The 56,186-nt window shown below is 69.1% G+C and carries 48 protein-coding genes and 7 pseudogenes (1 of these 55 running past the window's edge); 30 read left to right on the plus strand and 25 right to left on the minus strand.

Annotated features, from left to right (window positions below):
- Positions 1–127: 127 nt before the first annotated feature.
- On the minus strand, positions 128–550 hold the full coding sequence (locus ACWGJM_RS42310) for a VOC family protein (protein ID WP_453417088.1): 423 nt from the start codon (positions 548–550) through the stop codon (positions 128–130).
- 159 nt (positions 551–709) lie between these two features.
- On the opposite strand from ACWGJM_RS42310, the gene ACWGJM_RS42315 reads away from it, so the two are divergent.
- From ACWGJM_RS42315 to ACWGJM_RS42325, 3 genes are all read left to right on the plus strand, one after another.
- The gene (locus ACWGJM_RS42315; protein WP_453417089.1) at positions 710–1,708 is read left to right on the plus strand and encodes a helix-turn-helix transcriptional regulator; all 999 of its coding nucleotides are present in this window, start codon (positions 710–712) and stop codon (positions 1,706–1,708) included.
- 460 nt (positions 1,709–2,168) lie between these two features.
- Entirely contained in the window at positions 2,169–3,404 is a 1,236-nt protein-coding gene (locus ACWGJM_RS42320; RefSeq protein ID WP_453417090.1) for an alpha/beta hydrolase, read from the plus strand.
- Between the two features lie 364 nt (positions 3,405–3,768).
- On the plus strand, positions 3,769–3,996 hold the full coding sequence (locus tag ACWGJM_RS42325) for a hypothetical protein (RefSeq protein WP_453417091.1): 228 nt from the start codon (positions 3,769–3,771) through the stop codon (positions 3,994–3,996).
- 278 nt (positions 3,997–4,274) lie between these two features.
- Here the strand turns inward: ACWGJM_RS42325 and ACWGJM_RS42330 are convergent, their stop codons facing one another.
- Positions 4,275–5,237 (minus strand): hypothetical protein, encoded by a 963-nt coding sequence (locus ACWGJM_RS42330; RefSeq protein WP_453417092.1) that lies wholly within the window; start codon positions 5,235–5,237, stop codon positions 4,275–4,277.
- Positions 5,238–5,741: 504 nt separating this feature from the next.
- Between ACWGJM_RS42330 and ACWGJM_RS42335 the strand changes: the two genes are divergently transcribed.
- The 4 genes from ACWGJM_RS42335 to ACWGJM_RS42350 all read left to right on the plus strand — a co-directional run bounded on the left by ACWGJM_RS42335 (position 5,742) and on the right by ACWGJM_RS42350 (position 11,970).
- Entirely contained in the window at positions 5,742–6,341 is a 600-nt protein-coding gene (locus tag ACWGJM_RS42335) for a hypothetical protein (protein ID WP_453417093.1), read from the plus strand.
- 456 nt (positions 6,342–6,797) lie between these two features.
- Positions 6,798–8,138, plus strand: coding sequence for an L-lysine 6-transaminase (lat, locus tag ACWGJM_RS42340; protein WP_453417094.1), 1,341 nt, complete (start codon positions 6,798–6,800; stop codon positions 8,136–8,138).
- 29 nt (positions 8,139–8,167) lie between these two features.
- Positions 8,168–9,721 carry an aldehyde dehydrogenase family protein gene (locus ACWGJM_RS42345; protein ID WP_453417095.1) on the plus strand — a complete coding sequence of 518 codons (1,554 nt, stop codon included), beginning with the start codon at positions 8,168–8,170 and terminating at the stop codon, positions 9,719–9,721.
- Positions 9,718–11,970: a transketolase C-terminal domain-containing protein gene (locus ACWGJM_RS42350; RefSeq protein WP_453417096.1), complete on the plus strand. Its 2,253-nt coding sequence runs from the start codon at positions 9,718–9,720 to the stop codon at positions 11,968–11,970. The genes ACWGJM_RS42345 and ACWGJM_RS42350 overlap by 4 nt, the downstream gene beginning before the upstream one ends.
- 121 nt (positions 11,971–12,091) lie before the next feature.
- Here ACWGJM_RS42350 and ACWGJM_RS42355 read toward each other — a convergent pair whose 3' ends face one another.
- The 3 genes and pseudogenes from ACWGJM_RS42355 to ACWGJM_RS42365 all read right to left on the minus strand — a co-directional run bounded on the left by ACWGJM_RS42355 (position 12,092) and on the right by ACWGJM_RS42365 (position 15,637).
- Positions 12,092–13,606 (minus strand): alpha/beta hydrolase, encoded by a 1,515-nt coding sequence (locus ACWGJM_RS42355; protein WP_453417097.1) that lies wholly within the window; start codon positions 13,604–13,606, stop codon positions 12,092–12,094.
- A gap of 697 nt (positions 13,607–14,303) precedes the next feature.
- Positions 14,304–14,669, minus strand: a complete 366-nt coding sequence (locus ACWGJM_RS42360) for a darcynin family protein (protein WP_453417098.1) — start codon at positions 14,667–14,669, stop codon at positions 14,304–14,306.
- Between the two features lie 73 nt (positions 14,670–14,742).
- Positions 14,743–15,637 (minus strand): annotated as a pseudogene (locus tag ACWGJM_RS42365) (NAD(P)H-binding protein).
- Positions 15,638–15,743: 106 nt separating this feature from the next.
- Here ACWGJM_RS42365 and ACWGJM_RS42370 point away from each other — a divergent pair.
- Positions 15,744–16,724: a LysR family transcriptional regulator gene (locus ACWGJM_RS42370; RefSeq protein WP_453417099.1), complete on the plus strand. Its 981-nt coding sequence runs from the start codon at positions 15,744–15,746 to the stop codon at positions 16,722–16,724.
- 38 nt (positions 16,725–16,762) lie between these two features.
- Here the strand turns inward: ACWGJM_RS42370 and ACWGJM_RS42375 are convergent, their stop codons facing one another.
- The 6 genes and pseudogenes from ACWGJM_RS42375 to ACWGJM_RS42400 form a co-directional block, all read right to left on the minus strand.
- Entirely contained in the window at positions 16,763–16,951 is a 189-nt protein-coding gene (locus ACWGJM_RS42375) for a hypothetical protein (protein ID WP_453417100.1), read from the minus strand.
- Between the two features lie 410 nt (positions 16,952–17,361).
- Positions 17,362–17,907: a hypothetical protein gene (locus ACWGJM_RS42380; protein ID WP_453417101.1), complete on the minus strand. Its 546-nt coding sequence runs from the start codon at positions 17,905–17,907 to the stop codon at positions 17,362–17,364.
- A gap of 625 nt (positions 17,908–18,532) precedes the next feature.
- Positions 18,533–18,739: pseudogene (locus ACWGJM_RS42385) on the minus strand (IS110 family transposase); the annotation flags it as partial.
- Positions 18,740–19,171: 432 nt separating this feature from the next.
- Entirely contained in the window at positions 19,172–19,543 is a 372-nt protein-coding gene (locus ACWGJM_RS42390; RefSeq protein ID WP_453417102.1) for a peptidoglycan-binding domain-containing protein, read from the minus strand.
- A gap of 19 nt (positions 19,544–19,562) precedes the next feature.
- A complete protein-coding gene (locus ACWGJM_RS42395; protein WP_453417103.1) occupies positions 19,563–19,961 on the minus strand; it encodes a peptidoglycan-binding domain-containing protein in 399 nt (132 codons plus the stop codon).
- Positions 19,962–20,328: 367 nt separating this feature from the next.
- Positions 20,329–20,457, minus strand: a pseudogene (locus ACWGJM_RS42400) (TetR family transcriptional regulator); the annotation flags it as partial.
- Positions 20,458–20,510: 53 nt separating this feature from the next.
- Here ACWGJM_RS42400 and ACWGJM_RS42405 point away from each other — a divergent pair.
- The 5 genes from ACWGJM_RS42405 (at position 20,511) to ACWGJM_RS42425 (ending at position 25,898) form a co-directional block, all read left to right on the plus strand.
- The gene (locus ACWGJM_RS42405; RefSeq protein WP_453417104.1) at positions 20,511–21,350 is read left to right on the plus strand and encodes a COG4705 family protein; all 840 of its coding nucleotides are present in this window, start codon (positions 20,511–20,513) and stop codon (positions 21,348–21,350) included.
- Positions 21,351–21,570: 220 nt separating this feature from the next.
- Positions 21,571–22,407: a COG4705 family protein gene (locus tag ACWGJM_RS42410; protein ID WP_453417133.1), complete on the plus strand. Its 837-nt coding sequence runs from the start codon at positions 21,571–21,573 to the stop codon at positions 22,405–22,407.
- Positions 22,408–22,705: 298 nt separating this feature from the next.
- A complete protein-coding gene (locus ACWGJM_RS42415) occupies positions 22,706–23,941 on the plus strand; it encodes a hypothetical protein (RefSeq protein ID WP_453417105.1) in 1,236 nt (411 codons plus the stop codon).
- A gap of 213 nt (positions 23,942–24,154) precedes the next feature.
- A complete protein-coding gene (locus ACWGJM_RS42420) occupies positions 24,155–25,087 on the plus strand; it encodes a DUF3995 domain-containing protein (RefSeq protein ID WP_453417106.1) in 933 nt (310 codons plus the stop codon).
- Positions 25,088–25,454: 367 nt separating this feature from the next.
- Positions 25,455–25,898 (plus strand): GNAT family N-acetyltransferase, encoded by a 444-nt coding sequence (locus tag ACWGJM_RS42425; RefSeq protein ID WP_453417107.1) that lies wholly within the window; start codon positions 25,455–25,457, stop codon positions 25,896–25,898.
- A gap of 11 nt (positions 25,899–25,909) precedes the next feature.
- Here the strand turns inward: ACWGJM_RS42425 and ACWGJM_RS42430 are convergent, their stop codons facing one another.
- Positions 25,910–26,707 (minus strand): SDR family oxidoreductase, encoded by a 798-nt coding sequence (locus tag ACWGJM_RS42430; RefSeq protein ID WP_453417108.1) that lies wholly within the window; start codon positions 26,705–26,707, stop codon positions 25,910–25,912.
- Between the two features lie 219 nt (positions 26,708–26,926).
- Here ACWGJM_RS42430 and ACWGJM_RS42435 point away from each other — a divergent pair, with 219 nt between their 5' ends.
- From ACWGJM_RS42435 to ACWGJM_RS42445, 3 genes are all read left to right on the plus strand, one after another.
- Positions 26,927–27,229, plus strand: a complete 303-nt coding sequence (locus ACWGJM_RS42435) for a hypothetical protein (protein ID WP_453417109.1) — start codon at positions 26,927–26,929, stop codon at positions 27,227–27,229.
- A gap of 496 nt (positions 27,230–27,725) precedes the next feature.
- A complete protein-coding gene (locus ACWGJM_RS42440) occupies positions 27,726–28,139 on the plus strand; it encodes a HEAT repeat domain-containing protein (protein WP_453417110.1) in 414 nt (137 codons plus the stop codon).
- Positions 28,130–28,399 (plus strand): hypothetical protein, encoded by a 270-nt coding sequence (locus ACWGJM_RS42445; protein WP_453417111.1) that lies wholly within the window; start codon positions 28,130–28,132, stop codon positions 28,397–28,399. Before ACWGJM_RS42440 ends, ACWGJM_RS42445 begins: the two co-directional genes overlap by 10 nt.
- Here ACWGJM_RS42445 and ACWGJM_RS42450 read toward each other — a convergent pair.
- A pseudogene (locus ACWGJM_RS42450) lies at positions 28,390–28,737 on the minus strand (hypothetical protein); the annotation flags it as partial. The gene ACWGJM_RS42445 and the pseudogene ACWGJM_RS42450 sit on opposite strands and share 10 nt — an antisense overlap.
- Positions 28,738–28,952: 215 nt before the next feature.
- Here ACWGJM_RS42450 and ACWGJM_RS42455 point away from each other — a divergent pair.
- Both ACWGJM_RS42455 and ACWGJM_RS42460 read left to right on the plus strand, forming a co-directional pair.
- Complete coding sequence (locus ACWGJM_RS42455) at positions 28,953–29,870, plus strand: GNAT family N-acetyltransferase (protein WP_453417112.1); 918 nt, start codon at positions 28,953–28,955, stop codon at positions 29,868–29,870.
- 639 nt (positions 29,871–30,509) lie between these two features.
- The gene (locus ACWGJM_RS42460) at positions 30,510–30,677 is read left to right on the plus strand and encodes a hypothetical protein (protein WP_453417113.1); all 168 of its coding nucleotides are present in this window, start codon (positions 30,510–30,512) and stop codon (positions 30,675–30,677) included.
- A 261-nt stretch (positions 30,678–30,938) separates the two neighbouring features.
- Here ACWGJM_RS42460 and ACWGJM_RS42465 read toward each other — a convergent pair whose 3' ends face one another.
- From ACWGJM_RS42465 to ACWGJM_RS42475, 3 genes are all read right to left on the minus strand, one after another.
- Entirely contained in the window at positions 30,939–31,649 is a 711-nt protein-coding gene (locus ACWGJM_RS42465) for an NADPH-dependent F420 reductase (protein ID WP_453417114.1), read from the minus strand.
- A 32-nt stretch (positions 31,650–31,681) separates the two neighbouring features.
- Positions 31,682–32,617 (minus strand): SDR family oxidoreductase, encoded by a 936-nt coding sequence (locus ACWGJM_RS42470; protein WP_453417115.1) that lies wholly within the window; start codon positions 32,615–32,617, stop codon positions 31,682–31,684.
- Between the two features lie 96 nt (positions 32,618–32,713).
- Positions 32,714–32,917: an NAD(P)-binding domain-containing protein gene (locus ACWGJM_RS42475; protein ID WP_405730488.1), complete on the minus strand. Its 204-nt coding sequence runs from the start codon at positions 32,915–32,917 to the stop codon at positions 32,714–32,716.
- Between the two features lie 194 nt (positions 32,918–33,111).
- Here ACWGJM_RS42475 and ACWGJM_RS42480 point away from each other — a divergent pair, with 194 nt between their 5' ends.
- Both ACWGJM_RS42480 and ACWGJM_RS42485 read left to right on the plus strand, forming a co-directional pair.
- Positions 33,112–33,234 carry a hypothetical protein gene (locus ACWGJM_RS42480; RefSeq protein WP_453417116.1) on the plus strand — a complete coding sequence of 41 codons (123 nt, stop codon included), beginning with the start codon at positions 33,112–33,114 and terminating at the stop codon, positions 33,232–33,234.
- 199 nt (positions 33,235–33,433) lie between these two features.
- Positions 33,434–34,333: an aldo/keto reductase gene (locus tag ACWGJM_RS42485; RefSeq protein ID WP_453417117.1), complete on the plus strand. Its 900-nt coding sequence runs from the start codon at positions 33,434–33,436 to the stop codon at positions 34,331–34,333.
- A 57-nt stretch (positions 34,334–34,390) separates the two neighbouring features.
- Here the strand turns inward: ACWGJM_RS42485 and ACWGJM_RS42490 are convergent.
- From ACWGJM_RS42490 to ACWGJM_RS42500, 3 genes and pseudogenes are all read right to left on the minus strand, one after another.
- A pseudogene (locus tag ACWGJM_RS42490) lies at positions 34,391–35,836 on the minus strand (NF041680 family putative transposase).
- A gap of 231 nt (positions 35,837–36,067) precedes the next feature.
- Entirely contained in the window at positions 36,068–37,549 is a 1,482-nt protein-coding gene (locus ACWGJM_RS42495; protein WP_453417118.1) for an MFS transporter, read from the minus strand.
- 495 nt (positions 37,550–38,044) lie between these two features.
- Positions 38,045–38,311 (minus strand): hypothetical protein, encoded by a 267-nt coding sequence (locus ACWGJM_RS42500; RefSeq protein ID WP_453417134.1) that lies wholly within the window; start codon positions 38,309–38,311, stop codon positions 38,045–38,047.
- A gap of 16 nt (positions 38,312–38,327) precedes the next feature.
- Here ACWGJM_RS42500 and ACWGJM_RS42505 point away from each other — a divergent pair.
- Positions 38,328–38,550 (plus strand): annotated as a pseudogene (locus tag ACWGJM_RS42505) (ATP-binding protein); the annotation flags it as partial.
- A gap of 182 nt (positions 38,551–38,732) precedes the next feature.
- Entirely contained in the window at positions 38,733–39,113 is a 381-nt protein-coding gene (locus tag ACWGJM_RS42510; RefSeq protein WP_453417119.1) for an antibiotic biosynthesis monooxygenase family protein, read from the plus strand.
- 108 nt (positions 39,114–39,221) lie between these two features.
- On the opposite strand, the gene ACWGJM_RS42515 is transcribed toward ACWGJM_RS42510, so the two are convergent.
- Positions 39,222–39,443, minus strand: coding sequence for a hypothetical protein (locus ACWGJM_RS42515; protein ID WP_453417120.1), 222 nt, complete (start codon positions 39,441–39,443; stop codon positions 39,222–39,224).
- 261 nt (positions 39,444–39,704) lie between these two features.
- Here ACWGJM_RS42515 and ACWGJM_RS42520 point away from each other — a divergent pair, with 261 nt between their 5' ends.
- Complete coding sequence (locus tag ACWGJM_RS42520) at positions 39,705–39,917, plus strand: helix-turn-helix domain-containing protein (protein WP_453417121.1); 213 nt, start codon at positions 39,705–39,707, stop codon at positions 39,915–39,917.
- Positions 39,918–40,162: 245 nt separating this feature from the next.
- Positions 40,163–40,402, plus strand: coding sequence for a DUF5133 domain-containing protein (locus ACWGJM_RS42525; protein WP_453417122.1), 240 nt, complete (start codon positions 40,163–40,165; stop codon positions 40,400–40,402).
- Positions 40,403–40,493: 91 nt separating this feature from the next.
- On the opposite strand, the gene ACWGJM_RS42530 is transcribed toward ACWGJM_RS42525, so the two are convergent.
- On the minus strand, positions 40,494–43,670 hold the full coding sequence (locus tag ACWGJM_RS42530; protein WP_453417123.1) for an amidohydrolase family protein: 3,177 nt from the start codon (positions 43,668–43,670) through the stop codon (positions 40,494–40,496).
- Positions 43,671–44,366: 696 nt separating this feature from the next.
- On the opposite strand from ACWGJM_RS42530, the pseudogene ACWGJM_RS42535 reads away from it, so the two are divergent.
- Together ACWGJM_RS42535 and ACWGJM_RS42540 are read left to right on the plus strand one after the other, a co-directional pair.
- Positions 44,367–44,522 (plus strand): annotated as a pseudogene (locus tag ACWGJM_RS42535) (substrate-binding domain-containing protein); the annotation flags it as partial.
- A 307-nt stretch (positions 44,523–44,829) separates the two neighbouring features.
- Positions 44,830–46,185, plus strand: a complete 1,356-nt coding sequence (locus ACWGJM_RS42540) for a beta-1,3-glucanase family protein (RefSeq protein WP_453417124.1) — start codon at positions 44,830–44,832, stop codon at positions 46,183–46,185.
- 893 nt (positions 46,186–47,078) lie between these two features.
- On the opposite strand, the gene ACWGJM_RS42545 is transcribed toward ACWGJM_RS42540, so the two are convergent.
- Positions 47,079–47,963 (minus strand): winged helix-turn-helix transcriptional regulator, encoded by an 885-nt coding sequence (locus tag ACWGJM_RS42545; protein WP_453417125.1) that lies wholly within the window; start codon positions 47,961–47,963, stop codon positions 47,079–47,081.
- A gap of 59 nt (positions 47,964–48,022) precedes the next feature.
- On the opposite strand from ACWGJM_RS42545, the gene ACWGJM_RS42550 reads away from it, so the two are divergent.
- Positions 48,023–49,282: an MFS transporter gene (locus ACWGJM_RS42550; protein WP_453417126.1), complete on the plus strand. Its 1,260-nt coding sequence runs from the start codon at positions 48,023–48,025 to the stop codon at positions 49,280–49,282.
- A gap of 1,108 nt (positions 49,283–50,390) precedes the next feature.
- Here ACWGJM_RS42550 and ACWGJM_RS42555 read toward each other — a convergent pair.
- Complete coding sequence (locus ACWGJM_RS42555) at positions 50,391–50,705, minus strand: effector-associated constant component EACC1 (RefSeq protein WP_453417127.1); 315 nt, start codon at positions 50,703–50,705, stop codon at positions 50,391–50,393.
- Positions 50,706–51,212: 507 nt separating this feature from the next.
- Here ACWGJM_RS42555 and ACWGJM_RS42560 point away from each other — a divergent pair.
- The 3 genes from ACWGJM_RS42560 to ACWGJM_RS42570 all read left to right on the plus strand — a co-directional run bounded on the left by ACWGJM_RS42560 (position 51,213) and on the right by ACWGJM_RS42570 (position 54,088).
- Positions 51,213–51,824: a TetR/AcrR family transcriptional regulator gene (locus tag ACWGJM_RS42560; RefSeq protein WP_453417128.1), complete on the plus strand. Its 612-nt coding sequence runs from the start codon at positions 51,213–51,215 to the stop codon at positions 51,822–51,824.
- Positions 51,825–51,868: 44 nt separating this feature from the next.
- The gene (locus tag ACWGJM_RS42565) at positions 51,869–52,540 is read left to right on the plus strand and encodes an enoyl-CoA hydratase-related protein (protein ID WP_453417129.1); all 672 of its coding nucleotides are present in this window, start codon (positions 51,869–51,871) and stop codon (positions 52,538–52,540) included.
- Between the two features lie 660 nt (positions 52,541–53,200).
- Positions 53,201–54,088, plus strand: a complete 888-nt coding sequence (locus ACWGJM_RS42570; protein ID WP_453417130.1) for a universal stress protein — start codon at positions 53,201–53,203, stop codon at positions 54,086–54,088.
- A 64-nt stretch (positions 54,089–54,152) separates the two neighbouring features.
- Here the strand turns inward: ACWGJM_RS42570 and ACWGJM_RS42575 are convergent, their stop codons facing one another.
- Together ACWGJM_RS42575 and ACWGJM_RS42580 are read right to left on the minus strand one after the other, a co-directional pair.
- Positions 54,153–55,178, minus strand: coding sequence for a 6-phosphofructokinase (locus tag ACWGJM_RS42575; RefSeq protein WP_453417131.1), 1,026 nt, complete (start codon positions 55,176–55,178; stop codon positions 54,153–54,155).
- A gap of 299 nt (positions 55,179–55,477) precedes the next feature.
- A protein-coding gene (locus tag ACWGJM_RS42580) for a PucR family transcriptional regulator (RefSeq protein ID WP_453417132.1) crosses the window boundary here: on the minus strand, positions 55,478–56,186 show its final stretch. The gene runs 1,073 nt beyond the window's last position; only the last 709 of its 1,782 coding nucleotides appear in the window; its start codon lies off the right edge, out of view; it ends in the stop codon at positions 55,478–55,480.

Here is a 56,186-nt window from a genome sequence, read left to right on the forward strand (position 1 = left end):
GCCCGGCCCAGCTCCCCCCGGGTCCCCCGGTTCCATCGGGTGGTGTCCGTGTGCGGGGCCTGCGCCGGCCGGGCCGCCCGTGTGGCTGCGGCGGCCCGGACGGCGCAGGCACGTCAGGTCGGCTGGTTCAGCCGTTGTACGGGGCGGTGACGTCCAGGACCCAGGTGACGCCGAAGCGGTCGGTGAGCATGCCGTACAGCAGCGCCCACTGCGCAGGCTCCAGCGGACGCACGATGGTCGAGCCCTCGGCGAGCTTGCCCCACAGGGCGCTGATCTCCTCGGCGTTGTCACCGCGCACAGAGACGAAGAACGGGTTCTCACCCTGGTTCCAGGGCAGCTGCGAGGGCACGTCGTAGGCCATGACGTGGAAGCCGTTGTCGCCGGCCACCTCGCCCCACATCACCCAGTCCGCTTCGCTCTCGTTCTGCACGGCGCCCGCGTCCTTGTAGGTGACCACGACAGTACGTCCGCCGAAGACGGACTGGTAAAAGTCCAGCGCCTCACGTGCGGTGCCCCGGAAGTTCAGGTGAGTGGTGGTCGTGACGGACATGACCTGCTCCTTGCTTCGATGTGACGATTACGCCGCCGACCGTCCAGGCCCAAGTGGCGGCTGCCGTGACCAGGAGCGACGCCTCCCGAACGGCTCGTATGCCACGATGGCGGAGGTAGAGGACAGGTTGTGTCCTGTACCCCGGCAAAAATGGATCTCATGCATAAGACATCCTCCCGGCTGCTCGCGCTGCTCTCGCTGCTTCAGACGCACCGTGACTGGTCCGGCGAGGATCTGGCCGGGCGTCTCGGCATCACCTCGCGCACCGTGCGCCGTGACATCGACCGTCTGCGCGAACTCGGCTACCTGATCACGACCGTCAAAGGACCGGCCGGCGGTTACCGCCTGGAGGCCGGCACTCACATGCCACCCATGCTGTTCGACGACGACCAGGCCGTCGCCATGGCCGTCGCGCTCCAGACCGCGGCCACCGGCAACACCCTCGCCGAAGACGCCATCCGCGCCCTGGCCACCCTCCGCCAGGTCATGCCGGCCCGCCTACGCCACCGCATCGACATGCTGCGCGTCACCGCCGTCCATCCGCCCGCGGCCCGCGACACCCCTCAGGTCGACACTCAGGTCCTGGTGGACCTGAGCCGCGCCATCCACGCCCGCGAGGAACTGCGCTTCGACTACCCCCCAGGCCCAAGCGCCTCAACCGACAGGCCCCGCCGCGTACAACCCCACCACCTGGTCACCTGGAGTGATCGCTGGTACCTCGTGGCCTGGGACCTCGACCGCGAGGACTGGCGCACCTTCCGCGTCGACCGCATCCGGCCCCGCACACCCACCGGCCCCCGCTTCGCCCCACGCGAACTCCCCGGCGGCAACGTCTCCACCTTCATCACCAGCCGATTCCGCGGTAACGACGGCCCCACCACCGACTGGCCCTGCCAAGGCGAAGTCATCCTCCACCTCCCGGCCGCCGACGTCGCGCCCTTCGCCCAGGACGGAATCGTCGAGGAACTCAGCCCCCACCACTGCCGACTCACCCTCGGCTCCTGGTCATGGACCGGACTCGCCGCCGCGATCGGCCGCTTCGACACCGATATCGAGGTCCTCGGCCCACCCCAACTGGCCACGGCATTCGCAGACCTCGCCGCCCGCTACGCCCGCGCCGCACGCTCCACAGCACCGGAGATCGGTCCGACGCCGTGAGAACAGAACGGAAAATGCGAAAGTGGCCGGCACGAACGGCCCTTGTCCGAGTCTGACCATTTGAATGCCAGGCAGTCCCTCCGGGGCCTCGATCGGCGACAAGATCGCCGGAGCGGTGCACGTCGAGGGCACCGCCCCCGTCCAGACCGTCGACCCCGCCATCCCCACCTGCCTACGGGGCGCAGATCGAGCACTTCCGCCAGCTCACCGGCGTGCCCGTCGTCCTGAACTCTCCCTTCAACGACCGCGAGCACAAGATTTCGGTTCCAGGTGAAACGGCGACTGTGGTTCGCCGCTGCCGTGTTGACGCACGTAACCACTCCTGGAGGCCATTGACCGGCAATCAGGGCTTCCCGTGGAACCACAGGGCTTTGCTCTCGTTGAGGAACGTGGACGTGTCTGTAGCCCTCCTTCTCTATGAAGGAAACAGCACAGGCAAGAAAACCGGGGATCGAGTGGCATGGGTTTGACCAGCGAAGCGACCGTGTACGTCATGGCGGGCTTGTCCGTCGCCTGTGTGGCTCTGCTGGTCTGGCTGTGGCCACGGCTTGCCAGGCAGGGGTTGCGGCAGGTGCTCGGACGGCTGGCGGCCATCGGAGTGACTCAGGTGGCGATCATCGCGGCCTTCGCGTGCTGGCTGAACTCGTCGTACCAGTTCTTCGGATCGTGGGGCGAGCTCTTCGGCGACACCGAAACCACCCCCGTCGGTGTGACGCAGGCGTCCATCGGCAACGGCGCGGGGCACGGTGTCTCGGTGACGGGGGTGTTGATACAGCCCGGCACCGACGAGCAGTTGAACCGGGTCAGCGGACTGCCCACCGGTCCTGCCGCGGTGAACGGCCGGGTGGAGTCCGTGAAGGTCATCGGCCGCCGCACGGGCGTGGTCGACCCCGCGTTCGTCTACCTGCCGCCGCAGTACTTCCAGAAGGCGTACGCCAGGCAGCGCTTCCCGGTGATCGTGGCGCTCAGCGGATATCCCGGCAGCATCTTCAATCTCGCCGAGCACCTGCGGGTGTCACAGACCGCCGGACAGCTGCAGAAGAGCGGTCAGATGCAGCCGACGATCATGGTGATGATCCGGCCGACGATCGCACCGCCGCGCGACACCGAGTGCGTGGACGTGCCGGGCGGACCGCAGACCGAGACTTTCCTGACCAAGGACCTCCCGGAAGCCCTGAAGTCCGCATACCGGGTGGGTCACGACGCCAGTGCCTGGGGCGTCATGGGCTACTCGTCCGGCGGCAGTTGCGCCCTGCAGCTGACAATGCGCAACCCCCGGGTGTACACGACCGCCGGCGCCCTGTCCCCCGACTACAAGGTCAAGGACGACCCCACGACCGGCAACCTCTTCGGTAACGGGCCGAGTCGCATCGACCGGGTCAACGAGCACGATCTGATGTGGAGGCTGAAGCACCTGCCCGCACCGCAGGTCTCGGTCTTGGTCGCCGAGAGCAAACACGGCGAGCGGGGCTACCCGCAGACACTGGCCTTCATCAATGCTGTCAAGGCACCCATGCGCGTCACGTCGATCCAACCCGACCAGGGGAGTCACAACTTCCCGACCTGGGTACGGGAGATGCCCGCCACCCTGCAGTGGATGGGCCAGCAGCTGACCTTTCCCCAGGATGTGGTGCCCCGGCACCATCCCAAGAAGGGGACATCGCCCGGACCCGTGCTCGCCAGCCGACGTCCTTGACATCCAAGACCGGGCTGGTGGCGGCCTGCTTGCCCGATCACGAATCACTGCCGCCCCCGCCGCGCTCGTGATCATGCTTGGCAAGGGAATCGTGCGCGGGACGGTGGCCGTCGGGGCCTCGCCGTCGGTGGGACCGGTAGACCTGCCGGGAGCGCAGGGCGCGAGGCCAAACGGTCGGTCACCTCTCTCACTTCAGCCAAGCGGACGGCCGCGCCCGTCAGCGTCCGGAAACGGTGAACGTTTCAGTCCCGATCGATCGCAGAACCAGGAGAGCGGCCTTGAAGGCAGTCGCGATCCAGACGTTCGGAAGCCCCGAAGGTCCGGCAGTCATCGACCTCCCCGCCCCGACTCCCGCCGACGCCAAGTGCTGATCGCCACCGAGGCCACCGGCGTCGGCGGTGTCGGCGCCGTGGTCCGCAGCGGGGTGCTCGCCGCGCGGGAAGAGCCGGGCGTCGAGGCCGTCCGTGGCGGCGCTCATCGGACCGCTCGCGCAGACTGCTCGGCGATGTGTACCGAGCCGGACAGGTGGGTGACGTCGTGGGCCGCGCGTACGGCGGTGGCGCCCATGCCGCTGTCGCGGTCGGGCCCGTAGAGCCGTTCCGGACCTCTTTCCCGCCACTCGTCGACCCGGACGACGCCGGCCCGGCAGGTGCGGGGCGACTGCGATGTGCTGCGGGTCGGCGGAGTGGACGGTGGCGGCCACGCCGTAGCGGGAGCCGGCCGAGACGGTGCCGACCAGAGCGCGACGACATTGCCTGTCCCGGGCTGAGCGTGAGCAAGTCCAGTGTCTGGCGGCCGGCGCCAGGTCCTAGCCGTCCCAGTCCCAGCGTGCGCCACCGGTAGCCAGCGCCTTGGCCGCCGAGCCGGCCTTCAGGACCGGTCCCGGAGGATGTCGTGGGCTTTACGGACGGCACTGAGGTTCCAGCGGCGCTGTTGGTCCAGCGTCGTGTGGTTCTTCGCGATGAGTTGGTTCTGGATGCGTACGTCGACAGCGTGCACGGTGCGGACGTAACCGGTCTGCTGCTTGCAGCGGGCGTCGGTGGTCGCGGTCTTCTTCTCAGCTGAGGACGGCTCGTTGGGGTCGTGCTGCGGACCGGTCAGCCGGTCCTTCAACTCCTGGCGCTCGCGGTCGCGGCCGATCTCGGCGTCCTTATGGGTGGAGTAGTGGTAGCCCGCTTTCCGCATGCAGGCCGACCATGCCTTGTCCGCCTTGTTCCAAGCGGGATCCCGCATGCCCTGATTCAGGCTCTTCATCTCCAGTTCCAGGACCGGATCCTTCCGGTCCTGGGGGTTCGCCCCGTAGATCGTGCGGTCCGCGGCACCGAGACAGCCACGCTCCGGAATCCGCCGGCCGTGGACGGTCTTCGGATCGTCACCGAGAAACTGACCGGTGAGCGCGAGGTATTCGGGGAGGGTCCACCTCTTCACCGGGAAGCGGCGCTCGTAGTCGGCCTGCGCCGCGTGATAGCCGTACCGCGCTGCCTGCTCGGGGTCTTGGATGCCGTAGCGGAAGTCGTCCGACGCATACATGGTGAGTGTCACCACGCTCGCGCTGGAGGGGCGTTGCGGCCAGGCGGGTACGGGGTCGGTCACGAGTTCGGTCAGGCTACGGAACCCTAGGTGGGCCATGCACTGCTTGGCGAGCGTCCACCGAGCTCTGCCGACCGCACGGTTGTCGTCGTCGGACATGTCGTACGCGGCCAGCGGCAGGAACCTCGGGTCGTCCGACGAGGTGGGCCGCGCCTCGTGCGCGGGCACATCGGTCTGCTGCCCGCACGCCGCGAGGGCGAGGCCTGAGGCGAGGACCAGTAACAGGAGGGCGGCTCTGCGCATCGGACCAGCTCATCAGGGCCGTGAACACCCGACTGTGGTGGAGGCCATACTTCCGGGTCACGGTCGCGTCACAGATTCGACACCTCTCACCGCTGTGCGCGCCGATGGAGGGTGGGCCTTGATGAGGTCTGTGCTTGTCCTGGCGTATGGGCATGCCTGGGGGAGAGGCGCCGGGGACGCTGCGGGTGGCGTGGATGTGCCCTGCGCACGGGGGAGGGCGGTGCGTCTCGGGTGTGCCGATGCTCCTGTTGCTCGTCAAACGGCTTGGAGCCGGTCGCGGTCGGCATGAGCGAGGGCGTCGTCGTGGCGGATTCCTCGTTCGAGGGCAGAGATGGTGGCCGGTCAGAGCAGGCGTCGGCCGCCAGGTCGCCGACCCGGGAGAGGCGGTGCCGGCTGGTCCGGCCGCTGGAGGTGGGGACCGGGGGACTGGTCCCGCCCGGTGGATGAGGCTTGAGCCAGCACCGCCACAACGGCCACCAGGGCCGCACACCAGGGGAGTTCGGCATGGCAGGCAGCAGCACGACCAGGGGCCGGAAGACCATCACGGCGGTCGCCGCCGCGGCCGCGCTGGCCACCCTGAGCGCGTTCATCTCGGCAGCCTCCGCCTCGGACGCGGTGGACGCGAAGAAGCCGGCCGAGCTCGCGAGCGTAAGCGGTTCGGCGCGCGTCTTCTGCGCCTACTCACCTGACGACGACATCCGCTTCACCGTCGACGTGCAGGCGGCACCGTTCTCCCGGCCCTCCTCCGGAATGCCCCAGGGCATGCCCACCGACGCGCGGGGCACCGTCAAGATCTCCCACTGGGTGGCCGCCGAGAACACCACCGTCACCTCGGAGGCCGACGTGGACTGCCTGGTGACGGGAGACAAGGCCGCGACGTTCACCGCCATCGTCACCAAGGCCGACCCGGAGGTCGCGGAGTGGATCGGGCAGCGGCTGGGCTTCAGCGTCTACGACGGCGGCAAGACGGGCCACGGCGGCCACGGCCGCGACCGGCTCGGATTCTCCTGGGGCGTGGCGAACGCCGACACCAACGAGAAGGGCGAGGCCATTGGGGGGGAGTGGGCACCTGCATGGCGCCGGCACCGTTCGCCCCGGTCGTGAAGGGCGGATTCACGGTCAACCACGCGGACCTGCCACCGCTGCCCCAGGCGGCGCCTCGCCGGGGTGCCCGTCATGGCCAGCGGGTCCACCATCAGCGGCACACCCAACGCGAGCGCCGGCACCGCGGCCGCTGTCGTCGGTCCTCCAGGAGGCCGAGCGCGGAGTAGCTCGTAGCTCGTATCCAGGCCGGACCGGAGCTTTACGTTCATGATCGGATGCGTGCACAGGGAGCCAGCCGGGTGCCTCTTCTCGCATGCGGAGGTGCCGACGACGACCTTGCTCGTCCTTGTCGCGGCCGTTGTCGGTGTCGTCACGGCCGGATCAGAACATTTTTTCGAAACCCAACCAATTGGGTGAAACCTTGTGACCATTGTTGCGCGATAGCTAAAGTATTTCTTCTACTCCTTACGTTTGGTGCAAGTTCTTCCATGAACGGCTATCGAGAGTAGGTGCTCCATGACGGTTGCCGCTACGTCGACGGCCCACCCGGACGAGGTGCACGAGAGGCTCGGCCGCCATGTACTGATCGACGGTTTCAAACTGGTGCTCGACCCGCTCGCCAGTCGGGGCTCGTGGATCGTCGACGCACGCACCGGTGAGAAGTTCCTCGACCTCTACTCGTTCTTCGCGTCCGCTCCGCTGGGGCTCAACGCGCGGGGCATCGTGGACGATCCGGAGTTCATGACCCTGCTCGCGCAGGTGGCGGCGAACAAGCCCGCCAACCCCGACATCTACACCACGCACTACGTCGAGTTCGTCGAGACGTTCGCCCGGGTGCTGGGTGATCCGGACCTGCCGAGACTGTTCTTCGTGGAGGGTGGGGCGCTCGCAGTCGAAAACGCGCTCAAGACGGCGTTCGACTGGAAGAGCCGCCGCAACGAGGCCGCAGGCCGCTCACCCGAGCTCGGCACCAAGGTGCTCCACCTCCAGCAGGCGTTCCACGGCCGCAGCGGCTACACCCTCTCGCTGACCAACACCGAGCCCAACAAGACGGCCCGCTTCCCGAAATTCGACTGGCCACGCATCGACGTACCCGCCGTACGGTTCCCTCTTGAGCACCACCTCGCCGAGGTCGAGGAGGCCGAGCGACGGGCCCTCGAGCAGGCGCGGCGAGCGTTCGGGGACAACCCGCACGACATCGCCTGCTTCATCGCCGAGCCGATCCAGGGCGAGGGGGGCGACAACCACATGCGCCCGGATTTCCTACAGGCGATGCAGGCGCTGTGTCACGAGTACGACGCGCTGTTCGTGCTCGACGAGGTGCAGACCGGGGTGGGAATCACCGGCACCACCTGGGCCTACCAGCAACTCGGCCTCGAGCCGGATATCGTCGCCTTCGCCAAGAAGGTCCAACTCGGCGGCATCATGGCCGGCCGCCGGGTCGACCAGGTACCTGACAACGTCTTCCGGGTTTCCGGCCGGATCAACTCCACCTGGGGCGGCGGGCTGGTCGACATGGTCCGGGCACGCCGCATCCTCGAGATCATCGAAAGGGACGATCTGGTAGTCCATGCCGCTGCCGTGGGATCGTGGTTCCTGGCCGGACTACGTGATCTGGAAGTCCGACACGCATCGGTGGCGTCCAACTCGCGGGGGCGCGGACTGATGAGCGCCATCGATCTGTCCGACAGCGGCGTCCGCGACAAGGTGGTTCACCGGCTGCGAACCGAGGAGCAGGTGATCGCATTGCCTTGCGGTGAGCGTTCGGTGCGCTTCCGCCCTGCCCTGTCCATCACCCAGGACGAGCTCGGGATCGCCCTGCGGGCCCTCGACCGGATCCTCGCCGGTCTGCACTGACCCCGTACCAGCGGACAAGGAGCTAAGTCATGGCCCGTTCCGTCGCCTCGATCGTTGCCGGCCACGTGGTCGCCGGCGCTCCCGGCGGGACTCTCCAGCGCCCCAATCCCGGTCGTACCGCTGAGCTGGTCACCGAGGTCTCGCTCGGGGACGCCTCGACGTTCGTCGAGGCGTCCAAGGCCGCGAAGGCGGCTCAGCGGTCCTGGGCGGACGTCCCGGCGCCGGTGCGCGGATCCGCGATCGGAAAGATCGGCCGGCTCGTCGAAGCCAACAAGGACCGGCTCGCCCGCATCGTGACCGAAGAGATCGGCAAACCGTTCGCGGAGGCACTCGGCGAGGTCCAGGAGATCATCGACACCTGCGACTTCTTCCTGGGCGAGGGCCGGCGGCTGTACGGGCAGACGGTGCCCTCGGAGATGCCCGACAAGCAGCTGTTCACCTTCCGCAATCCCGTCGGTACGGTCGCGGTCATCACCGCGGGCAACTTCCCGGTGGCCGTGCCGGCCTGGTACCTCGTGCCGGCGCTCGTGACCGGCAACACCGTGGTGTGGAAGCCCGCGGAGTACGCCGCCGCGAGTGCCAAGGCGCTCTTCGAGCTCTTCGTGCACGGAGGCGGCCTGCCCGACGGCGTCCTCAACCTCGTACTCGCCGACGGGGAGCAGACGTACGCCGGTCTGGAGGCCTCCCTCGATGCCGGGCTGGTCGACAAGGTCGGTTTCACGGGGTCCACCCTCGTCGGCCAGAAGATCGGCGCCCTGTGCGGAAGCCACCTTCAGACCCCGTGTCTGGAGCTGGGCGGCAAGAACCCCCAGGTGGTCACCCCGAGCGCGCACCTCGACCTGGCGGTCGAGGGGGCGTTGTTCTCCGGATTCGGCACCGCGGGGCAGCGCTGCACCTCGCTCGGGACGGTCATCGTCCATGAGTCGGTGCACGAGGACTTCCTCGCCCGCTTCGACGCCGCGAGCCGCGCGGCACGCATCGGCGACGCGTTCGAGGACGTCCTCTACGGCCCGATGCTCGACGAGCGGTTCGCGCAACGCTACGAGACCTTCCTCGGGTGGATCAAGGACCACCACCGCACCTACGGCTCCGACGGCATCGGGCGGATCACGGCCGACAACCCGCGCAAGGGCTTCGTCGGGGCCCCTGAGGCAGGCATGTTCTACCACCCGGTGATCGTCGACGGAGTGCGTCGCGACGACGACCTGTTCCTCACCGAGACCTTCGGCCCCATCGTCGGAGTGACCACGTACCGGGACTTCGACGAGGCCCTCGACCTGGCCAACGCCCACGGTTACGGGCTGTCCGCCGCGATCTACACCACCGATCCGCACGAGGTGTGGACGTTCCGGCGCGGCATCTCCGCGGGCATGGTCAGCGTCAACAACACCACCTCCGGAGCCGAGGCGCACCTTCCGTTCGGCGGCAACGGCAAGTCGGGCAACGGCAGTCGCCAGTCGGGGCAGTGGGTACTCGACCAGTTCACCCGCTGGCAGTCGATGAACTGGGACCACTCCGGCCGTCTGCAGAAAGCACAGATGGACGTGGCCACGCTCGAGCCCGACATGGCATTCCGTTTGTGAACGGCGTCGACGACCTGGACCGGCACTTCCGCGAGGGAGTGGCCGGTCTCCGGTCTGCCGGCCGCGCTGTCGGCCCGGGGCCGACAGGCGGTGCTGCGGGTTCCGGGTCGCTCGCCGGGAGCACGGACGCCGCGAAGTCGCACCCCGGCGCACTGGACACCCGTACCGCACTGGACTTGTTCGACGCCCAACTGGAGAGCCGGCACGCCGACGCCGCTGCGCGGTGGATGCAGCAGCAGGGCCGTGGGTACTACACCATCGGATCGAGCGGGCACGAAGGCAACGCCGCACTCGCCCTCGCGTTGCGCCCCACCGACCCGGCGTTGCTGCACTACCGGTCCGGCGCCTTCTACTGTGCCCGCGCCCGGCAGGCCGGCGGCGTCGATGCGGTCAGGGACATGCTGCTGGGGGCGGCAGCCGGGGCCGAGGAGCCGATCGCCGGTGGACGGCACAAGGTGTACGGGTGTCGCGAACTGGCCGTCATTCCGCAGACGTCGACCATCTCCTCCCACCTGCCGCGGGCCGTCGGGGTGGCGTGGAGCATTGCCCGCGCCAAGCGGCTCGGGTCCGAGTGCGCCTGGCCCGACGATGCCGTGGTCTGCTGTTCCTTCGGCGACGCCTCGGTCAACCATTCGACGGCGGCAGGCGCCATCAACAGCGCCTGCCACGCGGCCTACCAGGGCCTTCCGATGCCCGTGCTGTTCGTCTGCGAGGACAACGGCCTGGGGATCAGCGTGCCGACACCGCATGGCTGGGTGCGGCGCGCCTACGGCAACCGGCCTTCTCTCGCCTACTTCGCCGCGGACGGGTGTGATCCGTCAGCCGCCTTCGACACCGCGTGCGAGGCAGTGGCCCATGTCCGCAAGCGACGGCAACCCGCGTTCCTGCACCTGTCGATGGTGCGATTCCTCGGCCATGCGGGCTCGGACGCCGAAGCCGCCTACCGGGTGCCTTCCGAAGTCGCCGCGGATCTGCGACGTGACCCGCTGCTGGCCACTGCCCGGCTGCTCACAGCGACGGGCATCCTCACCCAGCAGCAGGTTCTCGACCGCTACGACGAGGTGGGCGGACGGGTGTTCGCCATTGCCAAGGAGGCCCTCGACAGCGAGCCCCTGACCACCGCCGCGGAGATCGCCGCCCCCATCGCACCCCGCCGTCCCGCCCTCGTGGCCGCTGCGGCACGCCGTACGAGCGAACCACCCGCGGGGCCCGTCGGCGAGCCTGTCACCGTCGCCCAGGCCATCACCCACACACTCGCCGACCTGCTCGGCAGCTATCCGGAGATGGTCGTCTTCGGCGAGGACGTCGGCCACAAGGGCGGCGTCTACGGAGTCACCCGGGGACTGCAGCGGCGTTTCGGTACCGCTCGGGTCTTCGACACCCTGCTCGACGAGCAGGCCATCCTCGGCCTCGCGCTGGGGGCGGGACTGTCCGGGCTGCTGCCGGTGGCGGAGATCCAATACCTTGCGTACCTGCACAACGCCGAGGACCAACTGCGCGGCGAGGCCGCCACGCTTCAGTTCTTCTCCCAGGGCCAGTACCGGAACCCCCTCGTGGTCCGCATCGCGGGCTACGGCTACCAGCGCGGGTTCGGCGGCCATTTCCACAACGACAACGCGCTGGGCGTCCTCCGTGACATTCCCGGTCTGGTCATCGCTTCCCCGTCCCGCCCCGACGACGCCGCCGCGATGCTTCGCACCTGTGTGGCGGCCGGCAAGGTGGACGGAACAGTCAGCGCCTTCCTCGAACCGATCGCGCTCTACCACACGCGAGATCTCCACACGGAGAAGGACAACGCCTGGCTCGCCGCATACCCGCCACCCGCACAGCACGTACCGATCGGCCGGGCACGCACCTACGGCACAGGCCCGGACCTGACCCTCGTGACTTTCGGCAACGGCCTGCACATCTCGCTTCGAGCCGCACGCCGACTGGAGCAGCAGGGCATCGCCTGCCGGGTGGTCGACCTGCGCTGGCTGGCACCCCTGCCGGTCGACGACCTGCTGCGCGAAGCGCGTGCGACGGGGCGCGTCCTCGTGGTCGACGAGACCCGCCGCACGGGAGGAGTGTCCGAGGGAGTCGTCACCGCCCTGGTCGATGCCGGTTTCAGCGGCGCCATCCGACGGGTCGCCGGCGCGGACAGCTTCATCCCGCTGGGGAACGCAGCGCAGTTGGTGCTCGTGTCCGAAGCCGACGTCGAGCGCGCCGCCGGCGAGCTGCTCTCAGCAGGTCCGCAGCCTCACCGGTGAGGCTGCGGACCCCAGAGCGGGCTCGGCGTGGCAGACCTGGTTGCCGGCGGCTCGGTATGGATCCGAGAGCGTTCTGGAGCTGGATCGAGTCGGTCCGTGGCCGGTGGTGGCTGTGGCCGGCTCAGGAGACGGTGCCGGCCATCCCCCCGCCGCCGGCGTCGATGCCGCCGCTCGGCTTGGGCGCGGCGAAGGGAGTGTTGTCCGGTCGGCACGTCGTTCCGACCGGCGGGAGGGTGCCGTCGATGAGGTAGCGGCTTTCGTGGGCCTTGACGCAGCTGCTGGGGTTGCTCAGTGCCGTGTGACCGTACCCGTCGTTGGTGAGCAGGCGGGCGTCGGCCAGTTCCTCGACCACGGCCTGCGAGCCCGAGTAGGGAGTGGCAGGGTCGTAGATGGTGCCGACCACCAGGACGGGGTGCGCCGTGGGCTTGTTCCACGGGCCGCGGTAACGGTTGGCGGCAACCGCCGGCCAGGTGGCACATCCCTCGGTGGCCCACGTCCAATAGCGGCCGACGTCCCCCGCACGGCTGGCGCTGGCCTCCTCCAGAGCGTGGTAGACACCGGGGTCACGTGGATTGGGGCTGTCGCCGCAGAACACCGCAGCGGCCTGTTCCTCGCCCAAGTACGGATTCGGGTTCGGGACCGGTGGTGCGGGCGGGAGCGCGGAGGGTCCCGGGACGCGGCCGCGCCACAGCTCCTGCAGCCTGTCGGCGAGATCGGTCCACCCGGGGTGAACGATGTAGAGGCTGCTCACTACGTCAGCGACCGTGCCGGCATAGGTCGACGTGCCCACGGGATGCTTCCGAAGCCGCTGCATCAGCTGGTCGAACTTGTCCCGGGTAGCTTTCGGGCTACCGGCGGAGAAGGCGCAGCGGGCGGTGGTGGTGGACCCGCACAGGGCGAGGAACCTGTCCACGACCGCTGCCGCACCGCGGTCCGAGCCCGAGCGCAGGAATGCCGTCAGCCGGGCGTCGTCGGAGGCGTGGTTCGTCCAGGCCTGCGGGTCCCAGTTGCTGTCGAGGACCATGGCGCGCACCTTGCCCGGGAAGAGGTTGGCGTAGGTGGCGCCCAGGAACGTGCCGTACGAGGTTCCCAGGTAGGTGAGCTGTGACTCTCCCGTCGCCCGGCGGAGCTGGTCGAGGTCGCGAGCGGTGTCGGCGGTCGAGACATGACGCAGGAGCTCGGGGTCCCGCCGCTCACAGCGCCGGGCCAGCTCCTTGTACGCGGCGATCCAGGCCGTTCGCTCCTTTTCGCCCACCGGGAAGCCCGCCGCTTTGCTCGCGGTCCAGTCGGCGGCTGCTTTGCGGCTCGCGAAGCAGTTCACCGCAGTGCTGCTGCCGACCCCGCGGGGGTCCCAGCTGACGATGTCGAACCGCTCCCGCACCTCGCGTGGGAAGGACTCGTAGTTCTGCGGCATTTGGACCGTCCCTGGCCCGCCGGGTCCGCCGGGGTTGAAGAACAGGGTGCCGATGCGTCGACCCGGGTCGGTCGCCTTCCGTTTGACGACTGCCAGTTCGATGGCGCGACCACCCGCGTGGTTGTAGTCCAGCGGCACCTTCGCGGTCGCACAGTCGAACGGGCTGCCTTGAACGCAGGGTCTCCAGACCAGCGCCGGGGCGGGCACCGACGGTGTCGGCATACCTGCGGGTCCTCCGGCCGCGGCGAAGTCCTGCCCGGCCAGAGCGGTCGAGCAGATCACCGACGCGGCGATGACCGCGGCGCAACCCCGACGACCCGCTGTCGGTCCAGATATGTGCATGGCTTGTCCTTCCGCGGCTGAGTGCCGGACACCCTTCTGCGTTGGATGTCTGCACCCATCCGTGTCAACGGCACCGCGGCTCGGCAAGGCGCGCGAGCCGGCTGCGGCCAAATGGCCGAACCACCGCCACCGTGTCGCCGGCGACGAGGCCCGTAGCCCCCGGCCAGCTCCTGGCCTTCCTCCGCACGGGCGAACCGACCGGCCGACTACGGGCGTACAGCAGGTCACCACCGCGCTCGCCGCGCCGCACGCCCGTGACACCACCGCCCTGCGCCGCCACCTGCTGCCCCCGCCCACGCCGGCGCGGCCATCACATCCATGTCCGCCGCAGAATTCGACGCTCTGCCTCTCTGGACGTCGATGCCCGTACAGACGCGGTGCGGCCTGGCCGAGCGCCGCCACCGTCCGGCCGCATCGTGGGCGATGTCGTGTGCCCTCGCTGGTGGGACCAGACGGTCGGCCAAGGCATCGCCGACCGGATGTGTCACTTGAGGGAGTCGTTTTGAGCTGACTCCTGCCGCCGCTGGTACTGCTCGTTCCAGAGGGCATCGGCCCAGTTGCGCGGGTGGGCGGTGTGTCAGGTGGTGATGGTGGCGACGGGTTCGAGGCCGTAGGTTCGGGCGTAGCCGTTCTCGGTGCCGACGAGGAGGTCGATGACCTCGAAGTAGCGTTCCCAGAACGGGGTTTCGCGCAGTGCGTCGATGAGGAGCTGGTAGGCGTGGTGGTCTTCGGCTTCCCACACCCAGACGTCGGTGACGCGCGCGGAGTAGAACTCCGTGTCGTAGAAGCGTGACCGGACGCCGGCGGTCTTGGCCTCGATGGCCGGCAGGACCTGGGTGGTGAAGGCGTCCACGCGTTCCTGGACGGTCAGGGCGAGCCACTCGGGTGTGGTCTTGACCAGTATGAAGGCCGTGACCGGCGGTTCGGTCTTTTCAGCGGGCATCAGGGTGCCTTCCAAAGTGGCAGGTGGTCTTGGTTCGCCGGGCTCTACGTGTTCCGGCGCCGGGTGCTGGACTTCAGGAGAGGACGGCGGGCTTGAGGGTCTGGGCGCACCACCGCTCGAAGCTGGTGGGGAAGGTGGTGTCCGGGGTGCGGGCGATGCCGGCGTCGAGGCCCTCGTCCTTGGCCCGCTTCATGTCGACGATGCCCTGGACGAATGCCTCGTTGAGGCCGTAGCCGACGAGGGTGGTGTACAGCTCGTCGAGCGGCTGGCGTTCGTAGCGGACGGGGCGGCCGAGCTGTTCGGTCATGATGCGGGCCAGGTCGTTGGGGGACAGGTCCTGCGGCCCGAGGACCGGGATGCTGTCGGTGCCGGTCCACGAGCGGTCCAGCAGCAGGCCGGCGGCGGCGGCCGCGATGTCGGCGACAGCGACGAAGGGGGCCTTGCGGTCGGCGTCGACGGAGTCGGTGAAGACGCCCTTCTCGCGGATCGAGTCGGACTCCTCCAGGAGGTTCTCGAAGAAGGATGGGTTGGCCAGGGCCCGGTAGGCGACGCCGGTGCCGGCGATGAGGTCGTCCATGGCGAGGGAGGCGGTGACGAGGCCGGCCCGGTCGGCGAGCGGGGTGCCGCGGCCGAGCGCGGAGACGCCGACGACATGGCCGACGCCGTGGGCGGCGAGTGCCTTGACGGCGGGGCGGGTGAAACCGCTGTAGGCGTCCTGCGGGGTCAGGGAGGCGTCCGGGGGGGACGAGCCAGAAGACGACGTCCGCACCCTCGAAGGCACGGTCGAGGACCTCGGCTTCTGCGTGTGAGCCGGTGACCACCTCGACGCGTCCGCGCGCCGCGTCCGGAAGCCGGGCGGGATCGCGCACGATCACGCGCAGTTCCTCGCCCGCGGCGGGGGCGGACTCCAGGAGCAGGGCGAGCAGGTGACGGCCGATGTTCCCGGTGGGAGCAGTAATGACGATCACGAAAACCTCGTAGTCGGGCTGGTTCGGTACGCCCCTCATCCTGCTGAGGATCTCCGTGCTGCCACAATGGGAACTTCAGCACGGAATCATTGACTGAAATGGAATAATGCTGGTGAGCAGCCCGGATCCGGTCATCGACGCCAATCTCGCCATCGCGCTGGACGCTCTGCTGGCCGAGCACAGCGTGACCCGCGCCGCCGCACGTCTGCACACCTCGCCCGCCGCCATGAGCCGCACCCTCGCCCGTCTGCGCCGCATCCTCCAGGACCCCCTCCTGGTCCGGGCCGGACAGACCATGGTGCCCACCCCACGCGCCCAGGCCCTGCGCGAAGAAGCCGCCACAGTGGTACGCAGCCTCGGAGCGCTGCTCAGTCCTGGCGCGAGCGTCGATCCCGCCGGCCTCCGCAGCACCTTCACCCTCCAAGCCGCCGACCTGGTCGGCGCGGCACTGGCCCCCGGACTTCTGCAACTGGCCCAGCGGGAGGCGCCGGGAGTCTCGTTCCGGATCCGGGGCGAAGAACTGGAGGCCGGACCCGCCCTGCGCGACGGCCGGATCGACCTGGAGATCGGATCCATCGACCACGTGGACCCCGAAACCCAGGTCGAAGAACTGGTCAGCCTCCGCATGGTGGCGGCCGTCCGGCCCGGCCATCCGCTCACCGAAGGGCCGCTGACCCCAGTCCGGCTTGCTGCCGCCCAACACGTCGTGGTCAGCCGCCGCGGCCGGTTCACCGGCCCGCTCGACGCCGCCCTGGCCGAGCAGAACCTCCACCGGCGGGTCAGCGTCGTCCTTCCCAGCCACCTGGCCGCGATGGCCCTCGCCGCCCGCAGCGACGTCGTCTGCCTCGTACCCGCCGCACTCCCTGGTGCTGCCCCGTCGCCCCTCACCCACGACGCCAACGCCCTCGGACTGCACCTCCTCGACATCCCCCTGGCACTGCCACCACTGACCATCGGCATGGCCTGGCACCCCCGACACACAGCCGACGGAGCCCACCACTGGCTCCGCAACACCGTCCGCCGGACTCTCTGCACACCGACAGCAGCTTCTGAGATCACCGTGGCGGACGCGATCGACTCCGAGTAGTACGACACCGCCCCGGCCTATGCGGACGCCTGCTCCAATCAGCCAGCTAAGTTTCTAGCCTGGAGATCGCCGACGACTACCTCCGCGCCGAGCGCACGCGAATTGGCTGCGCGTCCGTCGTCGCGGCGGACCATCGCGCGCACCGGCATGCCCTGCGTGCGGAGCTCGAGGACCGTACGGCCGACGCCACCGGCGCTGGCGATGAGGACGAGGTTGCTGGCATTCATTGGCCGATCTCCTCGCTGAGTAGCGCGGTGGGGAAGCAACTGCGGGATTCGATGCGAGCCAGGCGGCGGCAGCAGTCGTCTCCGCATCAGGCGGGCGCGCGGACCGAGCAGCAGCGCAGCGATGACGGCCCACAGGGCGAGTGCGACGACGGGGCTGCGACGTGCACGCAGTCGAAGCAGCTCAGGTCGGTGATCACGCGGACGGCCGCGCCGGGCGCGGTAGCAGTGCGGAGCTGAACGAGGCGCTGGTTAACGGCAACAAACGCAGCTTCACCGCGAGCGCGGGCCGTGCCGCTATTGCCTGACCTACCCTAGGCCGTTGGTACCCGCATAGCCTCCGCCTCGGCGATCCGCTTGGGTCCGTGCGGGCCCCGTCGTCAGACGCTCTTGCGGGTCGGGTGCCGGGCGCGTCAGCTGTCGGCTTTGTCCTCCTGCCCGGCCGCGTCGCCGATGGCGACGCGCAGGTCATGCATGCCTTGCAGGATGTCGATGAGGGCTTCTTCCGCCCCGCTCAGAGCGCGTCGGGTTCCCTCCGTATCGCCGCGCTCCGCGTGCAGCTGGGCGCTGAGCGCGTACACCGCTGTCATGACGGCGGCGAAGGCGGCCTCCCGGCCGGGTGGCAGTTCTTCCGCCTCCGGTTCGGAGACCTGCAGCGCGGTGCGCTGTAGCCTGTTCGTCAGGACGTTGACCGCGATGCCGGGATCCGCTCCTAACTGTTCCCCCCAGCCGAGCAACGTCTCAAGGACATCTTCGATCTCCCCTTCCTCGGTCAGACGGGTTGCGGCGGTGATCTCGAGCTCCGTTTTCGCCAGCAGACTGCCCAGCAGGTGCAGGCGGTCTTCTTCCTGCGGCCCCTCGGGTCGCTTCTCCGGGTCAGCCACCGGCTCAGCCGCCAGAGCGGCGAGCGCTGTGTAGATCTGCTCAGCGCTTAGCGGGTGCTCGCTACTGATGCTCACGCCTTCAGCTTCCCCCAGCGACGGCATATCCGCCCGCCCAGACACCTTCGAGTCCCAGGCTGCACTTCCCGCTGTCCACTGCCCGGGCGGAGAGCGACCCGCATCCAGCGACTACGTGGCCGATTACGGGCCGACCGTGGCACTCAGCCTGCTGTCATGCGACGGCACCCAGCCGCCGTGTCACCAGTCCCGGTCTCCCGAAGCCTGTATGGCTTGGATCTCGAATGTGGGCGCCTGGACCGCCACCGACCACCCCGGACCGCCAGCCGTCGACGTCGGCCGACCGCGCTCCCGATCGCACCTGGCGCACCGACATGCACGGCGTCCACGTTGGCCCGGTTGCGGCCGTACCGGATCAGCCAGCCCGCCGCCCGGGCTTTGCGCGCGCCCCGGCTCCCCGCCGTTCCGCCTTCTGCTGTCTCTTGTCCGCGATCCACCGGTCGGTGAGGGCCAGCTGCCGGGTGGCCTGCTGCTCGACGACGCAGCGAGCGAGACGCAGCATCTCGAGCCAGGACAGCGGGTGTATTTCGTTCACATTTTCGATACCGGGAGGAGGCCGGAGGGCTGCCGGAGTCTGGTAGCCGGCCAGCAGGACGAGCGCTTGTGGTGGGCGAGCAGGGCGGCAGGCCGGTAACAGCACGGGCTTGCCGCTGGCCATGTCCACGACCCAGATCCCCTGGGCGTCGAGAGAGAGTACGGCGGCAAGGAGCTTGAGGAGCTCCGGCTCGTCGTTGGCGACGCGGCGGGACAGCAGCGTGTCGCCGCTCTCGTCGGGGACTAGGCGGTGGCGGTGGCCGATCGTTCCCGCGGAGTCAATGCCGCCAACGACCACGCCGGCATGGCCGTACGCAGCGATCTATGTCGCACTTCCCGATGTGGCGACCGGGTCATCGTGGGACGCCGGGCGGCCAAGCCACTACAGCCACGGACAGCAGCCAGCCAAAAGCCGCACCTGGCACCCCTGGGCGGCCCAACAACACGAAGCGCTCGGCCATCCCGTTCCAGGAACGTAAGGCCGGACTGAGGCGCTCAGTCACACTGGTCGGACGGGCGACGGCGTGTCCGGAACGCCGTGTTCTTCGCACTGCACGATGAATGGATCGCCTTCCCCCGCCGCTACTCCCCGGAGGTGGCATGGACCAGCTCTACCTGATCGAGCTTCCCAAATGCGCCCCCGCGCTACCCGACGCCGCCAACACGACGGCCGATTGATCGGCTACACCGCGGCAAGGGGCCTTCTCACGGATGTTCTATGGGCGGCGGTTCACCACCACACCCCTGTCCGTAGCGCGTTCCATGTGTCCGGGCCGACGATGCCGTCGGCTGTGAGCCCCGCGTGACGTTGCACGGTGACGAGCGCTCTGGCGGTGGCTTGGTCGATGATGCCGTTCATGGGCAGTGGCGGGTTGTAGCTGGTCCAGCTGGTGTTCTCGTTGATCAGGCACTGGACCTCGGTCACTCGTTTGTCCGGGTAGGTGACGCCCGCCCGCACCGGCCCGTACCCGTGGTAGTACCCGCATGAGTAAGCCGGGTGGACCGTGGCCGGGCTGGTGGTGGCGCCTGCCGGGCCGACGGCGAGGCAACCGGTGAGTGCTACGGCCGAGCTGAGGAGCAAGACGCGCTTCCGTGTGTCCATCGTCGTCCCTCAGAGGCTGTCAGCACTTGTCGTGTGTCAGCGCGTGCCAGGTGTCCGGGCCGACGATGCCGTCGACCGCGTAGCCGCAGTTGTACGCACTGTTCGTGTTCTTCTGGAAGGCCACCACCGCGTTGTACGTGTGGGTGCCGAAGTCGCCGTCGACCGGGGGGTTGCCGAGCAGATCTGCGTAGCCCCAGTGCACCAGCAGGCACTGGGCCTCCCTCACAGCCGCACCGGTGGAGCCCCGCGAGATCGTGGGATGGGAGGTGACCGGGGTGCAGCCGTAGGCGGCCGGCGACGCGCTGGTGGCCGCCGCAGTCATGGCTGGGGCGGCGGTGGCGGCCGGGGCGGCGGCGATCAGGCCGCCACTGAGCAGGGTCGCGCCGGTGAGTACTGCGGCGCGGGAGATCAACGACATGCTTACCTCCGGTGGAAGACGGCCGGGCGCCCGAGTGAGACAGGCGACGGGCCGGATGCATGGTCCGATGGCCGGTGCCGTCCCCCGTGAAGCTGTCCGGCACCGACCAGGTTCCAGGTTTCCGGGCCGGCGCGTTGTTGCGCACCCTCGTTCCACGGCGTGCAACAATTTCTCCAAGGCACCCTGGTACTTGGGGAATTGTGCGAAACCTCAGGTCGGCAAGTTGTAGCGGCTTGACGATCACGCGTTGGTCGAGGCCCCCCACGTTGCGCCGACGGGAAGCGGGGATCTGACCTACCGGGCCTTGGCGCAGCGCACACCGTATTCGGCGGCCACGCTGTCACGGGACGCGTCAGTCATGTGCGCACGCGACGCAGCCGCGCAGCCACGAAACAAGAGCATCTTCGGGCGAGCTCAACGTTCCGAGTTCGCCTGCCCTTGCCGTCAGCTCGTCGAAGCTGGTGCGGAGCAAGGCGTCGAGCAGCACCTCGCGTGTCGCCGCGCGGCACTCAGGATGCTTTCAGGTGTCCGGTGGCACGGTCGTTGTCCATGACCCATGCAACTTCTGAGACTTCCGAGATTCCCGCGGGCGGCGGGCCTGCCGCTCCGACGCGACACCGGCTGCGCTGGAACAAGGTGCCCGAGGTCACCGTCTACTTCTGGATCATCAAGGTGCTGTGCACGACGGTCGGCGAGACTGCGGCCGATCTGCTGAACGAGAAGGCGGGCCTTGGCCTGACCGGTGTTTCGGTGTTGATGAGCGCCCTGCTGGCCTTGGTGCTGGTGGTGCAGTTCCGTACGAGTGCGTACCGGGCGGGTGTGTACTGGCTCGCCGTGGCCTTGATCAGCGTCGTAGGCACCCTGATCAGCGACAATCTCACCGACAACATGGGCGTGCCGTTGGAGACGAGTACGACGGTGTTCGGGATCGTCCTCGCGGTCGTGTTCGTGGTCTGGTATCGCCGGGAGCGGACGCTGTCCATCCACAGCATCGACACCACCGGCCGCGAGTCCTTCTACTGGCTCGCGGTGCTGTTCACCTTCGCCCTGGGAACTGCCGCCGGTGACCTGGTCTCGGAGCGCATGGACCTCGGCTATTGGCTGTCCGCGGTCCTGTTCGCGGCGGCCATCGCCGCGGTGGCCGTCGCGCACTTCGCGCTCGGTCTCGACGCGGTGTGGAGCTTCTGGATCGCCTACATCCTCACCCGCCCCCTCGGCGCATCGATCGGCGACTACCTCTCCCAGCCGACCGGAGACGGCGGCCTGGGCCTGGGCACTGTGATCACCAGTGCGCTGTTCCTGGCGGTCATCCTCGGTCTGGTCGTGTACCTGGGTGTGACGCGCAAGGACGTCGCCGAGCCGACGGGGTCCCCCCGGCACACGGCCTGACCTGCCGAGCGGCCCGCGTTCAGGATACGTTCAGGCTCTTCGTGCCACGGTCAACGATCTCGGCCGCCGTCGGCGGTCGGCTCATCTCACAGGGCGCTCGTCCCGCTCCCCGGGGACGAGCGCCCTGTCGTTCGACCGGACAGGAGAAGTTGAGTTGGAGAAACCGGAGGTCCTCACCGACCTCGGCGTGGCGAGCACGTCGAGTACGACCAAGTCGGTGATGAAGAAGCTGCCTGAGGTCACGCTGGCTTTCTGGATCATGAAGATCGCGGCGACGACCCTGGGCGAGACGGCGGGCGACCTCTTCGCGCAGACACTGAAGCTGGGCTACTTCCTCACCACGATCGCGCTGTTCCTGGTCTTCGTGGTGACGCTCGTGATCCAGCTGCAATCCAGCCGCTACAACCCGTTTTTCTACTGGACCGTGATCCTGTCGACCAGCATGGCCGGCACCACGATGTCCGACTTCATGAACCGCGACGCCAGCGCCAAATACCTCTCGAACGGCGCGAAGAAGCTGGGCTGGGGCCCGCAGGGCCTCGGCCTCGGCTACCCCGCCGGAGCGGCGATCCTCATCTCGATCCTTTTGGCGATCTTCCTCGCCTGGAAGCTGAGCGGGATGACGTTCCAGATCCGTGACATCGTCACCTTCAAGGGGGAGGCCCTGTTCTGGTCGGCGATCCTTGTGTCGAACACCCTCGGCACGTCTATGGGCGACTTCCTTTCCGACAGCTCCGGCCTCGGCTACGCCGGCGGTGCCCTGCTGGTGACCGGGGTGCTCGCCGTGCTCGCGGCGCTGATGAAGGTGCCTGCGGTTTCGAACGTGCTGCTGTTCTGGATCGCCTTCGTCCTGACCCGCCCGCTGGGCGCCACCGCGGGTGACTTTCTCACCAAGCCGGTCGCCAAGGGCGGCCTGGACCTCGGTACCGCGGGCTCATCGGCCGTCTTGCTCGCTGTGCTGTTCGGCTTGATGGCCTACGCCCAGGTGCAGGAGCGCCGGACTGCCGCCCGGCCGACAGAGGAAGAGGAGGCCCCGACCACCCGGCGGGCAGGCTGATCGTGAACCCGGCTCCGGGCGCGTGCCCGGGGCCGTAGGAAACCCCGCCGCCGACGGCGCGGGCCAGGGCGCGGGACGACGCCGCGAAGAACTCGTGTGGTGGCACGGACAGGTCCGTGGCCGGTGAGCACCCTGCCGGCCAGCGGTGCATAGGTATTTGTGGCCGACCGCCCGCTGTCTGGCCGATCGGAACTGATGTACAAGTGAAGGCTGCAACCTCCGGTCGGCCCATGCCTGGGGAGGGCACAGCGGTCTGCCGAACCGTGCTCGTTTCGATCGATCGTTTCAGGGGGGCATCATGCGCATACGTTTACGTGCCTGGATTCTGATGGGCGCGGGCCTGCTCGCCGTGGGCGCCGGTCCGGCGTACGGGGCTGACACGTCGTCGGCCGAGTCGGCGGCGGCGTCAGTGCAGTACACCGTGCAGGACCTCGGCACCCTGGGCGGTACCCGCAGCGAGGCGACCGCCATCGACGGCAACACGGTCGTCGGGAGCTCACTGACGAGCGGCGACGCCGCCGAACACGCCTTCGCATACGACCTGCGCAGACACACCATGACCGATCTCGGCACGCTGGGGGACTCCAGCAAGGCGACCGGCGTGGAGGGGGATTACGTCGTCGGGGAGTCGGACCTCTCCACCGACGGACCGGCTCATGGATTCACCTACAACCTCCGGACCCGACGGCTCGTCGACATCGGCACTCTCGGCGGCAGCAGCACCAACATCACCGGCCTCGACGGTGACACCGTGGTGGGGACGTCGTCGCTGTCCGGCGACGTGGTCACCCACGCGTTCGCGTACAGCCTGCGCACCCGGACCATGACCGATCTCGGCAGCCTCGCCGGCCCGTCGGGCCACAGCACCGCGGCGGCCGTCAGCGGTGCGATCGTCGTGGGCAGCTCCTCCCTGCCGAACACGCCTGCCACCACCATGCACGGGTTCGCGTACAACGTGCGCACCCGGACGGTGGCCGATCTCGGCACCCTCGGCGGAAGCTCCAGCACAGCCAACGACATCAGTGGTTCAACCGTGGTCGGTCAGTCTCGAACGGCCGGCAACGGCCTTGCCGGATACGCCTACGACCTCCGCACCGGCATCCGCACGGACCTGGGGTCCCACTTCCTGACCGCGCAGCTGATCAGCGGGAGCACTGTGATCGGCGGCGACGGCTTGCTCTCCAGCTCGTTCGACCTCAAGACGCACACAAGTGCCGTGATCGGCTCCGGGCGTGGTGTCACCGAGGTCAAGCAGATCACCGGGAACGTCATGGTCGGTGACAACTTCGCCCCCAACTCCTTCGCCTTCGTCGCCCGCGTCGACAACGGCGACTTCACCTACCTGGCCTCCCTCGGCGGCCTCAACTCCTCCGCGAAGCAGGTCAACTGCCACGGCGTCGTCGCAGGCAGCGCAGCACTTCCGCCCGCTGACCCGGTCTCTGCCAACGGCCCTTTCCACGCCGCCGTCTGGGTACCGGGACACGGTGGCGTAGGGGAGCGAAGCCGTGCGGGTCAAGGCGAGCGGCTTCGGTAGGCCTTCTGCGCGGACCTGGCGGTCTGCCGAAAAGCTGGGGCCAGGGCCGAAGGGGTCCAGCACCTAGACGATCAAGTCCGATGTGTTCGATCGCCTGCGACGGCCAACTGAATGGCGGGCGCGCTGGGGGCTCGAACTCAAGCGCGGGAACTTCCGGCACAGGCGCCGCGTTTCTCCCGCATGCTGGCTATGTGGGGCGCCGCGCTTCCGGCGATGGCCTTTCTCCTGTTCGTCTGCGGCGCGGCCGAGTTGATGATGCGGCGATTCAAGCGGCGCAGCGTCCTCCACCGCGGCCGCGGTTCTGAGCACCGCCCCCTGACAGGATCCGCGTTCAACGAATTCGACCTGGTATTCAACGGCAACAAATCGATCGAGATCGAGCAGCAGCAACATGAGGCGAACCGCCGCGACGACCAGGACGACGGCGCCCCGCCGCGCACGCGTGTCGACCTGGCCGGCGGCACGGCCCGCATCGTCCTCGCGCCCGACCGCGAGGCCGTTCACCGGCCGCGCGGGGGTGCGCAGCAACCCACTGAGGAGCCCCATGGCAAGCTCCTCTGCCCGGCAACTGCAAGACCGAGGCGGCGTTCCCTTCAAAGGATCCGCACCCTTCTCGCGGTGGCGTGCCACGGCAGTGGCACGCTCCTCGCTATGCATGAAGATCGGCAGGGCAGGACAACGGCGAGTGTGTGGGGGCGTATCGCGTGCGCCTGGGCGGTCGCTTTCGCCATGCTTCATTTCTACTGGGCGCTGGGCGGCAACTGGGGTCTGAGTGTCTCGGCGGGGCCCCTGGCCGAGGAACGCCCGGCGTGGTTCGTGGCGGTGGGCCTGTGGGGTGTGGGGGTGCTGTGCCTTGTCGGCGGTGTGCTGGGATGGCTTCTCGCCCGGCCGCGGCCCCGTGGTCTGGCCGGACGGGTGGTCAAGGCTCTGGGCTGGTCTGTTTGCGCTGTACTGCTGGTGCGCGGCATCGCGGTTGAGATGCTGTTGCTGACCGACACAGCGGGCCAGGAGGCAGACGTAAGCCCGGAACAGCGGCTGTGGACGCTGGTGCTGTGGAATCCCTGGTTCCTGGTCGGCGGTCTTGTCTTCGGCCTGTCCGCCCGGGAGTTCGGAAGAGCGGACGGTTCGATTGGCGGAACCGCCTGAATGGCGTCGGGGATCACGAGCAGACTATCCGAGATCATTGCGTGACTGATCGATGCCAACCCTTCCGGCTCCGTCTCCGCCCCGTCGGGGACCGACGACACGTACTGCCAGAAGTCCTGGAGGAACACGGTCAACCGGGCGGTGCTGGTCACGGAGTACTGGAGCAACGGCTCGACGTCGACGGCGACGCTGAACGCGCTTCAGGGCACGGGACTTCTGGTGGCCCACCGACCGCGTCAAGCCCGGCAGCGTCACCGTGACGCTTCTCCCGGCCACCTGAAACTGCGGTCGGCACAGCAGGCTGGGTTCGCCCCGTGACACGTATGGTCTTCCTTGATCGGTCAGGGTCGTTTCGTGGGGGCTGGGCATGATCCGCTATACCGATGACATTGCCAAGGCCGACGAAGGCATGCTGTGCGGGTTCTTCGTTGGTTGGCCCAAGCCGCCTTCGCCCGCACAGCACTTGGCCGTGCTGCGTGGGAGCTTCCGCGCGGTGCTCGCGATCGACGAAGCGGCGGGTCGTGTCATCGGATTCGTGACCATGATCAGTGACGGCGTGCTCACTGCGGCTATTCCTTGGCTGGAGGTCCGTCCCGGTTACCAAGGCCAGGGAATCGGGAGCGAGCTGATGCGCCGCATCCTGGAGGGCACGGAGCGGTTCTACTCGGTGGACCTGCTCTGCGACGCGCCGCTGCAGCCGTACTACGCCCGCTTCGGGATGACCCCGGTGGCCGGCGCGGCCCTGCGCCACCCCACGGCACTGCGCGGCGGCGCCATCGCAGGGCAGCACGGGCGGGACGCTGGGCCCTGACGCCAAGCTCGTCATCGCTCTTCGCGGGCATCCTCCGGGGCCCCGATCCAGCGGCTCGTCTCGACGTCGGCGGATGTGTCCCGCACCAGGGTCGGCGCGATCACCAGTTCCTCGACGACCGTCCGCTGCGGGAGCGTGGCGCACAGCAGGACGGCTCGCGCCACGTCCTGCGGCTGCACCATGGCGGCCCGCGCCTCCTCGCCCGGCGGGACGGCGCGGTCGTCCAGGATCGGCGTGTTCACTTCGCCGGGCAGGATGGAGATGGCGCGGACGAGGTCGTTGCGGAAGGTGTTGCGCAGATACGTCATGAAGTTGCGGACGCCCGCCTTCGCCGCGCCGTACGGGGCTCCGCCGAGCAGGGTGGGCCGCACCGCGGCCAGCGACGAAACCGTGATGACCGTGCCGCCGCCGTGCGCCAGCATGTCCGGGAGGACGGCCTGGGTGAGCAGATAGACCGCGGTGAGGTTGACGCCCATGACGGCGTTCCACTCGGCCTCGCTGATCCAGCGGACGTCGAGCACCCTGCTCGCGCCGCCCGCGTTGTTGACCAGGATGTCCACGGGTCCCGCCATCTCCCGCGTCCACGCGACGAGTTCGCGGACCTCCCCGGCGTTCTCGACGTGCGTGGGGCGGGTGAAGGCCGTGCCACCGGCGTCCTCGACGGCCGTGGCCACCTCCTCGAGGAGGTGCGGCCGGCGTCCGACGAGGATCACCGTCGCGCCCGCCTCGGCGAGCAGCAGCGCCGTCTCCCGGCCGATGCCGGTGCCCGCCCCGGTGATCAGTGCGGTCTTTCCGTCGAGGAGTCCCATGGGCTTCATTCCTCCCAGCCGTGGGCGCGCCGCACGCCCTCAGGTCAGGATGCCCTCGCAGAAACCGTCGGCGACACCCGGCCGGAAGCGGATCTCGGCGGGCTGTTCTCGCCGACGGGGGTGGCAACGTCGTTCGAAGGTGCGGTACATCGATGGAGTGCCTGCGCGGCGGCTGTTCGGCACCGATTGCTGCTTCGGACAAGACACTGGGGAGGACACGTGGGGGAGCTGGCCGCATATGAGGTCTGGCATGGTGACTGCTTGGTCGGCGAGCTGTGGGACGTAAGCGTCGATCAGCCGTGGTTTCTTGGCCGGTTCGTGCCAGGAGCGGGATGGGATGAGCTCAGCCCGCTCTTTGCCGCGCAGGAGGAGGCGCGACGCCGGCACTTCCCTGAGCACCTGATCGGGGCGATTGCCGCCGTGCGAAATCTCGAAGTGGAATTGCGGCCCGTGGCAGGCGGTGAGCCGATTCACCCCTGGATGATCTACCTCAGCGAAGGGCGAGCCAGCTTCCGGTATTGACCTGTCACCATGCGGCGGCAAGCTGGAGGCGCTCCGGAACACCCTGGGCACGGGCGTAGGGCCGGAAGCGGGGGAGAAGGCCGTCTACGAGGCGGATGCAGCGGGGCTGCGCCGATGCGACGGCCAGGAGCAAGGACTGGGTGGCGGCTGCGAGGGGGCGCGGGCTCTTTCAGATCGAGGTAGCTCGCGGCACGGTAGGCCAGGAACACCCCGCGGTTCTTCTCCCACCGCAGGACTCACCTTGCCCCTGCGGGACGTGGTCGTCCGACCACGGAACTGCGGCCAGAGCCAAATTCAAATAGCCCCCTCAGCGCATTGGTATGGCGAGGCAGCGTGGGTGGTGCGGGTACCTCCGTTGAACGGCAGACAGCTGCGCCACCGTTGAGGTTGCCGTTCGATGGCACAGGTCGGTGGGGGCCTCAATGTTCTCCGTCAAGCGTGCGGGGCAGTTGCGGTCCGGGGTCGATCTTCTTCGTGGGCATGAGAGTGTCTGGGTGTGTCTGAGATCAGTGTGCTGCGGGCGGCCTTGGCTGAGGCTTCGTCTCCTTCGTGGTCGCACCGTGTCCGTGCCGGGTGTGACCTTGCTGCATTCGCTGATGTTCCCCAAGCGGCGGAGAAGTTGGTGGGTCTGCTGCTGGACGCTGCGGACACGGCGGTGACTCGGCAGGCGGCAGAGGCCCTGGCCCGGGTGGGGACGGTGGCGGCCGTGAGACTCATCGCTCTCGCGGTTGCCGAGGCCGACGACAACCAGGCTGACTGGATGCGGACCGGGCTGGATGACGCGCTCGCGGGACTGGACAGCGCGCCAGATATCGCGGCGGTCTGCGGGCGGCTCGCCCGGGACCCGGCAGGAGCTGTCCGTCGGGGAGCCGCGGAGATCTTGGCGTGGACACAGGACACATGGTGCTGAAGTGGGTCGGACTGTTTGTCGACCCCGCGCTGAAGGACGCGCTGCGCCATCTCCGATCTGTGAAGTCTCAGCAGCCGTCCGCTGCGGACTCCGCCGAGTTCGCTGACTGGCGGGAGAGGATCGCTGAGGCCTTGGATGCGTCGGCATGTGTGCTGGTCCTCGAGGAGGACCAGGTCAAGGCCAGAGCGGAGACGGCTGCGGCGCGGAAGCAGGCTGCAAAGGTCCGACGCCGGGGCGCGACCAGGGCTGGCGAGCGCTGATATTGCGGGTGGCCGATATTGCGGGTGGCCATCCACATGGTGACGTCGCGGACGATGTCGTTGACGCTGGTCGAGACAGCGACCTCATGTTCGCTCCGGGTGGTGTCGCTGCGGGACGACCTCGTAGCCGCCTTCGTCCAACACGGCCACCGAGGCGAATCAGGCGGGGGCGTCCTCGTTGGGCTGGATGACGACGAAGGCGTTGTCGGAGTCGTTGAGGTCGCTGGCCATCGTGAACAGCGCATCCTCGGACGGGTCGTCGATGCGGTCGCCGTCTCGCTGTCGGCACCGTAGTACCGGTCCCATCTGCTGCTTCTCCCTTCGCCTCGTACTGACACAGGGACGTCGTCTCCCTGCTCCGATATTCGAGCCGACCCTTGATCAAAAGCGCGAGCTGCCAACTGGTCACTCGCTGCGCTCACCCGGCGCTCCAAGGCACCGGTCCGGATAATGTCTTGATCCGCCCCAGGTCGAGCGGAACACTGTCGCGGTGCTGCGCCTGGCCGGAGACCGCCAGGCGGTGCCAGATACGACGTCCCGGGAGTGCCCACCGATGCCAGACCTCGTGCCCGCCCTACCTCCGGGCTACCAGGCAGCCCCAGCGACAGCCAATGACATCAGCACCATCCATCGCCTCGTCTCGGCTTGCGAGCGCGAGCTGCACGGCCGGTGGCAGACCGACCCCGGGGGCATCGCTGCCGTCCTCGCCCGGCCGGGGCTGGTCCCACAGCTGGACACCCTGCTGATCCACGACCAGGCGGGACAACTGGCCGCTCGTGCCTGGGTGAACCGGCGCTCCGAGGTGGACGTCCACCCCCAGCATCGGGGCCGCGGTCTCGGCACCGTGCTCCTGGACTGGACCGAGGCCAGGGCCCGCCAGACAGGGAGCGAACAGATCGTCCAGACCGTGCCGGACGACGATACGAACGCCGTCGCACTGCTGCGCTCCCGCGGATATGAGCCGATGGTGACCGAATGGCTGCTGGAGATCGCCATGCCCGACGAGCCAGCGGTACCCGAACCGCCTACGGGCATCATGGTGAGGCCGTTCCTCTCCGGCGATGAGCATGATGCGCACCAGCTCATCGAGGACGCCTTCGATGAATGGCAGCAGCGGCGCAAGTCCTACCAGGAGTGGGCCCAGCACACCGTCGAACGCCCCACTTTCGCCCCCGAGATGTCAGCGCTGGCCTTCCATGGCGCCCAACTGGTCGGCGCCGCACTCTCGTTGGACCTCCCAGAGACCGGCGAAGGCTATATCGAAGAGGTCGCCGTACACCGTGACCACCGCAACCGGGGCATCGCCCGCCTACTGCTACGTCAGGCCTTCCGTGCCTTCCATCGGCAGGGCCGGCGGACCTGCACCCTCGCTACGCACTCTGACACCGGCGCGCTCGCCCTGTACCTACGCGTGGGCATGACGGTTCGACACAGCTCCACGGTCTACCGGAAGAGCCTGCGGACGGTCTAGTGGTCAATTCGCTCTTCGCCTGATCGTGGTCAGCATGGCATGAGGGGCAGACCAGCCGGTTCGGCAGCGGCTGTCCCCGGCCAAGTGGATCTCGGTGGTCAGTTCGCCGTGGGAGCGGCCGATGGCATGGTCGGCCGGCTCACCTGATGGGGCCCCTTTTGGAGGGCCCCGGCGGCTTGCTGGCGGGCGCGGACGATGGTGGAGTTCACCGCTACGACCCAGTCCAGATCGTCTTCGGCGTCGGCCTGGACGAGCAGGGCAGTGAACACTCGCGCCGAGGTGCCGTCGATCGCCCAGTTCCGCAGCCGCGTGTAGAGATCCTTCCAGGATCCGTACTCGGGCGGCAGGCACCCACTGCAAGCCGGTCCGGAACTCCCACGCGATCGCGTCGATGACCTGTCGGTGATCCCGTCAGCGCCCACCCCGCCTGGGGGATCGGTCTCGCAACGACGGCTCGATTCGCGCCCAGTGCACAGCAGTTGACGTCACGCCCAGACCAACGCCCCGATCGTCGGGAGAGGAGCAGGGTCACCGCGCGGCCGGGAAGATACGCCCGCCCACACGGCAGGCGGACGACAATGTGTGACAATTCGATGTGTCGCGCGGACACAGCATCCATACGCGCGGCAACTAGTCGTGGTGATCGACTGCCGTGACCCCGACCGTCCCGCCCGGTTCTGCACCGCCGCGCTCAGCTCCGTCGCCGAGGGCGGGGCCGTGAAAGGCGAGGCCGCGCGGAAGACCAGCGGCGGCATGTACCGGAGGCTGCGCCCGCATGACGGGCAGGGCATCGAGATCCTCCTGTAGCGCACCGCCGACATGAAAGGTCGCGGAGAACCGTCTTCACCTGGACTTGCGTACCCGGGACCTAGTGTAACCGCCGAGGTCCGCCGGGTCACCGACTTGGGCGCGGCCGTGCTCCCGGGCGTCCGGTCCGCGAGAACGGCAGGACATGGCACATCCTGGCGGATCCGGACGGCAACGAGTTCTGCGTTATCGCCCCGCCCGACGCCTACCGGACGGGGCCATGACACGGCCGGCCATACCGCAGCCCGCGCCAATTTGCGGTTACCGCGTTGCGGTGGCCAGTGCCGCGCGGATGGCGTCCTCGCCGACCGGCTGGCCCTTCTCGTTCGAGAACGGCCCGTACGGGGTCCCCCACACCGGCGTGCCCGTCGCCTGCCGCCAGCTATCGGCCAGCGGTCCCGCGTCCACGACGCTGTACCCGATGGATTCGATGAATTCGGTCACCGCCGCCTTCGCCGGCGCGGAGTCCCCGGCGATCGGCAGGTACGAGCGGTCGGCCGCCCCCGCCGGGGGGGGGGCGAGTGACAGCAGGTGCTTGAAGAAGATGTTGTTGAACGCTTTCACGACCATGGCGTCCGGGATGTACCGCAGCAGCAGTTCGCTCGAGGTGAGCGACTTGCTGTCGAGCTCGGGGATGTGCCCGTCACGCTCGGGGCCGTAGTTGCACGTGTCGATGACCGTCTTCCCGGCCAGTGGCGCGGCGGGCAAGTTGGGGAACGCCTTGACCGGCACCGTGACCACGACGATGTCACCGGCCGCCGCGGCCTCCCCGCTCGTCGCCGCGGACGCCCGCGGCCCCAGTTCCGCGGCCGTGTCCGCGAGCGTTTCGGGACCGCGCGAGTTGCTGAGCACGACCTGGTGCCCGGCCTCGATGGCGAGCCGCGCGATGGTACTGCCGATGTATCCGCTTCCGATGAATCCCACAGTCGTCATATTCTCAGCGTTCCTCCAGAAGAGCCGAACCCGTGCCATTTGCCGGACTCGTTGCGATTCGGTCCCTGCCGTCAGCCGGCGGAGAAGTAATGGCCGTTGTCCAAATCGGCGAGCAGGCTGGGCTGAGAGGGTTCCCAGCCGAGGGTCCGGCGGGTGAGGAGGTTGGACGCCGGGTAGTTCTGCGTGACTATGTTCGCGAGGAACCCAAAGTATCCCGGCACCATCAGTACGTCCGCGGGAACGCTCACGACGGGCAGGCCCAGACGGCTGCCAATGGCCTCGGCGATCTCGCGGAACGGAATGCCCCCGTCCCCAACCGCGTGCCAGTATTTGCCAGCCGGCCCCTTCTCCAGCGCCAAGCGGAACAAGGAGGCGACATCGCGGACGTGCACGGCGTTCCACAGGTTCGCGCCGTCTCCGGGGTAGCCGACGAAACCCTTCTCCTTCGCGAGCGCGATCAGCGTGGGGAGGAAGCCGGCACGATCGGTCGTGCTGTGCGCGATGTTGGCAATCCGCACGACCGCAGACCGCACTCCCCGCTCGGCGAGGCCGACTACGGCGGTTTCCACGACGTTACGAACCCGCAGGGTGCCCTTGTACTCATCGCCGCCGGGAAGGGCCGGGTCCTCCTCGGTGGCCGGCCGGCCCAGGTTCCCTGGCGAGCCTATGCTCCCCGCCGCGACCAGCGGCTTTCCGGTTCCCGCCAGTGCCTCGCCGTACGCGAGCATGATCGGGAGCTCCGCGGCGGCCACGGCGTCGAGCCCGCCGGAGGGAAGCAGGTCTTGCCTGTGCGCGACGTGGATGACGCCGTCGGAGTCCGCGGCCGCCTCCTTGAGCCCGTCGAGATCCTGGAGGTCGCCGCGACGCACCTTCGCGCCGAGCGCGGACACCGCCGCCGCGGCTGTGTCCGACCGGGCCAGGCCGGTGACCTCGTGCCCGGCGGCGATGAGCTCGGGGATGATGTACGAACCGGAGTGGCCGGTCCCGCCAGTGACGAAAATGCGCATACTACTGCTCCTTGTGAGGGTAGGTGGAGGGCTGTTGTTCTCGTGCCGTAGATCGACTGGCCTGATGTGGCGCGAGAAGCGATGGTGTGGGTGCGCTCAGCTGAGAATGGTGATGCCGAGGGAGAAGTTGGTGTGCTTGACGGAGTGGGTGATGAGGCCCAGCTCCAGCAGGCCGACGTTCTCCAGTGCCCGCGCCATTGGCAGCTCCCCGGTGTCCATCGGGCGCAGCCCCAGGCTCTCGATGAACGCCGACACGCGTGCCTTTGCCTGCGCGTCGTCGCCGGCGATGAACACGTCCAATGGGCGACCCTCGGCTGGGCCGGCCGCCAGAACATGGGAGAACAGGGTGTTGAACGCCTTGACGACATGCGCGCCGGCTAGCCCTGTCGACGCCGTAGGTCGTCGCCTCGTTCTGCTGAGCGTTGCCGTAGTGCCGACGACAGCGGCATGCCTGCGGCTGTTACCAGGAGGCTGGTGCGCGGCGCCTGCCATGAATGTCCGAATCGCTGATCACCTGGGCGGAGATCACCCTCATGACCAGCCGCCTCACCTGCAAACCCGCCACCTGCCGCCCCGCGCTGAGGCCGCAACCGGTGCCCTTGCTGCTCGCCGCTTGAGCGCGCTCGCAGGCACACGCATGCGGCACCGTCACGAGACGACGTCCTGACTGAACGTCTCTCGACAGGTCCAACGGCTGTGCCCTGACGGTTCGTTCCCAATACGGATGTGACGTTTCGCCCAGCCTTTTGACCTGTCGCCGCACCCGCCGCCATCCCATACTCCAGAAGCTGACGAACCGACAGCTGAAGGAGCACGATGAACGCAGCGGCGGCAGCTGGGACCTGGAAGCTCGGGGACCTGGAGGTCAACCGCGTCGGCTACGGCGCGATGCGGCTGACGGGCAACGGCATGATGGGAAACTCCGACGGAACGCCGATCGACCGCGATGTCGCCGTCCGGCTGCTGCACAGCGCATTCGAGCAGGGCGTCAACCACATCGACACGGCGGCCTTCTACTTCTCGCCGCTGCGCTCCGCGAATGAGCTCATCAACCGGGCCCTCGCGTCCTGGCGCGACGACGTGGTCGTGGCGACCAAGGTCGGCCCGGGGCGTGACCCCTCCGGCGAGTGGCTCACCATGGCCCGCCCCGACCAGCTGCGCGGCCACGTCGAGGAGAACTTGCGCCAACTCGGCCGGGACCACCTGGACGTGGTGAACCTGCGAAGCAACGGCATGGATTCGAGCGCCGAGCACTTCGGCGCCCTCGCCGAGCTACGCGCGGCGGGCCTGGTCCGGCACCTCGGGCTCTCCAACGTCCGGCCGCAGCACGTCGCCGAGGCCCGGGCGATCGCGTCCGTGGTCTGCGTGCAGAACTCCTACGGCCTGGACTGGCGCCGCGCCGACGAGAGCGGACTCGTGGACCTGTGCCGGGAGCAGGGCATCGCCTTCGTCCCGTTCTTCGCAATCTCCGGGCTGCGGCGCGAGGCGGCCGCGGTCCAGGAGCGGGACGCTCGTCTCCACACGGTCGCCAGCGCCCACGGCGCGACGCCCGCCCAGATACGCCTCGCCTGGACCCTCCACCGCGGACCCCATGTCCTGGCCATCCCCGGCACCACCAACCCGGCTCACCTTGCCGAGAACATCGCTGCCGGCGCCCTTCGCCTGACCGAGGAGGAGCTGGTTCTCCTCGACAAGCCGGACGAGACCGACGACTGAACGCGCCTGTGTCCGGCCCCCGGCGAGAGGTTCAGACACAGGCTCTGAGCTTGTCCTTTATGGTCTGGCCTGGTCGCGTTCGGCGATGGTCTCGGGCCGCCTAACCGTTTTGCCCCCGTCGTAGCGGGTGGCGGGGTGTCGGTTCTTCGAGCCGAGTGGCCTGCCGGGGCCGGGCCGGTTGGGTTTCGGCGCACGGGCCGGACAGGGCAAGTTCGGGCGGAGGTTTCTGAACCCGCGGCGGACCCGGGCAGGGGTGAGCCGACCGGGCTCGGTCGGCTACTCCCAGGGGCGGCGGAGGTCCGCGGCCAGCGGGCGGGCGAGGCGGAGTTGGGTGTGAGCGACGACGATCAGCCAGGTCCACCGGTCCGCCGCCTCGGGGGTGCGGAGCTTCGGGCGGGTCCAGCCCAGCGTCTGCTTGATCACCCGGAAAGTGTGCTCAAGGTCGAATCTGCGCAAGAACGCCTGCCAGCGTACGTCGACGCCCTCACCCGACAGGCCGGTGGCCGACGTCCACAATCAGACGGGAAGTGGATCGTGGCCGCCGGGCAGGCGGTCAACCTCCAGGCGGATCAACGTGCCTTCGATGACGGGGAGTTCGCCGGTGTGGTCGATCCACGCCGATCGGGTGGTCAGACGAGGATGGATGCGGTCCCAGGCAATCGCGCGTGCGGTGCCATAGCGGCCGGTGACCTGCACCGTCGCGGCGTCAGGCTTACCCCAGGTGTCGGGCTTGCCGAAGCGGAACTCCTTGCCGTGCTTCGGCGGCCGTCCGCCCTGCGGCGGTGAGGTCCACGGCACCGGGACCGGCTTGCGCATCACACGGTCCGTGCGCATCCGCCCGAGGACCTCTACCGGCAGCCCCTCCAGCAGATAGGCCATGCGCGGAGCGTCGTAGCCGGCGTCGAAGACGATCAGGATGTCGCGGTCGCCCGCCTTCCAGCGGCCCATGTCGATGAGGTCCTCGACCACGCGGCGGACCCGGGCGGCGGTGACCTCGGCGACGTCGTCGGTTGGGCCCAGCCGCAGTGCGTCCAGGATCTGGCACCAGGATGTGCGGCCCGATTCCAGCGCGGCGACAAACGAGTAGGGTCAGCCGGGCACGAACTGGTCCGAGGACCGGCCGCTGCGGCCGCAGACGTGGCAGAACAAGCGGTCCGGGCTGGTCGGCGCGTCCGGCCGGAGCCAGTGGGTGACGTCCACCGCCAAGACCAGGCGCCCGTCGGCGGCCTTGGGCTGCGGCAGCCCGGCCAGCACCTGCCTCAGCCGCGCCACATCCACGTTCCCGCAGTTGAGCGCCTCGTACATCGCGCCGTGCCCGCGCCGGTGCTCAGCCGTCAGCGTGAGGTCCACCGGCGTGGTCACCGGCCCGTCCATACACAACAACGCATCGGTCAGCTCGAACAACGTGTCTCCACGCGCGGTCAGGCAGTCGAAGAAGTCGTCCCGGAAGTGTGACGCCACCGCGCACGTTTCCCGCTGGACGTCGTGGTGCAGCAGACTCATTCCCCCACGGCCTTCGTCCTGGTCAAGTGCCTCTTTGGTCGGAGAACAGGATCAAACGAAGGCCGTGGTCACGTCCCACGGAATCCCCGTACGAGCGATCACGTTCGGGGCATCGTTCGAGGACAGATCATCAGGAACAAGCTCAGCTTGTCGATCAACGTCCTCTCCAAGAGGGTCAGTTGGAGGCGGGTGGGCCGCCCGCCGACTCGGTCGTGGCGGGTGCCATCGGCCTCATCCCGGAACGCCGTCGCTGGCCTCGTCGCGGGCCGCGGGTGCCGCGCCCTTCCGCCGACCGTCAGCGGGCCTGGCGCCGCGCAGGCCGAAGGCGGAGACCGCCGCCCCCAGCAGCACCATGACCACCGGGACGACGAGCGCGGTCCGGTAGGCATCCAGCACCGCGCCCGGTGAGCCATCGGCACCGGCCGCGGCGATCCCGTACACCGCGGTCACCGCGGAGATCCCGACCGCGGAGCCGAACTGGGTGAACGTGTACAGCAGCCCGCCGGCCAGGCCCTGCTCCTCCTTGGCCACACTGTCGGTCGCCGCGATGGTGAGCGGACCGTATGCGAGGGCGAAGGCGGTGCCCGCGATGATCAGGCTCGGGAACATCACCGCGTACGACCAGTCCATCTCGACCGGCAGAAAGAGCCCGTAGGCCGCGATCGCCAGCAGGAAGCCGCCGAAGATCACCCGGCTGTTGCCGTAGCGGTTCACCAGGCGCGGGGTGAGGGCGGGCGCCAGCACGGCATCGCAGCCCATGACGATCAGTGCGATCGCGGTCTGCAGGGAGGACCAGCCGCGCAGCTCTTGCAGGTAGAGCGTGATGATGAACTGGAAGCCGAAGAACGCACCGAGGAAGAGCAGCGCGGCGAGGTCGGCTCGTACCATCGCGGCCTCACGGAAGATTCCCAGCCGGACGAGCGGCGTTTTGGCGCGCCGTTCGATCACGATGAACGCCGCCACCAGCGCCAGGCCAGCGGCGAGCGCGCCTAGGGTCAGCCCGAGCCCTTCGCCGCGGTGCTCCAGCCGGACGATGCCGTAGGCGAGCAGCAGCATCGCGGCGGCGGCGCTGGCCGCGCCGAGCATGTCGTAGCCGTGCTGTGTGGGCTCGGGGCGGGCCTCGGCCGGCAGCAGCCTGAGCGCCGCGAGCAGGATGGCGCCGGCTAAAAACACGGGGGCGAAGAACACCCAGCGCCAGCCGAGTTCGGTCAGCAGCCCGCCGATGACGAGGCCCAGCGAGAAGCCGCCGGCGCCAGCGCCGGCGAAGACCAGCAGGGCCTTGTCGCGCTGCGGCCCTTCCGGATACGAGGTTGTGATGATCGACATGGCGGCGGGGGTCATGAAGGCCGCCGCCACGCCGGTGACGAACCGGGCCACTACCAGCATCCAGCCGTCGATCGCGAAGCCGCCCAGCATGGAGAAGACCATGAAGACACCCAGCCAGGTGAGGAACATCCGCCGCCTGCCCAGCAGATCGGCGGCGCGGCCGCCGAGCAGGGTGAAACCGGCGTAGCCGAGCACGTAGCCGCTCATCACCCACGCCGCCGTGCCGGTGCTCAAGGTGAGGTCTGCGCGGATGGTGGGGACGGCAACGGCCAGCATGGCGACATCGCTGCCCTCAAGGAAGATCGTTCCGCACAGGACGAGCAGCAGGGCCAAGGATCGTCCGCTCTTGCGGGCCGCGGGGATGGTGGACGCGGATGCGCTCTTCACCTGTTGAGCCGCTCGGTCACCTCTGGTGCATCAGTAGCGGACGCTGTCCGTCGTGCAAGCTGCACAAGCCCAGCCACGTCGCCCGTGCCCGCACGTCGAACCATCCATCCCGGAGTCTCCACAATCGCCATGGCCGCGACCGTACCGAGCAGCAAGCAACCCAGGCCACGCCTTTTTCTGCACCCGGAGGTTCGCGGGGGTGCCCAGAGCAGAGGTTAAAAGACAAGCTGAGGTTGTCGTTCAACCAGTGGAGGCCGGTGAAGGGAGACGGGATGATGGGCTGATGAGCCATGATTCCATGCCTGGACCGCCGCACGCGCGAGACAGCGAAGTGATCGATCCCACCCCCACGCGTCCGCAGCGGCAGGACTGGCCCGCAGACGCGATGGCCCCGGGGTGCAGGGTCACTGTGCTGCGCGACGAGGCGTGAGATGGACCATGGGTTCGTAGGACAGTCCAATCTCATCTTCGAACTCATACAGGAACGGTCGCTTCTTAACGGACGGCGTAGGCCTGGTCCGCCCGGACGCGGCCGGGGCGAGTGCGGGGCCTGCCCGGCCCGATGCGGGGCACGCGGATCGCCTTCAGGACGTGCTCGAACTGCGGGGGGTCTTCGCGCTGTCCGGCCGTCATGACGATCGACATCGGCTTCTGGCCCTGCTCAACGCCCAGGTGCAGCCTGGTGGTCAGGTCCCCGCGCGAGCGTCCGAGGCCGCGGCCGCCCGGCTCGGTGGCGATGCCGCCAGGCGGCTCCTTTTGCAAGCCCCCTTTTCCGCGCGTCGCCATCGACGAACTTGGCTATATGGAACTGGACCGTCGCGGCGCCGAACTTGCAGTTCCAGGTTTTGGCGGAGCATGAGGAGAAGAACACTGTGGCAATTGCCAGCAACGAATCCTTCAGCGGCTGGACCGAGACCTTCACCGACCCTCGCCTCTGCGCGGCCAAGGCCGACCGCCTGACCTTCAACGGCCCGATCATTCCAATAGGCACCGAATCCTAACGACTCGCCTACACCCGAGCCTAAACCGAACAGGCCAGCTGACCTGGGGCGCGAGGCTGGCCAACCGTCAGGTGGCCGGAGAACGTCAGCTCAGACAGGTTTGGTCAAGAGCCGGATCCCTTATGCATCCCGTTCAGAAAAAACGCCGGATCGTTGGGCGCACCCTGTCTTACAGTGGCGCCATGAGCGATCACTCCGAAGCGCCTGTCACGCCCGTCGAGGCCTATGAAACCCCCTACTACGTGGCTGTCTTCACTACGGTGCGAACCCAGGACCAGAGCGGCTACAGCGAGACCAACGCACGCATGGAAGACCTGGTGAAGGACGTCCCTGGGTTCCTGGGGATGGACCACGCGCAGACTCCTGGCGGGCTGGGCATCACCGTCGGGTACTTCCGCGACGCCGACGCCCTTACAGAGTGGCGGAGCAACGCCGAGCACCGCGCGGCGCAAAAGCGCGGGCAAGCCGAGTGGTACGAGAGCTACACGCTGCATGTGGCGAAAGTGGAGCGGAGCCACGGGTTCATGCGAGCGAAGGTCCCGCAGAGCCCGACAGCGAGCTGACCAACCGAAGTCACCTCAGCGACTGTCCCGCCGCTAGCTCACATCGAACGGGTCGGCGTGCCCCTCGCCAGCCCGGTCTAGCGGGAAACCGCGGGGAATGATGGGCAATCACCGGCACCGCGAGCGGGAAATGCCCAGGAGTTGGAGCCGCCCGCCCCTCGGAGGAGCGGCTGCGCTGGTGTTGAAGGTGACGGAGAACATCATGAAGCCGACGATCTGGGTGACCGCGTTGAGTGCGCCGGAGATCTGGCTGAGTTCGTTGCCGTGGGCCCACAGTGTTTCGCCCGAGGCGCGCAGTACGTATCGCACGCGCTGTCCGGGGTTCATCACGTAACTCAGGGTGAGCTAGATGGGCAGGTACAGCGCGACGAGCCACAGGGCGGGTCGGTTGCGGGCGTGCTCGGTCAGCACCTCGCACCCGGGTCGCGCTCCCTCTGGGGACGTCCCTCACGACTACCGCCGGACGGCTGGGCATTCCTCTCAGAGGCCCGGCACCCCCGACCACGGTTCACCTGGGTCACCTGGGTCACATGGGTCGCGGTGATGCGGGCAACCGGTGATCAGGCAGCGACGTTGAGAGAGGAGGCCTTCATGCAGAAGGGGAAGTGGATCACAGGTGGTGCCCGTGCGCAGCTGGCTGAGGCCTTCGCCCGGGAGTACGGCGAGGGCCGGTCGATCCGGGCCATAGCAGAGGCCCATGGGCGGTCCTACGGCTTCGTGCACCGCGTGCTCACCGAAGGGGGTGTACGCCTCAGGGCGCGTGGGGGCGATGTGCGCACCGGCACCGCCCGGTCGGCGCCGTGACGGCAGCCGAGGACACCGGACGCCGAGAGGCGTCACCGGGCTGGCCACCGGCGCCGGAAAAGTGCATACGGTGATCGATTGCGGGCACACGATTTTCCCGGTGGAAGTATCTGTTCGCTTGCAACCGTGAGGCCACCGATGGTGCGCGCGCTCGGAGATGCCGCGGGCAGAGGTGTCGCGGGCCCGGTGAGACGGCCCGTATATCGAGAGGGATTGTCGCTGTGCTCCTGCCTGGGGAGAAAGAATTGCCTGCGGAGAAAGAATTGCGTGCGGTGCTGGCCCGCTTCGCCGAGGCCCGCTTCCGGCATGACCTGCATCCCACCGGCTACTCGAGCCGAGAGCTGGAAGACACCTCCTACAGGCTGTGCGTCATGACCGGTACCCAGTCGGTGGACCAGGCCCTCATCGCGGCCGACGCCCTCCTGGAACGGATGCGAGCGGACCGTCGTACGGCCACTCGAGCACCCCAGACTCTGGCTGCATGATTTCAACGAAAGGGCAACTGGGCGACAAGAGAGGGCTCGGATCAGAGATCCCCCTGACCGACCCGTGACCAGGCAAGTACAAGAGGCACGTCTAGTGACCGTCGCAGCAACCGTCCCTGCGCATCAGCCGCCCGACCCCGAGCCAGTCCTTCCCGGCCGTGGTCGTGGGACGGGTTGTGGGTTCGAAGGCTGCCGTCAATTCCTCGGTGGTGTACGGCACTCCGCCCCTGAGCACCGCCACGGTACGGACCAGGGTGGCGAAGTCGGTGAACGGGTCGCCGTCCACAACGGTCAGGTCGGCGAGCCTGCCCTCCTCGAGGGTGCCGAGGTCGCGGTCGGCACCGAAGAGGCGGGCGGGTAGAACGGTGGCGGTGCGCAGGGCCTGAGCCGGGGACAGGCCGCCTTGGTACAGGGCGCGCAGGCCGAGGTGGAGGGAGAGGCCGACGGGGACGAGCGGCTGGTCCGTGCCGAGTGCGAGGAGTCCGCCCGCGGCCAGGATTCGCCGGTAGATGTCGGTCTCCGTTCGCAAGGTGGCGAATTGGGCCGGCGTGGGCGGCACACCGGCCGCCTGGCGGACGGTGGCCGTGTCCCACGGGGGCATCACCACAGTGACCCGGGGGTCGTCGGCGAGGTCGGGGTCCGCGCCGAGGAGGGGTAGGGCGGTGAAAGGGGTGGCGATCAGCGAGAAGCGCACCCCACGCGCGGTGTAGATCTCCACGAGGTCCTGGTGGGCGCGGCCCGTGGCGGTGACGGCGTGACCGGACTCGGCCCGCTGAGTGGCCTGCAGATGGGTCGTCAGGTCCTGACCCAGCTGGACGCCGGGCGAGAGCAGATGGCCTCCGGTGCGCACACCGAGGCAGTCGTGGGCGAAGCGGGCGGCCTCCTCCATCACCCAGCCGGGCGCTCGCACATAGGTTTTGACGAAGTCCCAGTCCAGCGCCGCACCCCGCTCCAGTGAGCGGCGCAGGCCCTGCCTGGTTCGGTGCGCGCGGCCCATGCTGTAGGCGACGCGGGCCCCGTCGAGGAGTTCGCCGGTGGTCAGCAGCCGGGGCCCGGCGAGCTGTCCGGTGTCCGCCGCCTCGCGAATGCGGGCCTGCTCGTAAGCGAAACCGCCCAGGGAGACGGTCGTGGTGATGCCGTAGGTGAGCTGTCCGACGGTCTGGCGCCCGCCGTAGGTGCTCTGCCAGGGATGGGTGTGGGTGTCCCACAGACCTGGGATCACGGTGCGCCTGGAGGCATCGAAACGGCGGAGGGCCTCCCGCCGCCCGGAGCGGTGAGGCTCGACCGCCGTGACGCGTCCGCCCCGTACGACGATGTCGGCGTCGTCACGGGTCGTCTCGCCGGTTCCGTCCCACAGGCGTCCGGCGTGTACCACCAGGTCGGCGGGCGTGGGTCTCGGGGCGTCGAGGGGGACACGGACAGTGCGGACAGAGCCGCCGTCGACGCCGACGAGGCGCAGCCGGCCGGCGCAGAGGTAAAGCAGGGTCGTGGAGTTGGCGGACCACGAGGGGTGGTCGGCCGGTTCGTCGGTGAGGGGGCGCAGGTCGCCACGCGGGGTGCCGTCGGGGTCGACCGGCAGCAGGCACAGCGTCGACTCGACGACCACCGCCATCCAGCGGCCGTCGGGCGACCAGACGGGCCCGGAGTCGTAGCGGTCGGCGATGGAGGTGTGGGGTGCCACGGCGTGCAGGCGGGCGGTGCCGGTCGTGGCGTCCACGATGCGGATGAGGTTGTAGCCCTCACGGAAGCGGGAGTTGAGGCGATTGCGGTCGCACAGGGCGAGGTGGCGGCCGTCGGGCGACCAGCTGGGACGGCCCGGCAGTCCGCCACCGCCGAGAGGCGCGGCCAGGACGTGTTCCTCTGCGGAAGCCAGGTCGCGGACGAGGAGCCGGCCGGTCAGGTCGAGGCAGGCGAGCCGCTGCCCGTCGGGTGACAGCGCCGGATGCACTCGGCCGCCGGTCGCGAGCGCGGTCTCCGCGCCGGTGGCGAGATCGTGCCGGTACACGCCGAGGAGCCCGTCGCGGTCGTCGGCGTAGACGAGCGACCGCCCGTCGGGTGCCCAGGCGGGGGCGAGCAGATAGCGGGTGGGCGCCGCCTTGTGCAGCCGCCGTGGCGGACGTCCACCCGAACTCGGAGCGAGCCACAGCGAGTTGAGCGCCGCGAACGCGATCTGTCGACCGTCCGGCGAGAGCGCGGGCAGATGGATCCCGCGCACCGGACGGGTGCGGGCCTGCCCCAAGTCGTACTTCTTGGTCCGGTACCGGGGCCGCTCCACCGGGAGCACGCCCTCGAAGGGGATGGTCTCCGGCTGCTCGGGACTCTCCGGTCGTACGAGGGTGAAGGCGCCGTCGAGCGTCAGCAGGAGCTGCCCGGCCGGTGTCCAGCGCGGGGGCACCGGCGCGATGTCGCCGGTGACCGGGACGGGGCGGCCGTCGACGACGAGGGTGCAGGAGCCGTTCGGGGCGGCGGTGGTGCGCAGGTGGGCCAGGCGGCCGTCGGGGGCGACGGCGGGGGTCATGACCTGCGCGGCCTCGGTCTCGGTGTGCTGGACGGTGACCGGGCCGGTGCCGTCGGCGGGCACCGCGGCGATCGTTCGGGCCTCCACACTCAGGCCCAGGGCGGTGCTGACCGTCTTCGCCCGTACGAACAGGATGTGCGTGCCGTCCGGTGACCAGGTGGGGTCGAAGTCCTCCCATGGGCCGTCCTGCAGGGGGCCGTCCTGGCCGGGCAGGCCGGTGACGCAGGTGATCCGGCCGGTGCGCAGGTCCAGGACGTGGACGCGGTACGGGCTGCCGTCGACGCCATCGCCGCCGCGTTCGGAGGAGAAGGCGAGCCGGGTGCTGTCGGGTGCCCACGCCGGGCCGCGGTCGTCCCAGGCTCCCTCGGTGCGTCGCCGCAGGTCGGAGCCGTCGGGGCGCACGGTCCAGAGGTGGAAGCCGCCGTCCCGGTAGGCACAGAAGGCAATGAGCTCGCCGTCCGGGGAGTACGTGGGGCGGTTGGGCTCAAGGTCGGCCGGCGTCAGAGGGCGGGCCGTACCGCCGGTACGGGGCAAGAACCACAGGATGCCCTGCACCTCGGCGATCAGGCGGTCGCCGGCCGGGGCCAGGGTGGCCGAGCCGTTGGTGGTGCGGGTGAAGGCCAGAGAAGGGGCGTCGGTGCGGGCTGGCGCCGCCACCGCGGGGGCCACGCCCACGAGGGGCACGGAGCCTGCTACGGCGAGGAGTTGCCGACGGGTCGGACGAAAGGTGCTGCTCCGGTCGCGGTCCATGGCTGTACACACTGGTGCACCAGCAGCCCCTGCCTCAACGACATTCACTCTCGGTCGGTACGGATTCAGCCACAGAGGGTGACCAAGGGATTTTGTCACAAGTACCGGGATCATTCGTGATGGGCCGGCCACGCAGCCGCGACGCGGGCTCCTGAAAACCTTCCTGCAACTCATGATTGAGGGGTCGGCGGCGGGCTGAGTGACCCCGCACTTCGCCGTGCTCCGGGTGCGGCCGTCGGGCAAGGTGCCGCAAGGCTCGGGAACAAGCCGGGTGACGCAGCCGGTGGAACGGCGCGCTGCCCTTGCGAACCCTGCTGGTCGAACAGCCCGAGGAAGCCGACGCTGCGCTGCTCCCGGGCCACCGCACCGGAGGAGCTGTTCACCGGCCCGTGGCAAAGCCGCATGACCAGCTCGACGCCTACACGCCCTACCTCGACCAGCCCTGGCGGGAAGGCTGCCCCAACGCCTGGAAGCTGTGGGAGGAGACCAGAGAGCAGGGCTATCCGGACGGCTACGGCTACGGCTACGACTACGGCCGCGGCAACGTCCGCAAGTACGTGAGCAGAAATCTGCGCGGCAAACCCCAGCCGGTCGAGCCCCGGCCGCCATCGGCCCGCGCCGTGGCCCGCCGGCTCCTGACTCACCCGGACGCCCTGATCGAGAGCGACCGGATCCAGCTCAAGGCCGTGCCGGCACGTCGGGATCGTCGGCTTCGGCGACTCCAGCATCGCCGTCACCTGCCGCCCCTGACTGGCCACCGTCCGCCAGCCGGCCGAGGAGATGGCGGCGGAGATGGCCCGCCTGCTCGACGAGCACATCCACGGCGCACGCACCGATGCGACGTCGGTCGTCTGCCCGAACCCCTGGTGCGCGAGTCGGCACGACGGAACGGACAGGTCCGTACCAAATGCGTCAAGGGATGTAAGAACAGACCGACTTGGGGCCACTTGAGCGGTCGGAAGCCGAATGCGCCGGACGCACCACGCGCGACATCGGTCCCGAGATCAGCGCCGCTTCGTCCGCGGGGCCGCAACCCGACTGATTTCGGCTTCAGTTGTTGACGGCGGACACCGGTAGGGCTACAACCCGAGAGAGCGCTCTCATGTCTGCTGTTGCTCCATCCCCACGCACGCCGAACCGGCTTGAGGAGACACCCCACATGCAGAGTTCCGCCAGCGCACCTACCCGCAGACCACCGGCCGGTGCCGCACGCTCACGCGCGGCGTTCGGCCTGGTCGTCGTCCTGATCGCCGCCTGCTTCACGGTCCTGGCACCGTCCTCCGCGCGCGCCGCCGACCAGTTGCTGTCCCAGGGCAGGCCCGCCACCGCCTCCTCGACCGAGAACGGCTCCTTCTCCGCAAGCGCGGCGGTCGACGGCAACACCGGCACCCGCTGGTCCTCGGCCTTCTCCGATCCGCAATGGCTGCGGGTCGACCTCGGGTCCGTTCAGCAGCTCAGCCGTGTCACCCTGAACTGGGAGGCCGCCTACGCGACCGCCTTCCAGATCCAGACCTCCACCGACGCCGACACCTGGACCACCGTCTACTCCACCACCACCGCCACCGGGGGAACCCAGAACATCGCCATTTCCGGCAGTGGCCGCTACGTCCGCCTCTACGGCAGCGCGCGGGGCACCCCGTACGGCTACTCCCTGTGGGAGTTCCAGGTCTACGGCCCCGGCGGCACCACCCCGCCGGACGACTTCTGGGGCAGCACCAGCGACATACCTCCGGCGAGCAACGCCGTCGAGGTGAAGATCCTCAACCGAACCAACGGAAAGTACCCCGACAGCCAGGTGTACTGGAGCTTCAACGGCCAAGTGCACTCCATCGCCGAGCAGCCCTACCTCGACATGCCGGCCAACTCCGCGGGCCGCATGTACTTCTACCTGGGCTCGCCCAACAGCCCGTACTACGACTTCATCGAGTTCACCGTCGGCAACAACGTCTTCAACGGCAACACCACCCGGGTCGACGCCTTCGGCCTGAAGCTGGCCATGCGCCTGCACACCAAGGACGGTTACGACGTCGAGGTCGGCGAGAACCGGCAGACCTTCGCCGAGGACCGCGCCACCACCTTCCAGCGCTTCACCGACACCGTTCCGGACCAGTTCAAGGTGCTGGCCCAGACCCAGGCCCCGTACCGGATCATCGCGCCCGGCAGCGACCCGAGCTTCCGCGCGGGCGGTGCCAACGCGAACTACTTCACCGCCTACGCCCAGTCCGTGGGCGTGAACGCGGCCACCTCCGACATCTTCGGCTGCGCCGCCTCCCTGGGCGGCAACCCCGACATGTGCGCCGCCCTCAACCGCCACGTCGCCACCCTGCCGGCCTCCCAGCAGTCCGACCCGGCCCAGTTCTACAAGGCGGCACCGGCGAACTACTACGCCAAGTTCTGGCACGACAACGCCATCAACCACCTCGCCTACGGCTTCCCTTACGACGACGTGGCGGGTCAGTCCTCCTTCATCTCCCACGCCAACCCGCAATGGCTCCTGGTCGCCGTCGGCTGGTAGCCGATCCAGTGGCGCGGACGCCGAACACATGCTGATCCCCTCACTGGCGGGTCCGGCCGGGTCACACCGACCCGGCCGGACCCGTCTGGCGCCGGTGCGGCGACCGCTCAGTCGTCCGTTCGAGGATCTTCGGCAACCTCCGCCCCGTCCGCAGTCCGAGGCGCGTTCCCGGTCACCGCGTCCGCGACCATGCCCGCCGCGATGGACGGCAGCATGGCCCGATCGGCGCCGAGGTCGCGCAGCGGGCGCTTGATGTCCAGGGGCCGCGGAGGTTTCCCATACGGCGGCCACGGCGGCCACGGCGCCCGCGTGCCCAGTCGCCGTCGGCGAGCGGGGCGAGGCGCCTGACGCGGACCTGCTCGGGCGCGTCCGCGACGACCCCGCGTGCAACGGCATCATCGATCCGCGCGCTGCTCTCCGCTACCTCGAGAAGCAACCCGCTCGCCGACCTCATCGTCAAAACCAGTGCCCTCTCAGCCCCAGTCCACGAAATCGCCGGCGGACAGCGCCGATGGCTCACCAGGCGCGGTGCTGGACGCCTGCCGCACTGCGCTCGTCGTCCCGGTGGTCATGGTGCTGCTGGGGGCGGCGGCCTCCGCGTTCGCCCTGCTTGGCGCCAGGCTCGCTGACGGCCGGCGGAAGGCCGCGGCGCTCGCGGCCGGGCGACGAGGTCAGCGACGACGTTCCGGGGTGAGGCCGACAGCGCCCGCCACGACCGAGCCGACGGCGGCCTACCCGCCTCGCACTGCCCTTCTTGACGGCGTGGCCCCCGGCGCCAGGGCGTGGCGGACCGGGGCGAGTGACTGCTACTGGCTGCAAACCGCTTGGGGACCAACGCGATTGGCGTCACTGTCTGCGCCGGGCGTGCGCCCCTCGTCTTTACGGGCTGAGCTTCATGCCCCGGCCAGCGAATCGACGAGCGCTAGGGCGTCGTCGACGGAACCCGCCGGGTCGTTGAGCGGGTACAGCACGCCGCGCACCGTGCGGGAGGAGTCGAGGACGAGGGTAAGCCGCTTGAGCCGGTCCATACCCGCTGCGCGGAAGGTCGGTAGCCGCAGCGCCGCGGCAAGCTGAAGGTCGGCGTCGGACAGGAGCGGGAAGGCGATCCGCTCGTGCTCCGCGAAGGCGGCGAGCTGGTCGGGGCGCTGCACGCTGACTCCGTGCACCCTCACGTCGCGCTCCGTGAAGGCCGCCATCCGGTCGCGATAGGTGCACGACTCGAGCGTGCAGCCGCGGGCGCCCGGGATCTGGCCCCAGCCCGGCGGGTAGTTGTGCCCGCCGGGTGCGTAGGCCCCGGGGAAGCAGTACAGGACCGTCCATGCCCGGTCCGTGGAGACCGGGTCGACCGGCACGCCCTCCGCGCCGCCGAGTTCCAGCTCGGGGAGCCGACGCCCTACCAGGGCGTGCACGCGTCGGGTCTCGGCGGAGTCGGTCGCGCTGGTGGCCGACAGGACGCCGTCGCCCATGACATGGCGGGCGCCCCAGTCCTGGAGGGCGACGAGCACCGGTAGCAGTCCGCGTCCGGCCGGCGTCAGGTGGTACTCGTACCGGGGAGGGTGCGCGCTGTAGAGACGCTTCTCCAGCACCCCGTCCGCGACAAGGGCTTTCAGACGCTCTGTCAGTACTTTGCGGCTGATGCCGAGTCCGTCCCGGAGCGCGTCGAACTGGTGCGTCCCACCCACGACGTCGCGGATGAGCAACAGCGTCCATGGATCACCGACCACCGCAAGCGCCTGCGCGATCGCGCAGTCCGGGTCGCCGAGCTCTGTGTACCGCATGATCCATGAGTATAGTCAGTTCCCTAAAGAGACTCACTCGACGGTCGCAGGGGGCAGGTATGACGATGGCGGTGCAGGGGCGGGGAGAGACGGAGAATCAGCCGGACGGCGCGTCGCGGGTGGCCGCGTTCTGGCGGTACTGGGGTGCGTCCACGGTGAGCGGGCTCGGCGACGCCGTGACGGCGGTGGCCCTGCCGTTGCTCGCGGTACTGGTGCTGCACGCCTCGGCATTCGAGGTCAGCCTGATCACGGCCGCCTCCTATGCTTCGTGGCTCCTGATCGGCCTCCCGGCCGGAGTCCTCGTGCATCGTCTACCGTTGCGCGGGACGCAGGTGGCGATGGATCTGGTCCGGGCCGCTGCGGTGGCCTCGGTGCCGGTGGCCGCCGCGCTCGGGGTCTTGAGCCTGCCGCAGCTGATCGTGGTGGCCCTGGTGGTCGGGCTGGCGTCCGTCGTCTTCGACGTCGGCAACTCGACCTTCCTGCCCTCCATCGTCAGCAAGAAGGAGCTCACCGCCCGGAACAGCCTCACCTCGGGGACCAGGGCTGCGACCCAACTCGGTGGCCCCTCCCTCGGCGGCGTGCTGGTCCAGCTGCTCGGCGCGGCGACGTCGATCGTGGTCGACGCGGTGAGCTACCTCGTCTCGGCCACGCTCATGGGCAGCCTGCCGCCGGTTGCGCACCCCGCGCAGGAGAGCCCGCGCCGCGGCATGGGCGACATGATTCGCGAGGGCTGGCAGTACGTCACCCACCACCCCGTCATCGGCCCCTGCACGGCCGACGCGACCGCCGTCAACTTCGTCTGCGGCGGCCTCATGGCGCTCACCCCGGTCTTCCTGGTCCGCACCCTCGACGCGCCGCCCGCCCTGGTCGGGATACTCATCGCGACCGAGGGCCTCGGCACCCTGGCCGGTGCGGCGCTGACGCCACGGATCGTCGCACGCCTGGGCAGCGGCCGGGCGCTGCGCTGGGCCGCGGTGGTCTCCCCGTGCTTCGCGGCGCTGATGCCGCTGGCCGGCCACTCCCTGGCACTCGGCCTGTTCGCCCTGGGGAACGGCGGTTTCGCCGGGGCCGTAGTGGTGACGAGCATCGTGACCCGCACCTACCGGCAGACGGCCACACCCCCGGAACTGCTGCCGCGCGTGATGGCGACGGTCCGCTTCATCTCCTGGGGTGCGGTCCCATTCGGCGCGCTGGCCGCGGGAGGTGTCGCCGCCCTGTGGGGAATCCGCGCTTCCTTCGCACTCATGGCCGTGTTCTCCACGGTCAGCCCAGCGATCCTCCTCGCGAGCCCGATCCGCCGGATGCGCGAGCTAGCGTGAGCGGGATACCGCGGGATGGGTGGCGGCCGTGTCAGTCGTGCGGCGCCGGTGCTTCGTACGGAGGGGTCTTGCTGACTGAAGGTTTCCGCTCAGGACCTGGGGCGACTTGAGCCCGTCAACAGCAGCTGACCTGCCACAGAAGCTGCGCTCGGTTGAGTGAAGTCCTCGCCTGATCCGAGCAGGGCCCCACGCTACGACACGCCTCTGCCAACGCCAGGCCTGCGATAACCACGGCAGCCGCTCGATGGGGCTCTCCGAGGCGCCGCGGGACGGGGTAACGCAGAGCAAAGTTCGCGGCTGGGCGGTCTGGCATGCTTCATGCTCAGCAGCGCAGGGCGATCGGCATCGTGATTGGCGGCGCCCGCAGCCTCGAGATCGAACCGGGAGTGGTGCGCGCCGACTCCGACGAGTCCGCCGGCGGTGCTGACGCCGTTGGAGGCGGCGGGCAGAAGCCGCCTTCCAGGCCGCTGGTGGCAAGCCGCCCGAGCTGCCGGTGCCCTAGGAGCGGCGCCAATCTCGTGCGAGGGTCCTGCTTGCCGCGCAAGGAATCACCAGTGGTAGGCAACTGGGGTGCAGTACAGGGGATATGGGGCTCAGTACGTGGCGCACCAGGCGGGGCTCAGCGCGGCCTACGGGCAGTGGGCTCAAGCCAACGGAGGCTGACCTGTGCGCCAGGGAAGGCAACCCCGCCCGCCTACAGAGGGCTCGAAACCGTCGGCCGCGCGGTCCGTTGTCCGCACACCCGGGCTACCTGTAGAAGACGGCCACGCCTCCATGATGCGAGTCGGCGCCCTGATGCTGGGCGGCGTTGGCGTGTTGGGGAGTGCATGGGTGGTGTGGTCGGTGTGTTCGGCGGCGTAGATGGCCGTTTCTTGCGGTGGCCGGCCGGTGCAGCACGGCTGGTGGGACCGCGCGTAGGTGGCGTGGGGCAAGTTCCGAGGTTCGGTCGGCGAGTACGGCAGCATGCCCGGCGCCCGCGTCAGCCCCACCGACCAGGACACCGGTGACGTGCTGGCTTCCTGGCCGGATCAGGGTAGGGCCTGTCTTACGGATCACCTCGCAGCCGGCCCGCTGCTGATCCGCGCGGGTCGCGGCAGGCGCCGCGAACTCACCATGGTCGGCTAGGAAGTTGTCCAGGCCGTCGAGGACTGAGCCCACACCTTCGTGGACCAGCGGCGGGAGACGTGGCAGCAGTCCGCGCGCCCGCGTTCACCAGGGGGCCGGACGAAACGAAGAACGCGCAGGCCGCACAAGGACGAGGCCGCCGAACGCGGAAAGAGCGGGCCAGCACGGCCCCCGCCCCGCCGGATCCCAGTGCCACCGCGAGCACATCGAACCCGGCTCCCATCTGTCCCGGCTGCGGCGCCTGCGCCCGTACCTCCACCCGGCCGCGCAGCGCTTCTTCCGCCGCCAGCACTGCCACCGCCAGTGGAACCGATGCCGGCGCAGGCCCGAGACCGGCTGCCCGCGCCCGGAGCGCTGCTTGGCGGCCTGGTCTTCCAGCCGAAGTTATGGACAGGGTTTACATCTCTCCGTTGTCCACGCCACAGCTGTGAACGATCGGCGCGCGAAGATGGGCGGCACCAAGGTGGGCGCGTGGTGATCTGGAGCTGCCACGGACGTCACCAAGACGATGATGCTGCTGGCGTCCTCGCATGCATCCAACTCAGGGCCTGTGGCTGTTGACAGCAATGCTTCTCCAGGACCCCGCAGCGGGCGCAGGACCGTCCAGGCCGGGGCGCGCCGCGCGCTGACCGCTCGTTTCTGCCGCAGTCGGAATAGGGCACTTCCAGCGCGTTGATCCGGGGACACTCGCCAGCTTCGATCGAGCGCCCTGATCCCCCCTTGCATGTTCTATGCCATATCCCATAAGTTACCGGCAGGTAGCTCGCTCGGCGGGCCATCTCGTCGTTGGGAGGGTGATAGGCAAGTGAATCCGCGCAAGAGTGACAGCCGTGACCGGATGATCCTCAGTGCTGCTGCGCTGCTGCGTGAGTACGGGGCAAGCGCGACCAGCATCGACCGGGTGCTCGCCCACAGCGGAGCCCCCCGGGGCTCGGTGTATCACCACTTCCCCGGCGGGCGGACGCAGCTCATCGACGAGGCGGTGGCGCTGGCGGGGGACTTCATCGCGGGCCTGATCGATGCCGCCATGGAGGCGGATGATCCGGTGGAGGCCGTCGACGCGTTCTTCGTGCTGTGGCGTGACCGGCTCGTGGAGAGCGGTTTTCGGGCCGGCTGTCCGATCGTGGCGGTGGCCGTGGAGACCAACGACGACGCACCCCAGCTTGCCGCCTCTGCCGCCGCCGTCTTCGCCCGCTGGCAGGAGGCTCTCGCGGCCCTGTTCGTCCGGCACGGCCTGACCGATGAACGCAGCCGTCGGCTGGGCGCCTTCGTCATCGCTGCGGTCGAAGGCGCGGTGATCATGTGCCGGGCCGAGCAGAGCACCGCCCCGATCGAGGCCGCCGCCGCCGAGATCCACGACCTGCTCCTCTACACCTTGCGCGACCGCCCCGGTGCGGAACCCGGGCCCCAGCCATAGCCCGCAGCCACTTCACCCAGTCAACTCAGCTCGAAGGAATCGCCATGCCCTCGCTCGACCGCCACGACAACGTCTTCGTCCTCGACCTCGGAGACGGAGAGAACCGTTTCCACCCCGACTGGCTCACCGCCGTCAGTGCCGCGCTCGACGAGGTGGAGAAGGCGGAGGGCCCCCGCGCCCTGGTCACCACCGCCACCGGCAAGTTCTACTCCAACGGACTCGACCTGGACTGGCTGTTCGCCCACGCCGACCAGCACCAGGACTACGTCGTCTCCGTCCACGAGTTGTTCGCGCGGATGCTGTCGCTGCCGGTCATCACGGTGGCCGCGCTGCAGGGGCACACCTTCGCAGCCGGCGCGATGTTCTCCCTCGCCCACGACTTCCGCGTGATGCGTGCCGACCGCGGCTACTGGTGCCTGCCCGAAGCGGACATCAACATCCCCTTCACCCCCGGCATGGCCGCCCTGATCCAGTCCCGGCTGGCGCCGCAGACCGCACACGAGGCCATGCTCACCGCCCGCCGCTACGGCGGCGACGATGCCGCGGCCGTCGGCATCGTCGACCAGGCGGTCACCGAGGACGCCGTGCGCTCCACCGCCATCGAGATCGCCCAGGCGCAGGTGGCCAAGGCCGGCGACACCCTCGGCACCATCAAGTCCCGGATGTACGCCCCTGCGCTAGCCACGCTGCGCGACACAACCGACCCGCTCGGCTGACCAGCACCCCCCCCGATCGGCACCCCGCGCCCCGGCTCACCCCGGGGCGCGGCTGCCCCAGCTGCCCACCGCACGAGGAGAGAGGGCCGATGACCGCCGCTTCGCCAAAACCCGCGGCGACAAGGAGCACGTCGCCACTGCCGGCTACGCCTGCAACAAGGCCCTGCGTCTGGACCACTACCAAAACGGCGGAGCCCGGCTGACGACGCCGCTGCGCCGGGAGGCGGACGGCACCACCTTCACCCCGAATCGACTGGGACACCGCCATCGGTGAGATCGTCGCCCCGCCGAAGACTGTTTGCGACACCCACGGCGGCGAATCGATCTTCTTCTATGGGGGTGGCGGGCAGGGCAACCACCTCGGCGCTGCAACGCCGGGCTGCGTCCAGCGGGCGCGCATCCGCCCGGCTGGCCGAGTAGTGCGGTCCACGGCGATCAAGCGCCAGGCACTTCCCCAAGGCCGCGTGCCCGGTTGCGTAAACGGGTACCGCCGGACACTTCGTCGCTTCCCCGGTCGGAAGCGACCGGCATCGGTTGCCCGGCTGTCCCGTGGCTGCTTTCTCTCCGTTGATGCGCGGATCGGGTGCGGGCGCCGCGGGGCCCCGGCGGTGGAACAGTGGAAGAGAAGAGGGGACTGCGTGCCGGGCGAAGGAGGGCACGATGAGGCATTGTGTGCTGGCGGCTATCGACGGGTCCCAGGGCAGTCTGGCGGCAGCCGACTGGGCGGCGCGGGAGGCCGTGCTGCGTGGGGTTCGGCTACGCCTCGTGCACGCTTCTCCGCCGATGCCGGGCGTCGTCTCCGTCCCGGCCGTGGATACCTTGCGCGGCATGGGTGAGCGGCTGCTCGAGCGGGTGATCGCCGAACTCGGAGACCGCTACCCGGGCATCGATGTGCGGGGCGAGCAGGTCGACGGCGCTCCGGCTACGGCGCTCCAGGCCGCGTCACGCAGTGCCGGGCTGCTCGTCGCCGGGACACGGGGATCGGGTGGCTTCGACGGTCTCGCGGTCGGCTCGGTGGCCCTGCGAGTGGCGGCAGCAGCCGTCTGCCCTGTCGTGCTGGTGCCTGGACGTCCCGCTGGTGTCCCCGGAGAAGGGCCGAGCGTGGCGCACCGCGCCGCCCGCGTGGCGCTGGGCTTCGACGCGCACGATCCGGCCGATGAGGCCGCGGACTTCGCGTTCTCGGCCGCTGAGGCGCGTGGGGCACATCTGCACGTGATTCAGGCGTGGGCTTTGCCTGCCGAGTCCGTATCTCCCCGGACGCCGTTCGTGACGGAGGAGGATCGAGCCACCTGGGAGGACCAGGAAGTCCTGGGACTCTCGGACGCCCTGCGCACGTGGCAGGAGAAGTATCCCGGGGTCCCGGTCCACACCGATGTCGTCCTGCTTCACCCCGCGCAAGCACTCTTGAACGCCTCTCGGCGGGTGGGCCTGGTCGTCGTGGGCTCCCGCACCGATCCCCATGCGGCCCAGGGGCGGCTGGGGCCGGTCACGCACGCCGTACTGCACCACACGAGCTGCCCGGTGGCGGTGGTGCCGTGCGCCGGCTGAGGGCGTCCCAGCCGGCAGATGCGATGGCGATTCGGTGGGCGCCAAGGTCGGTCACCGGGGGCAGTCAGCCGAAGAACACCTCGAACTCGTCGTACAGCGACGTATCGACTTTCTTGGTCTCCGCCGTGGCGGTGGCGAGAGGGACGCGGACGATCCGGGTGCCGCGCAGGGCCACCATCATGCCGAAGTCGCCGTCCTTGACCGCGTCGATGGCGTGCAGCCCGAAGCGGGTGGCCAGCCACCGGTCGAAAGCGCTCGGGGTACCGCCGCGCTGGACGTGACCGAGGACCGTGGTGCGGGCATCCGTTCCCGTGCGGTGCGAGATCTCCCGCGCCAGCCACTCGCCGACGCCGGACAGGCGCACGTGGCCGAACTCGTCCACCGCCTGGTCCCTCAGGATCATCTGCCCGTCCTTGGGGACGGCCCCCTCGGCCACCACGACGATCGGCGCATAATTGATCTTGAATCGGCTCTGCACCCACGCACAGACCTGCTCGACGTCGAACGGCCGTTCCGGGACGAGGATCACGTTGGCGCCGCCGGCGACGCCGGCGTGCAGGGCGATCCATCCCGAGTGCCGCCCCATCACCTCCACCACGAGTGTGCGCATGTGCGACTCGGCCGTGGTGTGGAGACGGTCTATCGCCTCGGTCGCGATGCCCACGGCTGTGTTGAAACCGAAGGTGTAGTCGGTGCCGGACACGTCGTTGTCGATGGTCTTCGGCACGCCGACCAGATTGATTCCCTGCCGGCTCAGCTCGGTGGCCACACTGAGCGTGTCCTCGCCGCCGATCACGACGAGCGCGTCCACGCCGTGTGCGGCGAGGGTGTCTCGCACGCGGCGCAAGCCGTCCTCGTGCTTGAAGGGGTTGGTGCGAGAGGAGCCGAGGATGGTTCCGCCGCGCGGGAGGATTCCCCGCACTCTGGGGATGTCCAGCGGGACGACACTGTTCCGGAGGGCACCGAGCCAGCCATCCCGGAGTCCGACGAAGTCGAAGGCGTATTCCTGAACACCTTTGCGGATGACGCTGCGGATCACCGCGTTGAGACCGGGACAGTCGCCGCCGCCGGTCAGCACTCCGACCTTCATGGCCTCCTCCCTTCCGCCGGTCACCCCACGGGGTAAGGATGATCTCCTTCCAGCGTCCCCCCATAGGTCACCAGCTACCACTCCGCGCGGGCGGCACTGGCCGATTGGCCCGGAGCCGGGTTTCTTCCACAGCCGCGGCGCTCAGGCGTCATGCAGCGCTTCCCCGGGGATGTCTGGGGAATCGTGCTGTAAGCGTCCCTGACCCTGGCCAACAAGGGCTACCAACTCACTGCAGCGCGGTAGCAGGCTACCTGGCCAACTGCCGCTGACACCGCTCGCACAACAGCCCTAGCCGGGCATCAGCCATGTCCGCCCAGCATGATCTTCCACACTCGGGTCGCCACCTGGAGGTTGAGCCGGTCCTCGACGTTCGCGAGGTCGTTGCCGCTGATGTCGCGGATGCGCTGGAGCCGATAGCGCAGCGTGCTGCGGTGGATCGCCAGGGATGCGGCGGTCTCGTCGTAGTTGCCGCCGCAGTCGAAGTACCGGGACAGGGTCTCCACCATGGCCGCGTGGTGCCGGGAGTCGTAGTCGATGAGCTGCCCGAGCCACTCGTGGACGAACGTCTCCAGTTCCCGGTAATCGTTGTCAGGTCCCAGGATGCGGTAGAGGCCAAGCTCGTCGAAGAACGTCGTGCCGTAGCGCTCACGGGAGTGGCGGCGCACTTCCAGGGCGCGCTGCGCCTCCTGGTAGCGGTGAGGGATGTCGTCCAGGGAGTCGGAAGGGGCGCTCACCCCGATTGTCCCCGACCGTGTCCCGGTCTCCAGGGCGAGCGCCTCGTACAGCGCGCGGGCGTGCGGCCTGTCGTCGGCGACGAGGACCACGTGGTCGGGACGGCGGGTCAGCAGCGAGCGCATGCCCACGGCAGAGGCCGCCCGGCCCACGGTCTGCGCGAAGGAATCGTCCGCGGTCCGGTTCGACCACTGCACCACGACGACGTAGTGGCTGCGGTGCAGGTCGTGTCCGACTGCCTCGGATCGGGCGTAGGCGCTCGCCGCGCCCGTCCCT

The organism is Streptomyces sp. NPDC054834 (assembly GCF_053611185.1).

What these genes read in the sequence shown, in the direction of transcription:
- ACWGJM_RS42320 (WP_453417090.1), top strand. Translation starts at nt 2,169, where the DNA reads ATGGGTTTGACCAGCGAAGCGACCGTGTACGTCATGGCGGGCTTGTCC.
- ACWGJM_RS42335 (WP_453417093.1), top strand. Translation starts at nt 5,742, where the DNA reads ATGGCAGGCAGCAGCACGACCAGGGGCCGGAAGACCATCACGGCGGTC.
- ACWGJM_RS42375 (WP_453417100.1), bottom strand. Translation starts at nt 16,951, where the DNA reads ATGAATGCCAGCAACCTCGTCCTCATCGCCAGCGCCGGTGGCGTCGGC.
- ACWGJM_RS42355 (WP_453417097.1), bottom strand. Translation starts at nt 13,606, where the DNA reads ATGCCGACACCGTCGGTGCCCGCCCCGGCGCTGGTCTGGAGACCCTGC.
- ACWGJM_RS42550 (WP_453417126.1), top strand. Translation starts at nt 48,023, where the DNA reads ATGACGATGGCGGTGCAGGGGCGGGGAGAGACGGAGAATCAGCCGGAC.
- ACWGJM_RS42575 (WP_453417131.1), bottom strand. Translation starts at nt 55,178, where the DNA reads ATGAAGGTCGGAGTGCTGACCGGCGGCGGCGACTGTCCCGGTCTCAAC.
- ACWGJM_RS42360 (WP_453417098.1), bottom strand. Translation starts at nt 14,669, where the DNA reads ATGCCCGCTGAAAAGACCGAACCGCCGGTCACGGCCTTCATACTGGTC.
- lat (WP_453417094.1), top strand. Translation starts at nt 6,798, where the DNA reads ATGACGGTTGCCGCTACGTCGACGGCCCACCCGGACGAGGTGCACGAG.
- ACWGJM_RS42425 (WP_453417107.1), top strand. Translation starts at nt 25,455, where the DNA reads ATGATCCGCTATACCGATGACATTGCCAAGGCCGACGAAGGCATGCTG.
- ACWGJM_RS42345 (WP_453417095.1), top strand. Translation starts at nt 8,168, where the DNA reads ATGGCCCGTTCCGTCGCCTCGATCGTTGCCGGCCACGTGGTCGCCGGC.
- ACWGJM_RS42310 (WP_453417088.1), bottom strand. Translation starts at nt 550, where the DNA reads ATGTCCGTCACGACCACCACTCACCTGAACTTCCGGGGCACCGCACGT.
- ACWGJM_RS42405 (WP_453417104.1), top strand. Translation starts at nt 20,511, where the DNA reads ATGACCCATGCAACTTCTGAGACTTCCGAGATTCCCGCGGGCGGCGGG.
- ACWGJM_RS42445 (WP_453417111.1), top strand. Translation starts at nt 28,130, where the DNA reads ATGGTGCTGAAGTGGGTCGGACTGTTTGTCGACCCCGCGCTGAAGGAC.
- ACWGJM_RS42565 (WP_453417129.1), top strand. Translation starts at nt 51,869, where the DNA reads ATGCCCTCGCTCGACCGCCACGACAACGTCTTCGTCCTCGACCTCGGA.
- ACWGJM_RS42395 (WP_453417103.1), bottom strand. Translation starts at nt 19,961, where the DNA reads ATGTCGTTGATCTCCCGCGCCGCAGTACTCACCGGCGCGACCCTGCTC.
- ACWGJM_RS42570 (WP_453417130.1), top strand. Translation starts at nt 53,201, where the DNA reads ATGAGGCATTGTGTGCTGGCGGCTATCGACGGGTCCCAGGGCAGTCTG.
- ACWGJM_RS42540 (WP_453417124.1), top strand. Translation starts at nt 44,830, where the DNA reads ATGCAGAGTTCCGCCAGCGCACCTACCCGCAGACCACCGGCCGGTGCC.
- ACWGJM_RS42545 (WP_453417125.1), bottom strand. Translation starts at nt 47,963, where the DNA reads ATGCGGTACACAGAGCTCGGCGACCCGGACTGCGCGATCGCGCAGGCG.
- ACWGJM_RS42510 (WP_453417119.1), top strand. Translation starts at nt 38,733, where the DNA reads ATGAGCGATCACTCCGAAGCGCCTGTCACGCCCGTCGAGGCCTATGAA.
- ACWGJM_RS42410 (WP_453417133.1), top strand. Translation starts at nt 21,571, where the DNA reads ATGAAGAAGCTGCCTGAGGTCACGCTGGCTTTCTGGATCATGAAGATC.
- ACWGJM_RS42455 (WP_453417112.1), top strand. Translation starts at nt 28,953, where the DNA reads ATGCCAGACCTCGTGCCCGCCCTACCTCCGGGCTACCAGGCAGCCCCA.
- ACWGJM_RS42530 (WP_453417123.1), bottom strand. Translation starts at nt 43,670, where the DNA reads ATGGACCGCGACCGGAGCAGCACCTTTCGTCCGACCCGTCGGCAACTC.
- ACWGJM_RS42520 (WP_453417121.1), top strand. Translation starts at nt 39,705, where the DNA reads ATGCAGAAGGGGAAGTGGATCACAGGTGGTGCCCGTGCGCAGCTGGCT.
- ACWGJM_RS42480 (WP_453417116.1), top strand. Translation starts at nt 33,112, where the DNA reads ATGTCCGAATCGCTGATCACCTGGGCGGAGATCACCCTCATGACCAGC.
- ACWGJM_RS42390 (WP_453417102.1), bottom strand. Translation starts at nt 19,543, where the DNA reads ATGGACACACGGAAGCGCGTCTTGCTCCTCAGCTCGGCCGTAGCACTC.
- ACWGJM_RS42330 (WP_453417092.1), bottom strand. Translation starts at nt 5,237, where the DNA reads ATGCGCAGAGCCGCCCTCCTGTTACTGGTCCTCGCCTCAGGCCTCGCC.
- ACWGJM_RS42420 (WP_453417106.1), top strand. Translation starts at nt 24,155, where the DNA reads ATGGCCTTTCTCCTGTTCGTCTGCGGCGCGGCCGAGTTGATGATGCGG.
- ACWGJM_RS42415 (WP_453417105.1), top strand. Translation starts at nt 22,706, where the DNA reads ATGCGCATACGTTTACGTGCCTGGATTCTGATGGGCGCGGGCCTGCTC.
- ACWGJM_RS42430 (WP_453417108.1), bottom strand. Translation starts at nt 26,707, where the DNA reads ATGGGACTCCTCGACGGAAAGACCGCACTGATCACCGGGGCGGGCACC.
- ACWGJM_RS42465 (WP_453417114.1), bottom strand. Translation starts at nt 31,649, where the DNA reads ATGGCACGGGTTCGGCTCTTCTGGAGGAACGCTGAGAATATGACGACT.
- ACWGJM_RS42485 (WP_453417117.1), top strand. Translation starts at nt 33,434, where the DNA reads ATGAACGCAGCGGCGGCAGCTGGGACCTGGAAGCTCGGGGACCTGGAG.
- ACWGJM_RS42470 (WP_453417115.1), bottom strand. Translation starts at nt 32,617, where the DNA reads ATGCGCATTTTCGTCACTGGCGGGACCGGCCACTCCGGTTCGTACATC.
- ACWGJM_RS42315 (WP_453417089.1), top strand. Translation starts at nt 710, where the DNA reads ATGCATAAGACATCCTCCCGGCTGCTCGCGCTGCTCTCGCTGCTTCAG.
- ACWGJM_RS42370 (WP_453417099.1), top strand. Translation starts at nt 15,744, where the DNA reads ATGCTGGTGAGCAGCCCGGATCCGGTCATCGACGCCAATCTCGCCATC.